The organism is Pseudokineococcus sp. 1T1Z-3 (genome assembly GCF_037482365.1).
Classification (GTDB): Bacteria; Actinomycetota; Actinomycetes; order Actinomycetales; family Quadrisphaeraceae; genus Pseudokineococcus.
Genome location: NZ_JBBHZF010000026.1, coordinates 230093 through 286735, shown reverse-complemented (window position 1 = coordinate 286735; position 56643 = coordinate 230093). Strand labels below are relative to the sequence as shown.

The 56643-nt window shown below is 75.5% G+C and carries 57 protein-coding genes and 1 other RNA gene (2 of these 58 only partly in view); 33 read left to right on the top strand and 25 right to left on the bottom strand.

The features are described 5' to 3' along the window. From qcrA to WDV86_RS13445, 3 genes are all read left to right on the top strand, one after another. Positions 1-121, top strand: partial view of a cytochrome bc1 complex Rieske iron-sulfur subunit gene (qcrA, locus tag WDV86_RS13455; RefSeq protein WP_445263087.1) — the 3' portion only. The gene continues 884 nt to the left of window position 1, outside the view; only the last 121 of its 1005 coding nucleotides appear in the window; the start codon falls outside the window, past its left edge; the stop codon is at positions 119-121. Continuing rightward, positions 118-1821, top strand: coding sequence for a cytochrome bc1 complex cytochrome b subunit (gene qcrB / locus WDV86_RS13450; protein ID WP_339568146.1), 1704 nt, complete (start codon positions 118-120; stop codon positions 1819-1821). Before qcrA ends, qcrB begins: the two co-directional genes overlap by 4 nt. Positions 1822-1972: 151 nt before the next feature. Beyond that, on the top strand, positions 1973-2371 hold the full coding sequence (locus tag WDV86_RS13445) for a VOC family protein (protein WP_339568145.1): 399 nt from the start codon (positions 1973-1975) through the stop codon (positions 2369-2371). A gap of 144 nt (positions 2372-2515) precedes the next feature. Here the strand turns inward: WDV86_RS13445 and WDV86_RS13440 are convergent, their stop codons facing one another. The 8 genes from WDV86_RS13440 to WDV86_RS13405 all read right to left on the bottom strand — a co-directional run bounded on the left by WDV86_RS13440 (position 2516) and on the right by WDV86_RS13405 (position 9610). Beyond that, positions 2516-2803: a hypothetical protein gene (locus WDV86_RS13440; RefSeq protein ID WP_339568144.1), complete on the bottom strand. Its 288-nt coding sequence runs from the start codon at positions 2801-2803 to the stop codon at positions 2516-2518. A gap of 109 nt (positions 2804-2912) precedes the next feature. After that, positions 2913-3464 carry an alpha/beta hydrolase family protein gene (locus WDV86_RS13435; RefSeq protein WP_339568143.1) on the bottom strand — a complete coding sequence of 184 codons (552 nt, stop codon included), beginning with the start codon at positions 3462-3464 and terminating at the stop codon, positions 2913-2915. An 83-nt stretch (positions 3465-3547) separates the two neighbouring features. Beyond that, complete coding sequence (locus WDV86_RS13430) at positions 3548-3946, bottom strand: cytochrome c oxidase subunit 4 (RefSeq protein ID WP_339568142.1); 399 nt, start codon at positions 3944-3946, stop codon at positions 3548-3550. Then, entirely contained in the window at positions 3943-5706 is a 1764-nt protein-coding gene (ctaD, locus tag WDV86_RS13425) for an aa3-type cytochrome oxidase subunit I (RefSeq protein ID WP_339568141.1), read from the bottom strand. The genes WDV86_RS13430 and ctaD overlap by 4 nt, the downstream gene beginning before the upstream one ends. Further along, on the bottom strand, positions 5703-6572 hold the full coding sequence (ctaC, locus tag WDV86_RS13420; RefSeq protein ID WP_339568140.1) for an aa3-type cytochrome oxidase subunit II: 870 nt from the start codon (positions 6570-6572) through the stop codon (positions 5703-5705). The genes ctaD and ctaC overlap by 4 nt, the downstream gene beginning before the upstream one ends. 70 nt (positions 6573-6642) lie before the next feature. Further along, entirely contained in the window at positions 6643-7455 is an 813-nt protein-coding gene (gene aat, locus WDV86_RS13415) for a leucyl/phenylalanyl-tRNA--protein transferase (RefSeq protein WP_339568139.1), read from the bottom strand. Positions 7456-7599: 144 nt separating this feature from the next. Next, complete coding sequence (locus tag WDV86_RS13410; protein WP_339568138.1) at positions 7600-7983, bottom strand: HesB/IscA family protein; 384 nt, start codon at positions 7981-7983, stop codon at positions 7600-7602. Between the two features lie 262 nt (positions 7984-8245). Then, positions 8246-9610, bottom strand: coding sequence for a M20/M25/M40 family metallo-hydrolase (locus tag WDV86_RS13405; RefSeq protein WP_445263086.1), 1365 nt, complete (start codon positions 9608-9610; stop codon positions 8246-8248). Positions 9611-9763: 153 nt separating this feature from the next. Here WDV86_RS13405 and WDV86_RS13400 point away from each other — a divergent pair, with 153 nt between their 5' ends. The 3 genes from WDV86_RS13400 to WDV86_RS13390 are packed head-to-tail and all read left to right on the top strand — an operon-like array spanning position 9764 to position 11544. Beyond that, complete coding sequence (locus WDV86_RS13400) at positions 9764-10336, top strand: DUF3043 domain-containing protein (RefSeq protein ID WP_339568136.1); 573 nt, start codon at positions 9764-9766, stop codon at positions 10334-10336. A gap of 2 nt (positions 10337-10338) precedes the next feature. Continuing rightward, positions 10339-10746, top strand: coding sequence for a hypothetical protein (locus tag WDV86_RS13395; RefSeq protein ID WP_339568135.1), 408 nt, complete (start codon positions 10339-10341; stop codon positions 10744-10746). Between the two features lie 3 nt (positions 10747-10749). Further along, positions 10750-11544, top strand: coding sequence for a nitroreductase family protein (locus WDV86_RS13390; RefSeq protein WP_339568134.1), 795 nt, complete (start codon positions 10750-10752; stop codon positions 11542-11544). On the opposite strand, the gene WDV86_RS13385 is transcribed toward WDV86_RS13390, so the two are convergent. Beyond that, a complete protein-coding gene (locus tag WDV86_RS13385; RefSeq protein WP_339568133.1) occupies positions 11496-12200 on the bottom strand; it encodes a class I SAM-dependent methyltransferase in 705 nt (234 codons plus the stop codon). The two genes, WDV86_RS13390 and WDV86_RS13385, sit on opposite strands and share 49 nt — an antisense overlap. Before the next feature lie 81 nt (positions 12201-12281). Here WDV86_RS13385 and WDV86_RS13380 point away from each other — a divergent pair, with 81 nt between their 5' ends. Continuing rightward, positions 12282-13067, top strand: coding sequence for an SCO2322 family protein (locus WDV86_RS13380; RefSeq protein ID WP_339568132.1), 786 nt, complete (start codon positions 12282-12284; stop codon positions 13065-13067). A gap of 37 nt (positions 13068-13104) precedes the next feature. Further along, the gene (locus WDV86_RS13375) at positions 13105-13842 is read left to right on the top strand and encodes a VIT1/CCC1 transporter family protein (RefSeq protein ID WP_339568131.1); all 738 of its coding nucleotides are present in this window, start codon (positions 13105-13107) and stop codon (positions 13840-13842) included. 26 nt (positions 13843-13868) lie between these two features. Here the strand turns inward: WDV86_RS13375 and gcvT are convergent, their stop codons facing one another. After that, positions 13869-14972 carry a glycine cleavage system aminomethyltransferase GcvT gene (gene gcvT / locus WDV86_RS13370; protein WP_445263085.1) on the bottom strand — a complete coding sequence of 368 codons (1104 nt, stop codon included), beginning with the start codon at positions 14970-14972 and terminating at the stop codon, positions 13869-13871. A 285-nt stretch (positions 14973-15257) separates the two neighbouring features. On the opposite strand from gcvT, the gene WDV86_RS13365 reads away from it, so the two are divergent. Beyond that, positions 15258-16766, top strand: a complete 1509-nt coding sequence (locus WDV86_RS13365; protein WP_339568129.1) for a leucyl aminopeptidase — start codon at positions 15258-15260, stop codon at positions 16764-16766. Positions 16767-16882: 116 nt separating this feature from the next. Here WDV86_RS13365 and WDV86_RS13360 read toward each other — a convergent pair whose 3' ends face one another. The 4 genes from WDV86_RS13360 to WDV86_RS13345 form a co-directional block, all read right to left on the bottom strand. Further along, entirely contained in the window at positions 16883-17236 is a 354-nt protein-coding gene (locus WDV86_RS13360) for a GntR family transcriptional regulator (protein WP_445263084.1), read from the bottom strand. Between the two features lie 2 nt (positions 17237-17238). Then, on the bottom strand, positions 17239-18258 hold the full coding sequence (locus tag WDV86_RS13355) for a hypothetical protein (protein ID WP_339568127.1): 1020 nt from the start codon (positions 18256-18258) through the stop codon (positions 17239-17241). Between the two features lie 99 nt (positions 18259-18357). Beyond that, the gene (locus tag WDV86_RS13350; protein WP_339568126.1) at positions 18358-19308 is read right to left on the bottom strand and encodes a hypothetical protein; all 951 of its coding nucleotides are present in this window, start codon (positions 19306-19308) and stop codon (positions 18358-18360) included. A gap of 81 nt (positions 19309-19389) precedes the next feature. Beyond that, positions 19390-19767, bottom strand: a complete 378-nt coding sequence (locus WDV86_RS13345; protein WP_339568125.1) for a hypothetical protein — start codon at positions 19765-19767, stop codon at positions 19390-19392. Between the two features lie 224 nt (positions 19768-19991). Here WDV86_RS13345 and lpdA point away from each other — a divergent pair, with 224 nt between their 5' ends. The 5 genes from lpdA (at position 19992) to WDV86_RS13320 (ending at position 26127) form a co-directional block, all read left to right on the top strand. Continuing rightward, positions 19992-21395 (top strand): dihydrolipoyl dehydrogenase, encoded by a 1404-nt coding sequence (lpdA, locus tag WDV86_RS13340; protein WP_339568124.1) that lies wholly within the window; start codon positions 19992-19994, stop codon positions 21393-21395. Between the two features lie 73 nt (positions 21396-21468). Further along, positions 21469-23379 carry a 2-oxoglutarate dehydrogenase, E2 component, dihydrolipoamide succinyltransferase gene (gene sucB, locus WDV86_RS13335; RefSeq protein WP_339568123.1) on the top strand — a complete coding sequence of 637 codons (1911 nt, stop codon included), beginning with the start codon at positions 21469-21471 and terminating at the stop codon, positions 23377-23379. 135 nt (positions 23380-23514) lie between these two features. After that, on the top strand, positions 23515-24411 hold the full coding sequence (locus tag WDV86_RS13330) for a TIGR01777 family oxidoreductase (protein WP_339568122.1): 897 nt from the start codon (positions 23515-23517) through the stop codon (positions 24409-24411). Between the two features lie 251 nt (positions 24412-24662). Next, positions 24663-25409 (top strand): hypothetical protein, encoded by a 747-nt coding sequence (locus WDV86_RS13325; RefSeq protein ID WP_339568121.1) that lies wholly within the window; start codon positions 24663-24665, stop codon positions 25407-25409. Between the two features lie 55 nt (positions 25410-25464). Beyond that, positions 25465-26127 carry a hypothetical protein gene (locus tag WDV86_RS13320; protein WP_339568120.1) on the top strand — a complete coding sequence of 221 codons (663 nt, stop codon included), beginning with the start codon at positions 25465-25467 and terminating at the stop codon, positions 26125-26127. A 67-nt stretch (positions 26128-26194) separates the two neighbouring features. Here the strand turns inward: WDV86_RS13320 and WDV86_RS13315 are convergent, their stop codons facing one another. Continuing rightward, on the bottom strand, positions 26195-28147 hold the full coding sequence (locus WDV86_RS13315; RefSeq protein ID WP_339568119.1) for a serine/threonine-protein kinase: 1953 nt from the start codon (positions 28145-28147) through the stop codon (positions 26195-26197). A 136-nt stretch (positions 28148-28283) separates the two neighbouring features. Here WDV86_RS13315 and WDV86_RS13310 point away from each other — a divergent pair, with 136 nt between their 5' ends. Next, complete coding sequence (locus WDV86_RS13310; RefSeq protein WP_445263083.1) at positions 28284-29030, top strand: Type 1 glutamine amidotransferase-like domain-containing protein; 747 nt, start codon at positions 28284-28286, stop codon at positions 29028-29030. A gap of 31 nt (positions 29031-29061) precedes the next feature. On the opposite strand, the gene WDV86_RS13305 is transcribed toward WDV86_RS13310, so the two are convergent. Beyond that, positions 29062-30135, bottom strand: a complete 1074-nt coding sequence (locus WDV86_RS13305; RefSeq protein WP_339568117.1) for a Gfo/Idh/MocA family protein — start codon at positions 30133-30135, stop codon at positions 29062-29064. Between WDV86_RS13305 and lipB the strand changes: the two genes are divergently transcribed. Next, on the top strand, positions 30134-30883 hold the full coding sequence (lipB, locus tag WDV86_RS13300) for a lipoyl(octanoyl) transferase LipB (RefSeq protein ID WP_339568116.1): 750 nt from the start codon (positions 30134-30136) through the stop codon (positions 30881-30883). The two genes, WDV86_RS13305 and lipB, sit on opposite strands and share 2 nt — an antisense overlap. A 49-nt stretch (positions 30884-30932) precedes the next feature. Here lipB and WDV86_RS13295 read toward each other — a convergent pair whose 3' ends face one another. Further along, positions 30933-31865 carry an LLM class F420-dependent oxidoreductase gene (locus WDV86_RS13295; RefSeq protein ID WP_339568115.1) on the bottom strand — a complete coding sequence of 311 codons (933 nt, stop codon included), beginning with the start codon at positions 31863-31865 and terminating at the stop codon, positions 30933-30935. Positions 31866-31884: 19 nt separating this feature from the next. Between WDV86_RS13295 and WDV86_RS13290 the strand changes: the two genes are divergently transcribed. The 3 genes from WDV86_RS13290 to WDV86_RS13280 all read left to right on the top strand — a co-directional run bounded on the left by WDV86_RS13290 (position 31885) and on the right by WDV86_RS13280 (position 35451). Next, entirely contained in the window at positions 31885-33321 is a 1437-nt protein-coding gene (locus WDV86_RS13290) for a serine hydrolase domain-containing protein (RefSeq protein ID WP_339568114.1), read from the top strand. Between the two features lie 250 nt (positions 33322-33571). Then, positions 33572-34579 carry a lipoyl synthase gene (gene lipA, locus WDV86_RS13285; protein WP_339568113.1) on the top strand — a complete coding sequence of 336 codons (1008 nt, stop codon included), beginning with the start codon at positions 33572-33574 and terminating at the stop codon, positions 34577-34579. A 65-nt stretch (positions 34580-34644) separates the two neighbouring features. Further along, on the top strand, positions 34645-35451 hold the full coding sequence (locus WDV86_RS13280; protein ID WP_339568112.1) for a DUF4191 domain-containing protein: 807 nt from the start codon (positions 34645-34647) through the stop codon (positions 35449-35451). Between the two features lie 48 nt (positions 35452-35499). Here WDV86_RS13280 and WDV86_RS13275 read toward each other — a convergent pair whose 3' ends face one another. Beyond that, complete coding sequence (locus tag WDV86_RS13275) at positions 35500-35940, bottom strand: hypothetical protein (RefSeq protein ID WP_339568111.1); 441 nt, start codon at positions 35938-35940, stop codon at positions 35500-35502. Positions 35941-36143: 203 nt separating this feature from the next. Here WDV86_RS13275 and glnA point away from each other — a divergent pair, with 203 nt between their 5' ends. The 3 genes from glnA (at position 36144) to WDV86_RS13260 (ending at position 40424) form a co-directional block, all read left to right on the top strand. Beyond that, positions 36144-37568, top strand: coding sequence for a type I glutamate--ammonia ligase (gene glnA / locus WDV86_RS13270; RefSeq protein ID WP_339568110.1), 1425 nt, complete (start codon positions 36144-36146; stop codon positions 37566-37568). A gap of 82 nt (positions 37569-37650) precedes the next feature. After that, a complete protein-coding gene (locus WDV86_RS13265) occupies positions 37651-38862 on the top strand; it encodes an MFS transporter (RefSeq protein ID WP_339568109.1) in 1212 nt (403 codons plus the stop codon). 131 nt (positions 38863-38993) lie between these two features. Continuing rightward, positions 38994-40424, top strand: a complete 1431-nt coding sequence (locus WDV86_RS13260; protein WP_339568108.1) for a TonB-dependent receptor — start codon at positions 38994-38996, stop codon at positions 40422-40424. Positions 40425-40439: 15 nt separating this feature from the next. Here the strand turns inward: WDV86_RS13260 and WDV86_RS13255 are convergent, their stop codons facing one another. Together WDV86_RS13255 and WDV86_RS13250 are read right to left on the bottom strand one after the other, a co-directional pair. Next, positions 40440-40745, bottom strand: coding sequence for a hypothetical protein (locus WDV86_RS13255; RefSeq protein ID WP_339568107.1), 306 nt, complete (start codon positions 40743-40745; stop codon positions 40440-40442). Positions 40746-40830: 85 nt separating this feature from the next. Further along, positions 40831-41310: a DUF3592 domain-containing protein gene (locus WDV86_RS13250; protein WP_339568106.1), complete on the bottom strand. Its 480-nt coding sequence runs from the start codon at positions 41308-41310 to the stop codon at positions 40831-40833. Positions 41311-41489: 179 nt separating this feature from the next. Between WDV86_RS13250 and WDV86_RS13245 the strand changes: the two genes are divergently transcribed. The 11 genes from WDV86_RS13245 (at position 41490) to WDV86_RS13195 (ending at position 52996) form a co-directional block, all read left to right on the top strand. After that, positions 41490-43289, top strand: a complete 1800-nt coding sequence (locus tag WDV86_RS13245; protein ID WP_339568105.1) for a putative bifunctional diguanylate cyclase/phosphodiesterase — start codon at positions 41490-41492, stop codon at positions 43287-43289. Between the two features lie 32 nt (positions 43290-43321). Next, positions 43322-43727, top strand: an RNA gene (rnpB, locus tag WDV86_RS13240) — RNase P RNA component class A. A gap of 43 nt (positions 43728-43770) precedes the next feature. Next, entirely contained in the window at positions 43771-44571 is an 801-nt protein-coding gene (locus tag WDV86_RS13235) for a potassium channel family protein (protein WP_339568104.1), read from the top strand. Positions 44572-44581: 10 nt separating this feature from the next. Then, positions 44582-45406 carry a YaaA family protein gene (locus WDV86_RS13230; protein ID WP_339568103.1) on the top strand — a complete coding sequence of 275 codons (825 nt, stop codon included), beginning with the start codon at positions 44582-44584 and terminating at the stop codon, positions 45404-45406. An 80-nt stretch (positions 45407-45486) separates the two neighbouring features. Beyond that, complete coding sequence (locus WDV86_RS13225) at positions 45487-46719, top strand: amidohydrolase (RefSeq protein WP_339568102.1); 1233 nt, start codon at positions 45487-45489, stop codon at positions 46717-46719. Positions 46720-46927: 208 nt separating this feature from the next. Then, the gene (gene mbhE / locus WDV86_RS13220) at positions 46928-49741 is read left to right on the top strand and encodes a hydrogen gas-evolving membrane-bound hydrogenase subunit E (protein ID WP_339568101.1); all 2814 of its coding nucleotides are present in this window, start codon (positions 46928-46930) and stop codon (positions 49739-49741) included. Next, a complete protein-coding gene (locus tag WDV86_RS13215; RefSeq protein WP_339568100.1) occupies positions 49738-50130 on the top strand; it encodes a sodium:proton antiporter in 393 nt (130 codons plus the stop codon). Before mbhE ends, WDV86_RS13215 begins: the two co-directional genes overlap by 4 nt. Further along, positions 50127-51791, top strand: a complete 1665-nt coding sequence (locus WDV86_RS13210; RefSeq protein WP_339568099.1) for a proton-conducting transporter transmembrane domain-containing protein — start codon at positions 50127-50129, stop codon at positions 51789-51791. The genes WDV86_RS13215 and WDV86_RS13210 overlap by 4 nt, the downstream gene beginning before the upstream one ends. After that, entirely contained in the window at positions 51788-52162 is a 375-nt protein-coding gene (locus tag WDV86_RS13205; protein WP_339568098.1) for a Na+/H+ antiporter subunit E, read from the top strand. Before WDV86_RS13210 ends, WDV86_RS13205 begins: the two co-directional genes overlap by 4 nt. A gap of 205 nt (positions 52163-52367) precedes the next feature. Then, positions 52368-52637, top strand: coding sequence for a monovalent cation/H+ antiporter complex subunit F (locus tag WDV86_RS13200; protein WP_339568097.1), 270 nt, complete (start codon positions 52368-52370; stop codon positions 52635-52637). Then, a complete protein-coding gene (locus tag WDV86_RS13195; protein ID WP_339568096.1) occupies positions 52634-52996 on the top strand; it encodes a cation:proton antiporter in 363 nt (120 codons plus the stop codon). Before WDV86_RS13200 ends, WDV86_RS13195 begins: the two co-directional genes overlap by 4 nt. A 6-nt stretch (positions 52997-53002) precedes the next feature. On the opposite strand, the gene WDV86_RS13190 is transcribed toward WDV86_RS13195, so the two are convergent. The 5 genes from WDV86_RS13190 to WDV86_RS13170 form a co-directional block, all read right to left on the bottom strand. Continuing rightward, entirely contained in the window at positions 53003-53953 is a 951-nt protein-coding gene (locus WDV86_RS13190; RefSeq protein ID WP_339568095.1) for a nitrilase-related carbon-nitrogen hydrolase, read from the bottom strand. A gap of 100 nt (positions 53954-54053) precedes the next feature. Beyond that, positions 54054-54494 (bottom strand): type VII toxin-antitoxin system HepT family RNase toxin, encoded by a 441-nt coding sequence (gene hepT, locus WDV86_RS13185; protein ID WP_339568094.1) that lies wholly within the window; start codon positions 54492-54494, stop codon positions 54054-54056. Continuing rightward, complete coding sequence (locus WDV86_RS13180; protein WP_339568093.1) at positions 54484-54648, bottom strand: hypothetical protein; 165 nt, start codon at positions 54646-54648, stop codon at positions 54484-54486. The genes hepT and WDV86_RS13180 overlap by 11 nt, the downstream gene beginning before the upstream one ends. A gap of 346 nt (positions 54649-54994) precedes the next feature. Further along, the gene (locus WDV86_RS13175) at positions 54995-56194 is read right to left on the bottom strand and encodes an O-succinylhomoserine sulfhydrylase (protein ID WP_339568092.1); all 1200 of its coding nucleotides are present in this window, start codon (positions 56192-56194) and stop codon (positions 54995-54997) included. Then, positions 56191-56643, bottom strand: partial view of a rhodanese-like domain-containing protein gene (locus WDV86_RS13170; RefSeq protein WP_339568091.1) — the 3' portion only. It continues 6 nt past the right edge of the window; only the last 453 of its 459 coding nucleotides appear in the window; the start codon falls outside the window, past its right edge; its stop codon occupies positions 56191-56193. The genes WDV86_RS13175 and WDV86_RS13170 overlap by 4 nt, the downstream gene beginning before the upstream one ends.

Genomic DNA, 56643 nt, shown 5'->3' with positions numbered 1-56643 from the left:
ACCGGCCAAGCGCGCCCTCCCCCAGCTGCCCATCGCGGTGGACGACGAGGGGTACCTTGTGGCGCAGAGCGACTTCCTCGAACCCACCGGAGCCAGCTACTGGGAGCGTGAGCGCGGATGAGCACCACCGCGGGCAGCCCTGCTGCCACCACCGCGTCCACCAGCCGCACCGCCCGCCTGTCCGCCGGGGCTGCTGACTACTTCGACGAGCGCATCGGCGCAGCACGACTGGTCAAGGGCTTCGCCCGCAAGGTCTTCCCCGACCACTGGTCCTTCATGCTGGGCGAGGTCGCGCTCTACAGCTTCGTCATCCTGCTCATCTCGGGCACCTTCCTCACCCTGTGGTACGTGCCGAGCATGACCCTCGTCGAGTACGACGGGTCCTACGCGCCGCTGTACGGCGTGACGATGTCCGAGGCCTACGCGACGACCCTCAACCTGTCGTTCGACATCCGCGGCGGCCTGCTCATGCGGCAGGTGCACCACTGGTCGGCTCTCATCTTCGTCGCGGCCATCGTCGTCCACATGCTCCGGGTCTTCTTCACCGGTGCGTTCCGCAAGCCGCGCGAGCTCAACTGGGTGCTCGGCGTCCTGCTCGCGGTGCTCGCCCTCGCCGAGGGCTTCACGGGCTACTCGCTGCCCGACGACCTGCTCTCCGGCAACGGCCTGCGCATCATCGAGGGCGTGGTGCTGGCCATCCCGGTGGTGGGCACCTACATCGTCTTCTTCCTCTTCGGGGGCCTGTTCCCCGGCGAGGTGATCATCCCGCGGCTCTACATCCTCCACGTGTTCGTGCTGCCGGGGATCATCCTCGCGATCATCGCGCTGCACCTGGCGCTGGTCGTGGCGCACAAGCACACGCAGTACCCCGGCCCCGGGCGGACCAACGACAACGTCGTCGGCTTCCCGCTGCTGCCGGTCTACGCGGCCAAGGCGGGCGGGTTCTTCTTCATCGTCCTCGGCTTCATCGTGCTGCTGGCCTCGGTCGTCTCGATCAACGCGCTGTGGGTGTACGGGCCGTACGACCCCTCGCCGGTCTCGGCGGGGACCCAGCCCGACTGGTACATCGGCTTCGTCGACGGCCTGCTCCGCCTGATGCCGGGTCACCCGGAGTTCGTCATCGCGGGCTACACCTTGTCGCTGAACATCTTCCTGCCCTCGCTCGTCCTGCCGGGGATCATGGTGATGGCGCTCATCGCCTACCCCTTCCTCGAGCAGTGGGTCACCGGCGACAAGCGTGAGCACCACCTGCTGGACCGCCCCCGCAACGCCCCGGTCCGCACCGGCATCGGTGTCATGGCGATCGTGTCGTACTGCATCATGTGGGCCGCCGCCGGCAACGACCTCATGGCGATCGCCTTCGGCCTGTCGATCAACGACCTCACGTGGATGCTGCGCTTCATGTTCTTCGTGCTGCCGCCGGTCGCCTTCGTGGTCACCAAGCGCATCTGCCTCGCGCTGCAGCGCAAGGACCGCGAGCTGGCGCTGCACGGCCACGAGACGGGCCGTGTCGTCCGCACGGCCGACGGCGAGTACTTCGAGGTGCACGAGCCGCTGTCGGACTCCGAGCGGTGGGTGCTCGTGCAGCACGAGGCCTACAAGCCGTTGGCCCTGCCCCCGAAGGTCCGCGAGGACGGCAGCAAGCCCAAGGCGCACGAGCGGCTGCGGGCGTCCCTGTCGAACTTCTTCTTCGAGGACCGCGTCGAGCCCGTCACCCCGCGGGAGCTGGAAGCGGCCCAGCACCACGGCCACGAGCACGAGGCCATCGAGCAGCCCACGGGCGAGGAGGCCGAGCGTCGGGAGCTCACCTCCGGGCCCTGACCTCCCTCGACCACGTCGTCGGCGCCCCGTTCCCCCCGCCGGGGGACGGGGCGCCGTCGTGTGCCGCCCCGCTCCGGCTGCCCTGCTTCCAGCGACTGGGCCCCGGCGGCTGGGCTCCAGCGGTCGGTCTCGGCCTGCGACGATGACGCCCATGGCGGCGCGAGGGCAGCTGCACCACCTCGAGCTGTGGGTCGGCGCAGCGAGAACGGACGACGGCCCATGGTCATGGCTCCTGACGCGTCTGGGGTACGAGCGGGAGTCGACCTGGGCCAGCGGCGCGAGCTGGCGGCTGGGGAGCGCCTACGTCGTCCTGGAGTCAGGACGCGACCACGAGCGAGGCCGGGCGGAGCGCCGTCGCAGCGGCATGAACCACGTCGCCTTCTGGGCGGGGACGTGCGACGACGTCGACGTGCTGACGGCCGACGCACCGGCGCACGGCTGGACGCTGCTCTTCCCCCACGCCTATCCCTTCGCCGGTGGCACCGGGCACTACGCCGCCTACCTGGAGTGCGCGGAGGGCCTGGAGGTCGAGCTGGTCGCGGACGGCTGAGACCTACGGGAGGGGACGTCCTCGTGAGCGGCCGGAGTCTCCTCACCACCCAGGGCGACGCGCCACGTCGCAGCCCGTCGGCCGCAGGCACGTCTCGACGACGTCCTCGGGCTCGCCCTGCTGCAGCGCAGCGTCCCAGCCGAACTAGCGGCAGGCGACGTCGAAGGCACTGCCCAGGTCCCGGTCCAGCACTCCGGACAGGGCCCCGTCGGCACGCCAGAGGACGTTGCTGCCCGTGAGGTCTCCCTGGACGAGCGCCGACGGGACAGGCGGCAGCGCGAGCGCCGCGCGGACCTGCGTCCGGCCTCGGCACGCACGTCGGCCGACAGCCGGCGCCACCGGCACGGCGAGGGGGAAGTCCTGGCCAGCCAGTGCCGCGAGCAGCCAGGCTCGCCGCGGCAGGTCTGCGACGGCCGGGCCTCGGGCGACCACGACGGCGACGCAACCCGGGGACGAGCACGACGTCGTGGGACTGCCCCACGAGGACGTCGGCGGCCGCGACGTCCTCGTCCGGGCCGCGCGGGGGCGGTCTCGACCTGGCTCACGGCCGCCGCTGCGCGAGGCGGTCGAGCCACGACCCGACGGCCTGGGTCAGGACGTCGTGGTCCTGGCGCAAGGAGTGGTCCGTGCGCAGAGCCACGACCTCGACGTCCGGGCTCGCTGCTCGGCGGACGGCGTCCGGGTCGGCGAAGCGATCGCGCTCCCCCTGGGCCACGAGCGTGGGCGAGGACGTCGGCAGCTCGTCGGCCCGACTCACGCCTCGCGGGGTGACGAGCGGGAAGGCAAGGCAGAGGACGCCGTCAGCGCCCAGCTGACTGGCCGTCCGGCAGGCCACGCGGGCACCGGCGCTGCGGCCGCCGAGGACGAGCGGCACGCCGTCGGCGAAGGCTTCGGCGTGGTGGCGCAGGTGCTCGACGACCGCGAGCCAGGCGACGTCGAGCCGAGGCGGCGCTACGGCCACGCGGCGCCCGGCGACGACCCACGGCTGGTCGACGAGGGCCACGGCCCAGCCGCACCTGCCTGCGACGCCGGCCACGGCCAGGAGGTCCGAGGTCTGCGCCCCAGCCGCTCCCCCGGCGCCGTGACCAAGCACCAGACGACCGACGGCTGCTCCCGGCGCCGCACGGACGAGGACGCGGGCCGACCCCTCCGGGGTCTGGACGGTACGGACGACGGTCAGTGGGCGAAGCGTCCTCGGTAGTGCTCGTACAGCAGGCCCACGAGGGAGATCACGGCCATGGCCGCGCCGATGTAGGTGACCCACCAGGCCACGGCGAGACCGAAGAAGAAGATGAACGCCGAGAAGGCCACCGGCAGCGGCCACCACGACCACGGGCTGAAGAAGCCCTGCTCCCCGGCCGCCTCGTCGATGTGCGCCTGGGGGTCGTCCTCAGGACGGGCGTCGATCCGCCGCGCCGTGAGCCACAGGTAGCCACCCACCATCGCCGCGAGGCCTCCCGTGAGGAAGAGGCCCGTCGTCCCGACGGCCTCGCCCCCGCTGAAGAAGGCGTAGATCGCACCGATCGGCAGGAAGACGTAGATCCCGCTGAAGAAGAGGTTGGTCTCGATCTTCACTGGTCGCGGCCCTTCCGCTCGCCGGCCAGGTCCGCCTCGCCGTACAGCCGGTCCAGGGTGTTCCGGTCAGGGGTCGACGCCGTCGCCGCCGCCACCTCGGGGTGGTGGAGGTCGAAGGCCGGCGACTCCGAGCGGATGCGGGGGATGGCGGTGAAGTTGTGCCGCGGGGGCGGGCAGGAGGTCGCCCACTCCAGCGAGCGGCCGTAGCCCCACGGGTCGTCGACGACGACCCGAGGAGCCGTCCGCCACGTCTTGTAGACGTTCCAGGCGAAGGGCAGCATCGACGCGCCCAGCAGGAAGGAGAAGATGGTCGACACCTGGTTCATGCCGGTGAACCCGTCGCTCGCCAGGTAGTCGGCGTAGCGGCGCGGCATCCCGATGACCCCCAGCCAGTGCTGGATGAGGAAGGTCCCGTGGAAGCCGACGAACAGCGCCCAGAAGTGCCACTTGCCAAGCTTCTCGTCGAGCATCGTCCCGGTGAACTTTGGCCACCAGAAGTAGAAGCCTGCGAACATCGCGAAGACGACCGTGCCGAAGACGACGTAGTGGAAGTGCGCGACGACGAAGTAGCTGTCGGAGGTGTGGAAGGTCAGCGGCGGGCTGGCCAGGATGATGCCGGTGAGACCGCCGAAGAGGAAGGTGACGAGGAAGCCGATGGCCCACAGCATCGGCGTCTCGAAGGTCAACGACCCCCGCCACATGGTGCCGATCCAGTTGAAGAACTTCACCCCGGTCGGCACCGCGATGAACATGGTCATCAGCGCGAAGAAGGGCAGCAGCACCGCGCCGGTGACGTACATGTGGTGGGCCCACACCGTCACGGACAGGCCGGCGATGGCGATCGTGGCGAACACGAGCCCCTTGTAGCCGAACAGCGGCTTCCGGCTGAAGACGGGGAAGATCTCGGTGACGATGCCGAAGAACGGCAGCGCGATGATGTACACCTCGGGGTGGCCGAAGAACCAGAACAGGTGCTGCCAGAGGATGGCCCCGCCGTTCTCGGCCTCGAAGACCTGCGCGCCGAGCCGGCGGTCCGCACCCAGGGCGAGCAGCGCGGCCGCCAGCGGCGGGAACGCCATGATGACGAGGACGGCCGTCAGCAGGATGTTCCAGACGAAGAGCGGCATCCGGAACATCGTCATGCCGGGGGCGCGCATGCAGATGATCGTGGTGATGAAGTTGACGCCGCCGAGGATGGTCCCGAAGCCCTGCAGCGCAAGGCCGAAGACCCACAGGTCCCCCCCGACCCCCGGTGAGTACACGGGCCCGGACAGCGGGGCGTAGGCGAACCACCCGAACGAGGCGGCCCCGCCCGGCACGAAGAAGCCCATGAAGACCATGAAGCCGCCGAACAGGAAGAGCCAGTACGAGAACATGTTGAGCCGCGGGAAGGCGACGTCGGGGGCGCCGATCTGCAGCGGCACGATGATGTTGCCGAAGCCGATGAACAGCGGCGTCGCGAACATCAGCAGCATGATCGTGCCGTGCATCGTGAAGAGCTGGTTGTACTGCTCCTTGTTCTGCACGATCTGGATGCCGGGCTCGAAGAGCTCGGCGCGGATGATCAGCGCCATGACGCCGGCCACCAGGAACCAGAAGAACGAGGTCGCCAGGTACATGTACCCGATGACCTTGTGGTCGGTCGAGGTGATCCAGCTGACGACGGCCCGGCCGAGCGACCGCTGGGAGACCCGCCCCGCGGCCTGACGGGCGGCGGCGGCGGTCTCCCCCGCGCCGGCGGCCTCGTAGTAGGTGGTCACTGCTCACCCTCCCGGATGCCGCTGGAGCCGGTCTTGTCGAGGTCGCTGGAGAGCTGGCCGGTCTGGCCCGCGTCGCGCAGCGCCTGCATCTGCTGGTCGTACTCGGCCTCGCTGACGACGGCGACCCGGAACAGCATCTCGGAGTGGTACTGGCCGCAGAGCTCGGCGCACTTGCCCTCGAAGACGCCCTCCTGGGTGGGCGTGACCTCCATCAGGTTCTCCCGCCCGGGGATCATGTCCTTCTTGTAGAGGAACCCGGTGACCCAGAAGGAGTGGATGACGTCGCGGGAGGTGAGCCGGATCTGGACCGTCTGGTCGACCGGCAGGTAGAGCACGGGGATCTCGGTGAGCGGGTTGCCGTCGTCGTCGATGTCGACCTGGGTCGAGGTCTCGTACACGTCGTCGGTGACGTAGTTGAAGTCCCAGGCCCACTGCTTGCCGACGACGTTGACCTCGAGGTCCGGGTCGTCCGAGAGCGCCTCGATGGCGATCTGGTCCCGCGCGGTGAAGTAGAACAGGACGCCCACCATCATCAGCGGGACGATGGTGTACAGGATCTCCAGCGGGACGTTGTAGCGCAGCTGGGCCGGCAGGCCGACGTCGTCGGGCTTGCGGCGGTAGGCCACGACGACCCACAGGATGAGCCCCCACACGAGAAGCCCGACGACCAGCGCGGCGATCCACGAGCCGTTCCAGAGGGCGATGGTCCGCCCGGTGCGGTCGGTGACGTCGGCCGTGCTCGGCAGCCAGCCGGTGGAGACGGCCTGCGAGGAGCAGCCCGCGAGGAGCAGCGTCATCGCAGCCGTCCCCGCGAGCAGCGGCGCGGCCCTGCGGCGAGGGCGGTTCGTGGCGGTCGGGCGCACCATGAGCCTTCCGGTCCGTCGGTCGCGGCGGAGGACCGCGCGCCCGAGCCAGCGGGTGTTGACGAGCGCGAGGCTACCCCCCGCCCCCCTGCCGGGTGAGGGTGGTGCGTGCGGGACGCGCCGCCGGCCCCTGGACCGCCCGGCCGGGCCCGCCCGCCGTGACCGGGTGGTGGCCTGGCGTGACCGGGCCGTGACCCGGCCTGCGCCGCAACGCGGGTGGGTCCGGCAGCGGCAGCGCCCGCCGCAGCCGCGCCAGGTACTGCGCGCGGGGGACCTCGACGACGCCGAGCGAGGCGAGGTGGTCGGTGCTCCACTGCACGTCCAGGAGCCGCCCGGCACCGTCCGCGCCGTCGTCGCGCAGGTGCTCCACGAGCGCGAGCAGCGCCACCTTCGAGGCGTCGCGGACGGTGTGGAACATCGACTCGCCGGCGAAGAGCCCGCCCAGCACGACGCCGTACAGCCCCCCGACGAGGAGGCCGTCGCCGTCCCGGACCTCGACGCTCGTGGCCCGCCCGCGCTCGTGCAGGGCCACGTAGGCGTCTCGGACCTCCGGGGTGATCCACCGGCCGGGGCGGTCCGGGTCGGCGCACGCGTCGACGACCTCGGCGAAGGCCTGCCCGACCGTGGTCGAGAAGGTGCGGCACGAGCGCCTGAGGGAGCGCGTGATGCGCAGCCCGTCGAGCGGGAGCACCCCACGCGGGTCGGGCGACCACCAGCCCGTCGGCGGGGCACCCCCGCCGCCGACGCCCATGGGGAACAGGCCCAGCCGGTAGGCCTCTAGCAGGGTCTCCGGGTCGAGGTCGCCGCCGACGGCGACGAGGTCCTCCCCCGGCGCGGCGCGCGCCAGCGCTGCGGCGAAGGAGCCGGCCCAGGTCGAGCTGCTCACCCTCCACCCCCCGCGTCGCCCGGGCTCCCGGGCCCGGCAGGGGTCGGGACGCACCGCGGGCCGCCGCCCTCCGCGAGGAGGACGACGGCCCGTCGGGTCGTCACGGCTGCTCCGCCGTCAGCGGCGCAAGCACCCCGCGCCCGGTCAGCTGAAGGAGTCGCCGCAGGCGCAGGAGCTGCCCGCGTTGGGGTTGTCGATGGTGAAGCCCTGCTTCTCGATCGTGTCGGCGAAGTCGATCGTCGCGCCCTCGAGGTAGGGGACGCTCATCTTGTCCACGACGACCTCGACGCCGTCGAAGTCGCGCAGCGCGTCGCCGTCCAGGGTCCGCTCGTCGAAGTACAGCTGGTAGATCAGTCCCGAGCAGCCGCCGGGCTGCACGGCCACCCGCAGGCGCAGGTCGTCGCGGTCGGTCTGCTCCAGCAGGGCCCGCACCTTCTCCACGGCCGGGGCGCTCAGGTCGACGCCGTGGGTCTTGGCCTCCGCCGGGGCGGTGGCGTCCGTGGTGGGCTCCGAGGTCTGCGTGCTCATGTGTGCCTCCGCACTGCGGGCGCCATGGGCGCCGGTGGTCTGGAGAGGTGTGGCTGCGGTGGTGCTCTGCGTGCCGGTGCGCTGCTCGTGCCGGTCCGGCGGTGCTGCCGTGGCCCGCCGCGACCTGTCGAGGACGTGAACCGCGTCGGCCGCCGAGGTGTTCCGGTGCCGCCAGCCTACGACCGCTGCCGGTCGGGCGGCAGCGTCCCCGGTCCGACCCGGTGACCCGACCGGGGACGCGGGCGCCCGGGCCCGCAGCGCCCTAGACCTCCCCCGCCAGCCGCGCGAGCAGCAGCGTGTGCGCGACGCAGGCCCGCTCGAGGACGAGGAGCGACAGGGACTCGTCCACGCCGTGGGCCCGGGTGTCAGGGTCCTCGACGCCCGTGACGAGCACGGCGGCCTCCGGCATGACGTCGAGCAGCTCGGCGACGACGGGGATCGAGCCGCCCATCCCCTGGTGCGCCGGCGCGGCGCCGTCCCAGGCGAGCGACAGCGCCCAGTCGGCCGCGTCGCGCGCGGGGCCAGGGGCGTCGCCGGCGAAGGGGCGCCCCGAGCCGGTGCGGGTGACGGACAGGTGCGCGCCGAACGGGACGGTCTCGGCCAGGTGGGCGCGCACGGCCTCCTCGGCGGCGTCGACGTCCTGCCCGGGCGCCAGCCGCACCGAGACCAGCGCGGTGGCCGACGCGGCGAGGGTGTTGCTCGCCTCGGCCAGCGGCGTCGCGTCGGTGGCGACGACGGTCGCCGACGGCCGGGTCCACGTCCGCGACAGCAGCGAGCCACGCCCGACGAGCCCGACGCCGGGCAGCACCCCGGCGTCGCGGCGCAGCTCCTCCTCGGTGCGTGGCAGGTCCTCGGCCTCCGTCCGGACGAGTCCCTCGACGGCGAGGTCGCCGGCGTCGTCCCACAGCCGGGCGAGCAGCACGGTCAGCGCCATGGTCGCGTCGGGCACGGCGCCGCCGTAGATGCCCGAGTGCAGCGGGTGGTCGAGCGTCGCGACCGTGACCCGCAGCTCCAGCAGCCCGCGCAGGCTGGTGGTGAGGGAGGGGACGTCGACCGACCAGTTGTCGCTGTCGGCCACGACGACGACGTCGGCGGCCAGCCGGTCCGCGTGGGTGGCCAGCAGGTCGGGCAGCGACGGCGAGCCGGACTCCTCCTCCCCCTCGACGAGGACGAGCACCCCCACCCCGTCGGCCGGTCCCCACGTCGGCAGCAGCGCCCGCAGCGCGGTCACGTGGGCGAGGACGCCGGCCGTGTCGTCCGCGGTGCCGCGGCCGAAGAGGCGGCCGTCGCGCTCGGTGGGCTCGAACGGCGGGCTGCTCCACCGCTCGGGGCGCCCGGCGGGCTGGACGTCGTGGTGGGCGTAGAGCAGGACCGTCGGCGCGCCGGCCGGGGCCGGGCGGCGGGCCAGCACGGCGGGGGCACCGGGGCTGCCGTCGGGGCAGCGCGCGGTGAGCACCTCGACCTCGGGCATCCCCGCGTCGCGCAGCAGGCCGGCGACCACCTCGGCGCTCCGGGCCACCGCGGCCCGGGCCTCCGGCGTGCTCGAGGCCGAGACGGACGGGATGCGCACGAGCGCCTCCAGGTCCGCCCGCGCGGCGGGCAGCAGCCCGCGGACCCGCTCGCGCAGGGCCTGGGCCGCCGCGGGGACGTCGGGCCCGACGGTCGGGGCGCTGGAGGTCGGGTCGCCGGAGGTCGGGGCGCTCGTGGAGGTCACGTCGGGCGACGCTACCGACGCGTCGGCGCCAGGAGGGCGCACCAGGCCCCCGCCTAGACTGCCCCCGTGCTCGGACGACGGAAGACCTCGCAGCCGCTGGTGGAGACCGCACCGGAGGAGGAGGTCCGCACCGCCGGCAAGGGCCGTCCGACGCCGAGGCGGCACGAGGCCGAGGCGCTGCGCAGGCGGCCGCTCGTCGTCACCGACCGCAAGGCCGCGGCCAAGGCGTCGCGCGAGCGGCTGAGGGCGGAGCGCTCGAAGACGCGCGTCGCGATGGAGACCGGTGACGAGCGCTACCTGCCGCCGCGCGACAAGGGCCCCGTGAAGCGGTTCGTGCGCGACGTCGTCGACACCCGCCGCAACGTCGGGGAGTACCTGCTCTTCGCCGCGCTCGTCCTCGTCGTCTTCACCTTCCTGCCGGCCGACATCGCGCTCTTCGGCGTCTTCGGCATGTGGTTCCTCGTCCTGTCCGTCGTGATCGACAGCTTCGTGCTGAGCCGGACCCTCAGGAGGCGGCTGCAGGAGCGCTTCGGCGAGGTCCCGGTCGGGGCCGTGCGGTACGGGGTCATGCGCTCGCTGCAGATCCGGCGCAGCCGGCTGCCCAAGCCGAAGGTCGTGCACGGCCAGAAGATCGGCTGAGCGTGCCGCGGAGGGCGCACGAGCTCCCGGCGCCCACGGCAGCCGCCCGCGCCGCCCGGGCCTCCGTCGGCGCCGCGACCGGGCTGTACCTGGCGAACTGCGCCCTGGGGACCGCGGTCGGGCTGCGCCTCGTGGACACCTCGCGCGCGCACTGGGTGCACCACGCCCTGTACGGCGCCGTGGTGGCCGGCGCGCTCGGGGCGGTGGCGGGCGGGGTCCTGACGTCGACGCGGGCCGGGCTCGCGCTCGCCCCCGCGCTGGTCCCCCTCGCGGTGCTCCCGCGCGTCCACGCCCCCTCCCGCGGCCACGTCCTGCTCGCCGCGGCGATGGCGCCGAGCTACGCCGGGGCGCTGCGGGCGGCCCGCCCGACGCCGGCCGAGCCACCGACCGCACCCCCCAGGAAGGCCTGACCCGTGGAGCTCATCGACGCCATCCGCAACCGGCGGACGACGAACGGGCACTTCCTGCCCGACCCCGTCTCCCCCGAGCACCAGCGCCTGCTCGTCACGGTCGCGGGCGCGGCGCCGTCGCACTTCAACAGCCAGCCCTGGCGCTTCGTCCTCGTCGAGGAGCGCTCGACCATCGACGCGGTCGCCGACCTCTCGGCGTCCTCGATGGAGACGATGCTCTCGAACGGCACCTTCTTCGAGCGGTACAAGCCGTACTTCCGCTTCTCGGCCGAGGAGATGGAGCGCCGCCGTGACGGCATGCACGTCGACCAGCTGCCGGCGGCGCTGCGGCCGTTCACGAGGGCCGTCTTCACGGGTGCCGGGCAGTCGGTCATGAACCGGCTGAAGGTGCCGCGCACGCTGGCCCAGCAGAACCGGGCGCTCGTGGCCGGCTCGCCGCTGCTGCTGGCCGTGCTCCTGGACAAGACCGAGTACCGCCCCGGTGAGCTGTCGGGCTTCTACTCGACTTTCGGCATGGGCGCGGCCATGGAGAACGTCTGGCTGACGACGGTCGAGCTCGGCATGGGCATCCAGTTCATCTCCTTCCCCATGGAGGTGCCGCAGGCCTGGGCGCAGCTCGGCCGGATGCTCCAGGTGCCCGACGACCTCGAGCTCATGGCCGTCTACCGCCTCGGGTACGTGCCGCAGGAGGCACGGCGCCCGACCATCGACTGGTCCAGCCGGCAGCGCAAGCGCCTGTCCCAGTACGTCTACCGGGGCACCTGCGCGACGCCGATGGACGACGAGCCGCTGGGCTGAGCCTCGCCCCCGCCCGCGCGCAGCCGCAGGACGGCGGTCGAGCGGACGTCGCGCTCCTCCAGCGTCGCGACGACGGGGACGTCGTGGCGCGCGACCTCGACGAAGGCCGCGGCGGGCAGGTGCGCGCGCCCGGGGTCGCCGACGAGCACGAGCGCGCCGCGGGCCGCCTGCTCCTGCAGCAGCGGCAGCAGCGCCTGCGCCGTCGCCCGCTCGTAGAAGAGGTCCCCGACGAGGACGACGTCGGCGCCGGCGACCGCGCCGGGCTCGGTGAGGACGTCGGTGCGGCGGACCTCGACGGCGACGTCGTTGAGGTCCGCCGACCAGCGGGCGGCGGCGACGGCCAGCGGGTCGACGTCGAGCGCGAGCACCGCCTGCGCGCCCGCGAGCGCCGCGGCGACGGCGAGCAGCCCGGAGCCGCAGCCGACGTCGACGACGCGGGCACCGGCGACGAGGTCGGGGTGGTCGAGGACGTGCCGGGCCAGCACCTGGCCGCCCGCCCACGGGAAGCCCCAGAACGGCGGGGGCTGCGGCGAGCCGGCGCTGGCCTCGGTGTCCAGCCACAGCGCCATGACGTCGTCGGCCGTCGGCAGCACCACCTCGGGCACGCCGGGCACGGGCACCGGCCTGGCCCGGGAGCGCAGCGCGTCGTCGACCACCCGCGGATCGTGCCAGTGCCGTGCTGCCGCGGGCTCCCTCCTACCGTGACCCCCGCACGCACGACAGCCGAGGAGGAGAACGTGAGGACCAGCGACCGGAGCGCGCACCGCCTGCGCCACCGGCTCGGCGCGCTGGCGGCGGCCCTGGCGCTCGGCGTCCTCCTCGCCGGGCCCGCGACCGCCGCGACGGACGACTCGCCGGCCGCCACCAAGCCCCCGGCCGCCACGCCCCAGGCGTACGCGTACTGGGGCTCCTTCCTCGTCGAGGACGGCGCGTGGGTGTTCGCGCCGGTCGGGCCGAGCGCCCGCCCGGCGCAGGACGGCGGCGTCGAGGGCTGGCGCTTCGCCACCGTCGGCACCGACGCGCGCGCCCGGCCGCCGCGGGCCCAGCCGACCTTCGAGGAGATCTGCGAGGCGACGGAGCCGGTCGAGGGTGAGGTCCGGGTCGGCGTGGTCCTCGACTACGGCCGGCTCGTCGACGCCCCGCCGGGCGAGGAGGTCGAGCCGCCCGCTCCGCGCGCCGCGTGCGCCCAGGTGCCGGAGGGTTCCTCGGCCGAGGTGGTGCTCGACGACGTCGCCACCCTGCGGGCCGAGGCGGGCGTGCTCTGCGGCCTCGACGGCTACCCCGCGACGACGTGCCAGCCCGCCGTCGACCTGCCCGACGCCGCGCGCGCGGGCGAGGGGCCCGTCGACGTCGCGATCGGCGCGCCGGCGCCGCAGGCCGCCCCTGCCCCGGCTCCGGAGGCCGGCGTCGCCGCCGGTCCGGTGGGGCTGGGCGTCGCCGTCGCGGGCGCGCTGGCGGTCTCGGCCGTCGTCGCCGCGGGCGGCTCGCTGCTGCTGCGCCGGCGCCGCGCCGCCCGAGGCTGAGCCCGCACCGTCGGGGCCGGCGGGCACGATGGACGCCATGGACGAGGAACCCGCCGCCAGCGCCCCCCGGGCCGCCCTCCACGCGGGCGAGCCGCACGACCGCGGCGACGGCCGGCTGGGCTGGCTGCGCGCCGGTGTGCTGGGCGCCAACGACGGCATCGTCTCCACGGCCGGCCTCGTCGTCGGCGTCGCGGGGGCGACGACCGACAGCGGCGCCCTGCTCGCCGCCGGGCTCGCCGGGCTGGTGGCGGGGGCCGTCTCGATGGCGCTGGGCGAGTACGTCTCGGTGAGCACCCAGCGCGACAGCGAGCGCACCCTGCTCGCGAAGGAGCGCCGCGAGCTGGAGACGATGCCGCAGGAGGAGCTCGCCGAGCTGGCGGCCCTCTACGAGGCGAAGGGCCTGCGCCCCGCGACCGCCCGGCAGGTCGCGGAGGAGCTCACCGAGCACGACGCCTTCGCCGCGCACGTCGACGTCGAGCTGGGCCTGGACCCCGACCAGCTCAGCCGGCCGTGGCAGGCCGCGGGCTCCTCCGCCCTGGCCTTCACGAGCGGCGCGCTGCTGCCCCTGCTCGCAGTCGTGCTGCCGCCGGCGTCGGCCCGGGTACCGGTGACGGTCGTCGCGGTCCTCCTGGCCCTGGCGCTGACGGGGGCGCTCAGCGCACGGCTGGGGCGCTCCCCGCTGCGGCCGGCCGTGCTGCGCCTGCTCGCGGGCGGGGCGCTGGCGATGGGCCTGACCTACGTCGTCGGCTCGCTCGTGGGCGGCGCGCTCGGGTAGCCCGGGTCCGCCCTGAGGCGGAGGCCTCAGCCGCGCGTGCGGTCAGGCACGAAGGGCGGGCGGACGACGCGGCAGGCGATGCTGCGGCTGCGCACGGCGACCGCGACGACGTCGTCGCGGGCGACCGAGGCGTCCAGCAGCGCCAGCCCCACACCGACCCCGAGCGTCGGGGAGAAGGTGCCCGACGTCGTCGTCCCCAGCGGCTCCCCGTCGGCCGACAGCACGGGCAGGTCGGCCCGCAGGACGCCGCGCCCCTGCGCCAGCAGCCCCCACGCCCGCCGGGCGGGGCCGGCCTCGCGCTCGGCGAGGAGCGCCTCGCGGCCCCAGAAGGTGGGCTTGTCCCAGCCGACGGCCCAGCCGAGACGTGCCTGCACGGGGGTGACGTCGGTCGAGAGCTCGTGGCCGTGCAGGGCGTAGCCCATCTCGGTGCGCAGCGTGTCGCGGGCGCCGAGGCCGCAGGCGCGCCCGTCCCGGGCGCGGACCTGCTCCAGCGCGGCGTCCCACAGGTCCTCGGCGTCCTCCCAGCGCGGCAGCAGCTCGTAGCCCTGCTCGCCGGTGTACCCGGTGCGGCACACGAGCACCGGCCGCCCGCGCCAGGACGCCTCGACCCAGCTCATGGCGTCCGCGCCGACCGGCAGGCCCAGGGCATGTAGGACGCCGTCGGCCTCGGGGCCCTGGACGGCGAGGACGGCGTGCTCGCGGTGCTCGTCGAGGACCTCCACGCCCGCGGGCGCGGCGTCGGCGAGCATGCCGGCGACCCGGCCGGCGTTGGCCGCGTTGGGGATGGTGAGGACCTCGTCGTCGGAGACGAGGTAGGCGAGCATGTCGTCGACGACGCCGCCGCCCTGCGTGCAGCACAGCGTGTACTGCGCCTTGCCGGGGGCGATGCGGCCGAGGTCGTTCGTGAGGCAGGAGTTGACGAAGGCCGCGGCGCCAGCGCCGCGCACCCGCACCGTGCCGAGGTGGCTGACGTCGAAGAGGCCCACCGCCTCCCGGACGGCGCGGTGCTCGGCGACGACGCCGCCGCCGGCGTGCTCCAGCGGCATCGACCAGCCGCCGAAGTCGGCCATCCGCGCGCCGGAGGCGACGTGGTGCTCGTGCAGAGGCCCGTGCTGGGGCCCGTCCTGCACCGAGGGCGAGGGCGCGAGGTCGTCGGCGGCCTCCTCGGCCACCTGGTCCTCCTGCGCCTCGGCGACCTCGGCCGCCCGGTCCAGGGCGTCGTCAGCGGCGCGCGGGTCGGCGCCCGTCTCGTCGCTCGTCCGGGGCACCGGTCCGCTGCTCACGGGGGCGACCCTAGCGACGCGGCCGCCGGGGCCTCTCGGGCGCGCTCCCGGGGCGGCTCGAGGACGACACGCCCTCACGCCGCCCGCCCGGCGCGACCTCGCGACCTCGCACCCCGTCGGTAGCCTGCGCGGATGACCTCCGTGACCCTGCAGAACAAGGACGTGGCGGCCGTCTCGGCGGACGCCGTCGTCCTCGCCGTCGCCACGGGCGACGACGGCCCTCGCCTCCTCGCCGACCTCCCCCGCCCCCTGCGGTGGCTGACCGGGTCGCTGACCTCGCTCGGGGTGAGCGGCGCGGCCGACGAGGTCGTCAAGGTGGCCTCGGCCGGCGGCGCGAGCGCCGGCGTGCTCGTCCTCACCGGCGTCGGCGCGCTGGACGGCGACCAGCCGGGGCACGAGACGCTGCGCCGCGCCGCCGGCGCCGCGACCCGGGCCTGCGCGGGCCTGTCGACGGTCGCCCTCGCGCTGCCCGCCGCCTCGGTCGAGGACGGCGTCGCCGCCGTCGAGGGCGCCCTGCTCGGCGCCTACGGCTACGCCACGTACAAGGAGCGCAGCGCCGCGGCGCAGAAGGCGCCCGTCGCCGAGCTCGTCCTGCTCACCTCCTCCCCGCGCGACAAGGCGCTGAAGGCGGGGGTCGAGCGTGCCACGGTCGTCGCCGAGGCGGTCGCCACCGCGCGAGACCTCGTCAACACCCCGCCCGCGGACCTCTACCCCGAGTCCTTCGCCGACCTCGCCGTCGCCGCGGGCAAGGAGCACGGGCTCAAGGTCAAGGTCCTCGACGACGCCGCCCTCGCCAAGGGCGGCTACGGCGGCCTCACGGGCGTCGGCAAGGGCTCCTCGCGGGGGCCGCGACTGGTCAGCGTCACGTGGTCCCCGCGCGGTGCGGCCGCGAAGGTGGCGCTCGTCGGCAAGGGCATCACCTTCGACTCCGGCGGCCTGTCCATCAAGCCCGCCGCCGCCATGGAGACGATGAAGATCGACATGGGCGGGGCGGCCGCGGTCTTCCAGGCCGTCGTCGCCGCGGCCCGGCTCAAGCTGCCCGTCGAGGTGACGGCATGGCTGTGCCTGGCCGAGAACATGCCCTCGGGCACGGCCATGCGGCCGTCCGACGTCATCAGCACCTACGGCGGGCGCACCGTCGAGGTCCTCAACACCGACGCCGAGGGTCGCCTCGTGCTCGCCGACGGCCTCGTGGCCGCCAGCGAGACGGGGCCGGACCTCATCGTCGACGTCGCCACCCTGACCGGCGCGCAGATGGTCGCGCTCGGCAACCGCGTCTCGGCGGTCATGGCCGCGGACGAGGCGGTCGGCCGCCGCGTCGTCGACGCCGCCGACCGCGCCGGCGAGGCCTTCTGGCCGATGCCGCTGCCGGAGGAGCTGCGCGCGAGCCTGGACAGCCAGGTCGCCGACATCGCCAACATGGGCGAGCGCTACGGCGGCATGCTCGTCGCCGGGATCTTCCTGCGCGAGTTCGTCGGCCGCGTCGACGGCGAGCACAGCCCCCGCATCCCCTGGGCCCACCTCGACATCGCCGGGCCGGCCTTCAACGAGGGCAAGCCCTACGGCTACACGGGCAAGGGCGGCACCGGTGTCGCCGTCCGCACGCTCGTGCAGGTGCTGGAGGACGCCGCCGCGCGCTGAGCGCGTCCGACGACGCCCGCACGCGGCGAGACTGACGGAGCACGGCTCCCCGTTCCCGGGGAGCCGTGCTTCGTCAGTCTCGACGAGGGACCAGTCGTGGGGAGGGGCCCCGCCCCTCACGTCGTCCCGAGCGCCGCCCGGACGAGCGCGACCGCCCGCTCGCCGTCGAGCCCGAGCCGCCGCACGCGCTCGGCGTAGGCCGCGGCGGCCTCGACGGCCTCGCTCTCCGCGCCCGAGCGGGCGGCGACGACGGTGCCCCCGCGCCCCCGCGTCTCGACGACGCCGTCGGCCTCCAGCTCCTTGTACGTCCGCGCGACCGTCCCCGGGGCGACGCCGAGGTCGGCGGCGAGCCGGCGCACCGGCGGCAGCCGCTCCCCCGGCGCCAGCTCCCCCGCCTCGACGGCCGCCACCACCTGGCCGCGCAGCTGCTCGTACGGCGGGACGGGCGAGGCGGGGTCGACCGACAGCAGCCTCACCGGGCGACCTCCGCGCCGGGCCCGGCCGGGGCGGCGGGCGTCGACCACAGCCGCCGGCGCACGTGCTGCTCGGCGGAGCGGGAGACCACCGAGACGAGCAGCACGAGGGCGACGGCGAGGACCAGCAGCATCACCCCGAAGGCCACGGCGGCCACCGCTCGACCGTCGGAGAGGCCGAGCGCGGCGACGACGGGCGGAAGCGCCGCGACGGCCAGCAGCCCGCCGGCGAAGGCGCCGAGCAGGAGCGGCACCGGCACGAGGTCGCGCAGCAGCCGGGCCCGCAGGACGTCGTCCCAGGCCAGCTCGACGGCGCTGCGCGCCGGCTGGGGCTGGTCCAGGACCCGCCGGCACAGCAGCTCGACCCCGACCTGCAGCAGCGCCGCGAGCGCCGCGACCGCGAGGACGGCACCCTCACCGCTCCTCGGGCCGGCCGGCAGGGCGAGCCACGCCGCACCGACCACGAGGGCCGCGAGAAGGGGCACGAGCGAGACCAGCCGCACGAGGGTCGTCTCGAGCCGGGGCACGTAGTCCGCGAGGACCGGCGCGGTGGCCCGCGCGACGCGGGGCCCGCCGCCGTCGGGCCTGGCCAGCGCCTGGCGACCGGCCACGAGCAGGACGCCGACCTGCTGGCCCAGAAGTACGAGCAGGACGCCGGCGACGGGCAGCATCGAGACGTCCAGGGCGAAGCCACCGCCCGCAGCCCCGACCTCGAGCTCCGCGCCGCGACGGCCCAGCTCCGGGCCCAGGGCGAGGAGGACCGTGGTGAGCACGAGCCCGGCGAGGCCGCCGGCGAGACCGGCGAGGTCGCGGGCCACGACCCGCGCCCGCAGCCGCTCGACGAGGTCGTCGGGCAGGTCCCCGCCGGCGGAGGCGGGAGCGGCGGGCAGGGCCGCCCGCCGCGCGAGGCGCTCGAGGCGGTGCTGCCGGCGGGCAGGGACACGGGTGACGACGAGCTGCTGGACCAGGACCACCGCCACGACGACGGTGCTGACGACGTAGAGCCAGAGAGCGACCACGAGAGCCTCCAGGGCACGGCGAAGCAGGACAGGGCGGGCAGGGGCGGGCAGGACAGGCAGCGGCGCAGCCGAGCAGCGGCACCGGCGACCCGGGAGGGCTCAGGGCGCGAGGGCCGGGTCCTCGACCTCACCCGGGCGGTCGGCCGAGAGCGTGACCGGCCAGAGCCGGTACCGGGCGTAGCGCTCCACCGGCTGGCCGCGTCCCGGGAGCATCAGCCCTGCCAACGCGACGAGCAGGACGACGACCACGACGACGAAGTGGTCGCCCTGGGACAGCCCCAGCACCCCCGCGACCTCCCCGGGGAGGTAGAGGAGGTTGAGGCAGGCGAGGTAGCAGGGGAAGAAGGCGAGCTCGCGGAGGTGGCGCGCGCGCAGCACGTCGTCCCACGCGAGCTCCAGCGGGCGTCCGGCAGGCTGCGGCAGGGCGACGACGCGGCGGGCCAGCAGCTCGGTGAGGACCCACGCGACGGCGACGCAGCCACCGAGGACGAGGTTCGACACCGGGAGGCCGCCGGCGCCGGCGACCGCCTCGCCGGACCGGGTGGCCAGCACGGCCATGAGGACCCCGGCACCCGCCGAGACGGCGCACAGCAGACGGCCGGTCAGCAGGCGCAACCACGGCACGTAGTCCTCGAGGCCTCCCGCCCGTGACCTCGCCCGCCGGACGCCGGGGAGGCTGGGCGGTGCGAGCGCGTCGCGCGCCACGACGGCCGTCGTGCCGGCAGTCAGGCCGAGACCCACCACCGCGAACGTCAGGGCGCCCTCGACCCAACCGCCCGCCTCGTCCAGGCCGCCGTCGGCGAGGACGAGCAGGAGGACGGCCAGCGTCGCGAGGAGCCCGCCCACGGACGAGCCGACCTCGCGTCGTACGAGCCGCCGGCCGACGCGCTCGGCCAGTGCCGACGGCATCCCGTCGGCGGTGTCGAGAGGGAGCTGGGCGCGCACGGAGAGCTGCTGCAGCTGCGAGCGGCGCCACGGGCGGCTCCAGACCACCCAGGCGGCACGCACGAGCAGGAGCACGGCGAGGGTGCCGAGCAGGACGACGGGCACGAGGACCTCCGAGGGGGATCGACCAGCCCCTCGAACGTACTGACCTCTGTGTCAGGCGTCAAGCACAACCGTTGATACAGATCAGCGGCGGCGGCGCGCCTTCTCCTCGGCCCGGCGGCGGGCGGTGTAGTCGCGCATCCGCTGCGGGTAGCCGGTGAAGTTGACGTCGTAGAACGGCATCGCGAGGTCCTGGGCGAAGGACTGCGCCGTCCGGGCGTCGGGGACGCGCCGCCGGGTCCACTCCCCGTCGGTGGCGATGAGCAGGAGCGTCAGGCCGGCCTCCGTCGTCGCGGGCTCCAGGTAGGCCTCGACGCCCACGCGGGTCCGGGCGAACTCGGCGAGGTGGGAGGACGCCTCGCCGCGCTCGGCGCGGGCGGCGCTGCGGGGCGAGGGCTCGCGCCCACCACCAGCGCCCGCCGCGGGCACGCCAGCACCGCGCAGCCGCGACCACCAGGCCATGCCGTCCTCCGTCCTGCGGGTCGCCGGGCTCGCAGGCCCGCGGCGACGTGATGTGCACCACGCTAGCCGCGCGACCTGGGCCTGCGCTGTGCGGCCAGGGCCGACCGGGTCGCGTCCGGTTGCCGCGAGGCGCGGCGGTAGTGCCAGGATGGGCGCGCCCTGCGGCGCAGCCGGACCGGCCGCGCGCGGGGCGGACAGCCCGTCAGCGAGCCGAGGAGCCCAGCGTGCCCGAGTCCCCCGCAGACACCGTCTACGACCTCGTCGTCCTGGGCGGTGGGAGCGGCGGGTACTCCGCGGCCTTCCGCGCGGCCGAGCTCGGCCTGTCGGTCTGCCTCGTCGAGAAGGCCGAGCTGGGCGGCACCTGCCTGCACCGCGGCTGCATCCCCACCAAGGCCCTTCTGCACGCCGCCGAGGTCGCCGACTCCGCCCGCCACGCCGAGGGCTTCGGGGTCAAGGCCCAGCTCGAGGGCATCGACATGGCCGGGGTCAACAAGTACAAGGACGGCATCGTCAGCCGCCTCTACAAGGGGCTCCAGGGTCTCGTCAAGGCGCACAAGGTCACCATGGTCGAGGGCGAGGGCCGGGTCGTCGCCGCCGACTCCGTCGAGGTCGACGGCACGCGCTACCGCGGCAAGAACCTCGTCCTGGCCACCGGGTCCTACTCCAAGAGCCTGCCCGGGCTGGAGCTCGGCGGCCGCGTCATCACCAGCGAGCAGGCCATCCGGCTCGACTCGGTGCCCGAGAGCGTCGTCGTGCTCGGCGGCGGCGTCATCGGCTGCGAGTTCGCGAGCGTCTGGAAGTCCTTCGGGGTCGACGTGACCATCGTGGAGGCACTCCCCCGCCTCGTCGCGGCCGAGGACGAGGCCGCCTCCAAGGCTCTCGAGCGGGCCTTCCGCAAGCGCAAGATCAACTTCTCCACGGGCGTCCGCTTCAAGGGCGTGACGCAGGACGACTCCGGCGTCCACGTCGAGCTGGAGAACGGCAAGACCTTCGACGCCGAGCTCATGCTCGTGGCCGTCGGCCGCGGCCCCACGACGGACGGCCTGGGCTTCGAGGACGTCGGCGTCACCCTCGACCGGGGCTTCGTCATCACCGACGAGCGGCTCAGCACCGGCGTCGAGACGGGTGCCGGCGGGAAGGTCTACGCCGTCGGCGACATCGTCCCCGGCCTGCAGCTGGCCCACCGCGGCTTCGCCCAGGGCATCTTCGTCGCCGAGGAGATCGCCGGGCAGAAGCCCGCGCCCGTGGTCGACGCGATGGTCCCGCGGGTCACCTACTCCAACCCCGAGATCGCCTCGGTCGGGCTCACCGAGCGCCAGGCCCGCGAGCTGCACGGCGACGACCAGGTCGAGGTGCTCGAGTACAACCTCGGCGGCAACGGCAAGAGCCAGATCCTCGGCACGGCCGGCTTCGTCAAGCTCGTGCGCCAGAAGGACGGCCCGGTCGTCGGCTTCGTCGCCGTCGGCGAGCGGATGGGCGAGCAGGTCGGCGAGGGCCAGCTCATCGTCAGCTGGGAGGCCTTCCCCGAGGAGGTCGCGGCGCTCGTGCACGCCCACCCCACGCAGAACGAGTCGCTCGGCGAGGCGCACCTCGCGCTCGCGGGCAAGCCGCTCCACAGCCACGCCTGAGGCGGGGCGGGCCACCGGGCCCGCCCCGCCCGCCAGGTACGAGCCTCAGACCGACCCAGGAACAGGAGACCCCATGTCCCAGTCCGTGCAGATGCCCGCCCTCGGCGAGAGCGTCACGGAGGGCACCGTCACGCGCTGGCTGAAGTCCGTCGGCGAGGCCGTCGAGGTCGACGAGCCGCTGCTGGAGGTCTCGACCGACAAGGTCGACACCGAGGTGCCCTCGCCCGTCGCCGGCACCCTCCAGAAGATCCTCGTCGAGGAGGACGAGACGGTCGAGGTCGGCGCCGACCTCGCGGTCATCGGCGACGGCGAGGAGGCGGACGGCTCCGGCGGTAGCGGGGCGTCCGAGAGCGCAGAGCCCGAGGCGACCTCCGAGGCCGAGCCCGAGCCGTCCTCCGAGCCGGAGCCCTCGCCCGAGCCGGAGGCCAAGAGCTCCGGCGGTGGCGGTGGCGGTGGGACGCCGATCACGATGCCGGCGCTCGGGGAGAGCGTCACCGAGGGCACCATCACGCGCTGGCTGAAGGCCGAGGGCGACGAGGTCGAGGTCGACGAGCCGCTGCTGGAGGTCTCCACCGACAAGGTCGACACCGAGGTGCCCTCCCCGGTCGCGGGCACCATCACCAAGATCCTCGTCGCTGAGGACGAGACGGTCGAGGTCGGCGCCGAGCTGGCGGTCGTCGGCGGCGAGGCCAGCGGGGACGCCAGCGGCGGTGGGAGCGCCAGCGCCGACGAGGCGGCCGCCCCGGAGCCCGGCGGCGCCGACGACGCCGAGGACCTGGGCGACGAGGCCTCCTCCCGCGAGGCCGCCGAGACCGAGGCGGAGGAGAAGACCTCGACCCGAGGCAGCTCGGACGGCGACGCGTCGCAGGACGAGGACCCGGAGGCCCCGCCGGCCGGGGTGTCCGAGCCGGAGCAGGCGACCGAGTCCTACAACTCCCCCGCGCCCCAGGTGCCCACGGGTACCGCCCAGCCGCAGCCGTCCTCCGGCGGCGACGAGGGGGCCTCCCCGCAGTCGACCGGCAGCGGCTACGTCACCCCCCTCGTGCGCAAGCTCGCCAAGGAGCACGGCGTCGACCTGTCGACGCTCACGGGGACCGGCGTGGGCGGGCGTCTGCGCAAGCAGGACGTCCTCGCGGCCGCCGAGAAGGGTGCCCAGCCGGACGAGGCTCCCGCGGCGCCCTCACAGGCGCCGGCGGAGCAGCCCGCCCCGAAGGCCGGTCCGTCGGTCAAGGAGAAGACGCAGCAGGCCGCCGAGGCGGCGTCGGGCAAGCGCGGCACGACCGAGAAGATGAGCCGGCTGCGCAAGGTCATCGCCCAGCGCATGGTCGAGTCGCTGCAGGTGTCGGCGCAGCTGACGAGCGTCGTCGAGGTCGACCTCACGCGGATCGCCAAGCTCCGCGCCCGGGCCAAGTCCTCCTTCGAGCAGCGCGAGGGGGGCCGGCTGTCCTTCATGCCGTTCTTCGCGCTCGCCGTCTGCGAGGCGCTCAAGGCCTACCCGCAGGTCAACGCGAGCGTCGACGGCGACTCGGTCGTCTACCACGCGAGCGAGCACCTCGGCATCGCGGTGGACACCGAGCGCGGGCTGCTCGTGCCGGTCATCAAGGAGGCCGGTGACCTCAACCTCGCCGGGCTGAACAAGCGGATCGCCGACCTCGCCGAGCGCACCCGGACGAACAAGGTCACGCCCGACGACCTCGCCGGCGGCACGTTCACCATCACCAACACCGGCAGCCGGGGTGCCCTCTTCGACACCCCGATCATCAACCAGCCGCAGGTGGCCATCCTCGGCACGGGCGCCATCGTCAAGAAGCCGGTCGTCGTCACCGACCCCGACGGCGGCGAGGCGATCTCGGTGCGCTCGATGATGTACCTGGCCCTGTCCTACGACCACCGGATCGTCGACGGGGCGGACGCCGCGCGCTTCCTCTCGACGCTCAAGGCACGCCTGGAGGAGGGCGCCTTCGAGTCCGAGCTGGGGCTCTAGCCCCGGCTGGTCGACCGCCGTCGCCGTCGCCGCCCGCCCCGCCGCCGTGCGGGGCGGGCGGCGCCGCCTCCCGAGGGGAGCCCCCGTGAGCACCACCGCTGCGTCCGACCGCTGCACCGCTGCCCGGACGGCCTCGTGAAGGTCGTCGTCTGCGGTGCCTCCGGCCTCGTGGGGACGCCGCTGCGCACGCGCCTCGCAGACCTCGGCCACGAGGTGGTCCAGCTCGTGCGGCGCGAGCCCGACGGGCCTGGCCAGGTGCGCTGGGACCCGGCCCGCGGCCGGCTCGACGAGGCCGCCCTGGCCGGCGTCGACGCGGCCGTCAACCTCTCCGGGACGGGGGTCGGGGACCGGCGGTGGAGCGCCGGGTACCAGCGGGAGATCCTCTCCTCGCGGACGGAGCCCACCCGCACCCTCGCCGAGGCCCTGGCCCGCCTGGACCCGCTCCCGGCGGTGCTCGTGCAGGGCTCGGCCATCGGCGTCTACGGCCACCGCGGCGAGGAGGTGCTCACCGAGCAGTCCTCGCCCGGCTCGACCTTCCTCGCCGACGTCGTCGTCGACTGGGAGGCGGCGGCGCGGCCGGCGCAGGAGGCCGGCATCCGGACCGCCTTCGCCCGGACCGGGCTCGTCATGGCGCCGGACGGGGGCGCCTTCGGTCGTCTCCTGCCGCTGCTGCGGCTCGGGCTCGCCGGGCCGCTCGGCGACGGCCGCCAGTGGTGGAGCTGGATCACGCTGGAGGACGAGGTCTCGGCGCTCGTCCACCTGCTCACCGCGGACGTCGAGGGGCCGGTCAACCTCACCGGGCCGGCGCCGGTCCGCAACGCGGAGCTGACGCGGGCCCTCGGACGTGCGCTGGGTCGCCCGACGGTCGTGCCAGCTCCTGGCCCGGCGCTGCGACTGGCCCTCGGAGGGTTCGCCGAGGAGATCCTCGCCAGCCAGCGCGTCGTCCCGGAGGCACTGCAGCGCAGCGGTTTCACCTTCGCGCAGGCAGACGCCGGCGCTGCGGCCCGCTGGTTGGCCGAGCAGGTGGGCTGAGACCGGACCGGGTGGTCACCGGGCGTGAGCGCACGGTGAGCCGTCGCCGTCGCGCCGACGGATTGGCCCAGTGGTCCGTAGATGCACGGACCACCCGAACCGGTGGAATGCCGCCGGATGCTCGCGCTCGGTGGCACGCCGTGGTCAGGTTCTCCCGAGGGCAAGAGCGGTGACGTCCGCGCACGCCCCGCCCTCTCCGCCTGCCACCCACCCAGCGCCCGCGCCGACGCGGTGCGCGTCGAGGAGAAATCGTGAAGAAGTCCCTGGCCCTCTCCGCCGGCCTCGCCCTGGTCGCCCTGCCGCTGGCGACCGCGCCGGCGCTCGCGAGCTCCAGCGGCCCCGTCGACCTGGTCGCGAACCTCACCCAGCTCAACGACTCGGGCGCCTCGGCCGAGCTGACGGGCACGCTCGACGGCGACGACCTCACCCTGACCATGACGACGTCCGGGCTGCTCGAGGGAGCACCCCACGCCCAGCACATCCACATCGGCGGCAACGGCACGTGCCCGGCCAACGGTGCCGAGGGCTCCGGGGCGGACGGCGCGTTCCAGACCAGCGACGGCGCGTCGACCTACGGCGGCATCGCCGTCTCGCTGACGACGGAGGGCGACACCTCACCCGACTCGGGCCTCGCCGTCGACCGCTTCCCGACCGGCAACTACACCTACGAGCGGACCATCGAGGTCAGCGACGAGGTCGCCGACCAGATCGCCGCCGGTGACGGCGTCGTCGTCGTCCACGGGGTCGACCAGAACGGCTCCGGGACCTACGACGGCGACGTGCCCTCCGACCTCGACCCGACCCTGCCCGAGGAGGCCACCAACCCGGCCGCCTGCGGCACCCTCGACGTCGCGCAGATGACGATGCCCGAGGGTGGCGCCGCCACCGGCCTCGGCGGCACCTCGACGACGACCCTCGTCGTCGTCGGCGGCGCAGCCCTGGCCGCCGCGGGTGCAGCCGGCGTCGTCGTCGCCCGCCGTCGCGCCGCGCAGGGCTGACCCGGCTCCTGCGCCGGAGATCCGTGGCACCTGAGCACCGTGACACCCGAGCACCGTGACACCTGACCGCCGGGCGCGCCGGGACATCCCGGCGCGCCCGACCCAGGTCCGCTCGGCCCAGGTCAGTCCCGCCGAGCTCGGCTCCACCCAGGTCCGACCGGCCCAGGTCCGACCGGCCCATGTCCGACCGGCCCAGGTGCTGGGAGCGGCGACGGCGGCGGGACTGCTCGCCGCGCTCGTCGCCGGGTGGGCGCTCAGCGGGGACGAGCGCGCCGGCGCGCAGGAGGGGGCGCACCACGGCGTCCTGCCGGTGGGCGGGGCCGACGGCACGGCAGCAGACCAGCCCCTGCCCGCCGACGGCCTGGGCGCCGGCCTGGCGACCACCCCCGACGGGCGCGTCGTGCACGACCACGGCGACCTGGAGGTCACCGTGATGCTCGCCGCCGACGGCGAGACGCTGGTGGCTGGTCCCGTCGAGCCCGGTGCCCTCGTCACGGTCGTCAACCACACGAGCGCCGACCAGCTGGTGGTCCTCGGGGACGCCCCGCCGGTGGAGGTGCCCCTCGTCTCGCTGGTCGCGCTGCGTGCGCCCGACGAGCCCGGCACGTACGACCTCGTGTCGCGCACCGACCCCGGCGTCGCGGCCGAGGTGGTCGTCGCCGAGCGCGCGAGCGGGCAGGGCGGGGCGGCCGTCGTCACCCCGCTGGACGAGGAGTAGCCGCTGCGGCGAGCGCGCAGGGTGGTCACCCCGAGCGGGCACTCAGGGTGGTCACCCGGGCGGGTGCTCAGGGCGGGGCCAGCACCTCGGCGACCCGCCAGCCCTCGCCGTCGTCGACGAGGCGCAGGCGGGCGTCGACGGGGTCCGCGCCGGGCACCTCGGCCAGGACGGCGCCGTCGTCGCCGACGAGCCGGTGCGCCGGCGTGCGGGTCCGCACGTCGACGAGGGCGCTGAGCGGCTCCCCGGCGGCTGGAGCAGCGCTCCCGTCCGCGCCGGGCGTCTGCCCCGCGACGAGGCTCACGCGCAGCACCTCGACGTCCAGCCCCTCGAGCCGCCCCGACCGCTGGAGCTGCGCGAGGGCCTCCTCGTCCGCCGCCATCGCCGCCGAGCCTGGGGCCACCACCCGCGCGAGCAGCTCGGGGTCCCGGGTCGCGAGCGCCTGAGCGCGAAGACGGGCGAGCACGGGGACGGCCGCGAGCGGGTCCTGCCCCCGCAGGGTCAGCGCGTCCTGGGCGTCCAGGGCGTCTACCTCGCCGGCCCTCACCTCGAGGGCTCCCACCTCGCTGGCCCTCGCCTCGCTGGCCTCCACCGGCGGCCGTGGCGAGGGAGCCCTCGACGTGGCCGCCGGCGCGTCGGGGCCGCCGGACCGGGCGTCGGCCTCCTCCGCCGGCTCGGCCTGCTCCGCCGTCTCGGACGGCTCGGCCCGCTCCGCCGTCTCGGACGGCTCGGACGGCTCGGACGGCTCGGGGGCCACCGAGCCCGCCGGACCGGCGGCCTCCTCGTCGACCGCCGCCGAGGGTCGCGGCCAGAACGACGGCGCGACGAGCCCGCCCAGCGCGAGCAGGAGCGCCAGCCCGGCGGCGCCGGCCACGGCACGGCCGGCTCGCGGGCGCAGCCCCCGCCGGCGCGGCCGCTCCTCGACCGGCGCGGGGCTGCGCCGCGCCGCGGCGCGCACGCGGTGGGTGATGACCTCGTCGGGCGGCGCGTGCGGATCGGTGCCGACGAGCCGCACCGCCTCGGCCTCCGCCGCGTCCCAGGCCCGCCGGGCCAGGTCGGCGGCGAGGGGACGCTCGCGGGGGTCGGGCTCGAGGCAGTCCTCGACGAGGTCGACGAGCGCCCGCGGCAGCTCTGGGCGCAGCGTGACGAGCGGCGGGCGCACCTGCGGCGCGCCCGGCGCCATCCCCGCGAGGGCGTGCCAGGCGCACGCGCCGAGGGCGTAGACGTCACCCGCCGCGCTCGGCGCGCCCCCCGCGACCCGCTCCGGGTCGGCGTACCCGGTGGTGACGTCCTCCTCGCCTGGCGGGAGGTGCCCTGGCGGGCTGGCGTCGGCGCCGGCCTGCCCGCACGCCAGCAGGACGGCCGTGCCGAGGTCGCCGAGCAGCGGCCGCCCGTCCGCGGCGAACAGGACGTTGCCGGGCGCGACGTCACCGTGGACGACGCCGCCGGCGTGCAGCCGCTCGAGCACGCCGGCGAGCGGCACGAGGACCGTGACGACCTCGCCGGCGTCCAGGGCACCGCGTCGGGCGACGAGCGCACCGAGGCTGCCACCGGGGGCGTGCTCCAGCACCAGGACGGTGCGCGGGTCCGGCGGGGCGCTCGACACCACGCCCTCCAGCCGGACGACGTGCTCGTCCCCCAGCGCAGCCAGCAAGGACGCCTCGGCCTCCAGCCGGTGCTGGGCCACCGGGTCGCCGGCCACGCAGGACCGCAGCACCTTGAGCGCCACCGGGGCGGTCTCGCCCGGCGCCGTGCCCACCGGGCGTCCCCGCCACACCTCGCCGCTGCCGCCCGCGCCGAGCAGACGCTCGACGACGTAGCCGGGGACGACCGGGGGCACGGCCCGGCCCGCAGGCCCCTGGACCCCCGGACCCCCTGCCGGCTCACCTCCCGGGTCACCTCCCGGGTCGAGCTGCCCGAGCGGCCAGGCCCCGGGGGCAGCGCCCAGGCCGTCGAGCTCCTCCCACCACGACGCGCCCTCGCCGTCCGCGCCCCCACGTCCTGCTGCGTGCCGTCCTGCCATGGCGGCATCCCACCGCGACCGGCCGACCGCCCGCCGGCGTCGTCCACAGGCCCCGCCGCGGCGTCGCCCGTGAGCCGTCGTCCACAGGCGGCCGCCCGTCGACACCTGCGCGACGGCGAGGAGCACGATGACCTCCATGCCCGCCGACGCACCCACGATCCTCGCGACCTCCGGAGGCCTGCGCCCCGGCGAGCGCAGCCGCCTGGCCTTCTCCGGGCTCGTCCACCACGCCGTCGAGCGCTCCGGCACCACGGGCCGCGCCCCGCGGGTCGTCCACGTCGGGACGGCGGGCGGGGACCAGCGCTGGTTCGCCGCCGAGCTGTCCGAGGCCGCCCGCCACGCCGGCTTCCACCTCGACCACCTGGCGCTGCTGCCGATGCCGAGCCACGACGACGTCCGCGGGCTGCTGCTCGGGGCCGACGTCGTCTGGGTGGGCGGTGGCAGCGTCGCCGGGCTGCTCGCGCTCTGGCGGCTGCACGACCTCGGACCGCTCATGGCGGAGGCCTGGCGCGCCGGCGTGGTCCTATCCGGCGTGAGCGCCGGGTCGCTGTGCTGGCACGTCGGCGGCCCGACGGACTCCTTCGGGCCCGACCTGCGCCTGGTGACCGACGGCCTCGCGCTGCTGCCCTACGGCAACGGCGTCCACTACGACTCCGAGGCCCAGCGCCGTCCGCTCGTCCAGCGCGCCGTCGCGGCGGGCGACCTGCCGCTCACCTACTGCAGCGACGACGGCGCCGGGCTGCTCTACCGCGGCACCGAGCTCGTCGAGGTCCTCACCGACCGCCCCGGGGCCCGCGGCTACCGCGTCGAGCGCGACACCAGCGGCGCGGCGCCCCGCGCCGTCGAGAGCCCGCTCGAGGCCCGGCTGCTCCCCCAGCCCTGAGCCCGCCCCCGCGGGTGCGGACGGAGCCGGGTCAGGCGGCGAGCGACGGCACCTCGACGTCGACCACCTGGCCGGTCCGCGCGCTGGCGCGGGCCGCGTCCAGGACGGCGAGCGTCGCGACGGCGTCGGCCGGGTCCACGGGCCACGCCCCCTCGCCGCGGACGGCCGCCGCCACCTGGCGGTACAGGTCGGCGTGGCCCCCGGGCGGCGTCGGCACGGGCGTGCGCTCCTGGCCGCGGACCACCCACCCCGTGCACCCGGGCTCGTCGTCGAGCACGCCGGCGAAGCCCGAGACCTCCCCCTCGAAGGGCACGACGACGAAGGACCCCTGCGTCCCGAGCACGCGCGTCCTCGGCCCTGGCGCCCCGACCGCGCTGACCGCCGACAGGTGGCTGCGGGCGCCGCCGACGTGCCGCAGCGCGAGGAAGGTCATGTCCTCCGCCGGCGTCAGCACCGCGGAGATCTCGGCGTAGACGGCCTCGACCGGGCCGAGCAGCTGCACCGAGGAGTCCACGAGGTGGCTGTGCAGGTCCAGCAGGAGCCCGCCGCCCTCGGCCGGGGTGGCGTTCTCGCGCCACCGCTCCTTGGGCACGGGCCGCCAGCGCTCCCACCGGCGCTCCAGCCGCAGCACCTCGCCGACCTCCCCGGCCGCCAGCACCGCGGCGAGCGCCCGCTGCTCGTCGTCCCAGCGGCGGTTCTGGAAGACCGTCAGCGGGACGCCGGCCGCACGGGCCGCCCGCACGCACCGCGCCGCGCCGGCGGCGTCGACGGCCAGCGGCTTGTCCACGAGCACGGGCCGGCCTGCCGCGACGCACGCGAGCACCTGCTCCTCGTGCACGCCGGTGGGCGAGGCGAGCACGACGACGTCGACGCCGTCCCCGCCCCTGACGGGCCCGTCCCCGACCGCCAGCACCGCGTCGAGGTCCGCGACGACGCGCGCCCCCGGGTTCTCCCGCGCCGCCGCCTCGGCGCGCTCGGCCGACGAGGTCGCGACCAGCGCCACGTCCAGCCCCGCCTCGCGCAGCAGAGGTGCGTGGATGCCGCGCCCGGCGCTGCCGTAGCCGACCAGGCCGACCCGGACCGCAGGGCTGGAGGAGGTGCTCATGGCCCGCATCCTGCCTCGCCACCGCGACGGCGGCGCCTCGCCCGCACGGGCGTACCGTCGTCCCATGCGCTTCCAGACCGTGGGCCTCGGGCCCGACGCCGTCGAGTACCGCCGCGGGTGGGACCTGCAGCGCGCCGCGCACGCCGAGGTCGTCGCCGGTGCGCAGGACGTCGTCCTGCTCCTGGAGCACGAGGCCGTCTACACCGCCGGCAAGCGGACGCTGCCGGCCGAGCGACCGCTCGACGGGACGCCCGTCGTCGACGTCGACCGCGGGGGCAAGATCACCTGGCACGGTCCTGGCCAGCTCGTCGGCTACCCGATCACGCGGCTGCCCGACCCGGTCGACGTCGTCGCCTACGTCCGCCGGCTGGAGCAGGTGCTCGTCGACACCTGCGCCGAGCTGGGCCTGGCCACCGAGCGGGTCCGCGGGCGCAGCGGCGTCTGGGTCCGCGGTGACGGCTCTGGCCGGCCGGGCTCTCGGGACCGCAAGGTCGGCGCCATCGGCATCCGCGTCGCCCAGGGCGTGACGATGCACGGCTTCGCCCTCAACTGCGACAACGCCCTCGACGCCTTCGGCGGCATCGTGCCCTGCGGCATCGCCGACGCCGACGTGACGACGCTCTCGGCCGAGCTCGGCCGCGACGTCACCGTCACCGAGGTGCTGCCGGTCGTCCAGCGGCACCTCGCCCGCACCTTGCCGGTGACCCCGGCGACGCCCGTCCCTGCCGCAGAGCCCGTGCCTGCCTGAAGAGGCCGCGACCGCCTGAAGAGCCCGTGACCGCCGGCCTCGGGCGCCGCTAGAGCGCCGCGACCTGCGGCGCCACCTGCTCGGCCACGAGCTCGAGGTGGTCGAGGTCGCCCAGGTCGAGGAACTGGCAGTAGGTGCGCTGGGAGCCGGCCGCGGCGAAGCGCCCCAGCTTCTCGACGACCTCGTCGGGCGAGCCGGCCAGCCCGTTGGCCTTGAGCTCCTCGACCTCCCGGCCGATCGCCGCCGCCCGCCGGGCCACCTCGGCGTCGTCGCGCCCGACGCACACGACGAGGGCGCTGGACCACACGAGCTCCTCGGGGTCGCGCCCCGCGCTCGCGCACGCCTCGCGGACCCGCCCGAACTGCGCCGCGACGTCGTCCACCGACCCGAAGGGGAGGTTGAACTCGCTCGCGTGCTGCGCGGCCAGCGCCGGCGTCCGTCGCTTGCCGCCCCCGCCGACGAGGACGGGCACGGGCCGCTGCACCGGCTTGGGCAGCGCCGGAGAGTCGGTGAGCGTGTAGTGGTCCCCCGCGTAGGAGAAGGTCTCCCCCTCCGGGGTCCCCAGCAGGCCGGTGACGACGGCCAGCTGCTCGGCGTAGCGGTCGAAGCGCTCGCGGACGTCGGGGAAGGGGATGCCGTAGGCGGTGTGCTCCGCCTCGAACCATCCGGACCCCAGGCCGAGCTCGACGCGCCCGCCCGACATCTGGTCGACCTGCGCGACCTGCACCGCGAGGACGCCAGGGTGCCGGAAGGTCGCCGAGGACACGAGCGTCCCGAGGCGGATCGTCGAGGTCTCCCGCGCCAGCCCGGCGAGCGTCGTCCACGCGTCCGTGGGCCCGGGCAGCCCGTCACCGCCCATCGCGAGGTAGTGGTCGGAGCGGAAGAAGGCGTCGTAGCCGGCCGCCTCGGCGGTGCGGGCGACGGCGAGCAGGTCGTCGTAGGAGGCGCCCTGCTGGGGCTCGGTGAACACGCGGAGGTCCATGACCGCCATCCTGTCCGCTGTGACGGACACCGACAGCGCGAGCACCCCGGCGCCCACCGACCGGCCCCGGCTGCGCGAGGCGACCACCGACCGCCTGCTGCACCTGCTGGCCCGCGAGCAGGTCGACCGGCGGCTGCCGTCGGTCGTCGCCGGGCTCGTGCGCGACGGCCACCTCGTGTGGTGGGGCGCCCGCGGCAGCGCCGCCGAGCCGGGCGCCGCGCCCGTGCCGCCGGCGCCGACGACGCGCTACCGCATCGGCTCGATCACCAAGAGCCTCGTCGCGACGGCGCTCATGCGGGCGCACGACGAGGGGCTCCTCACGCTGGAGGACCCGGTCGGGACCCACCTGCCCGAGCTGGGGTCAGCCCGCGAGGACGTCGGCGCACTGACGGTCGGGCAGCTGCTCGGCCAGGCCTCGGGCCTGCAGGCCGAGAACGACGGCGCCGGCCCGTGGTGGGAGCGCACGCCCGGCGGGGACTGGGCGGCCCTCGCCCCGGCGCTCACCCCCGACGCGCGGCGGCACCGCCCCGGCGTGCGCTTCCACTACTCCAACACCGGGTTCGGCGTCCTCGGCGAGCTGCTGGGCCGCCTGCGGGGGCGTCCGTGGCACGACGTCGTGCAGATCGACGTCCTCGACCCGCTGGGCATGGGGCGGGCCGGTCTGCGCCGTGACGCCGACTCCGCGCCGGGCCTGGCCGTGCACCCGTGGGCCGACGTCGTGCTGCCGGAGCCCGAGCACGACGCGGGGGCGATGGCCCCCGCCGGGCAGGTGTGGGCCACCGTGCCCGACCTGGCGCGCTTCGCCGCGCTGCTCGCCGGGCGAGACGACGCCGGCGTGCTGAGCCCGCAGGCGCTGGCGCTCATGAGGCAGCTGCAGGTCGTCGACGACCCGCGCAGCGGCGCCTGGGGCGTCGGGTACGGCCTGGGCCTGCAGCTGTGGAACGTCGGCGGCCGACGGCTCGTGGGCCACAGCGGGTCGATGCCCGGCTTCGTCGCGATGCTCCAGGTGGACGCGAGCACGGGTGACGGCGTCGTCGCGATGACCAACTCGACGACGGGCTTCGGGGACCTCGCCACCCGCCTGCTCGACGCGATGGTCGACGCCGAGCCGCCGCTGCCGGCGCCGTGGACGCCCCGCGCGCCCGCGCCGGAGGTCCTCGAGCTCGTCGGCCCCTGGTACTGGGGGCCCGCGCCGCTGGTCGTGCGGGCCGACGGCGAAGGCCTGCTCCTCGAGGGGCTGGGGCGACCCGCTCGCTCCGCGCGCTTCCGCCCGGCTGGCGACGGCACGTGGGTCGGGCTGGACGCCTACTACGCCGGCGAGCGCCTGCGCGTCGTCCGCGCCGCCGACGGCGGTGTCTCCCACCTCGACCTCGCGACCTTCCGCCTCACCCGCACGCCGTACGACCCGGGCGCCGACGTCCCCGGCGGCGTGGACGAGGGCGGCTGGCGAGCGTGAGCGACCCGGCGCCCGCCTCGTACCTCAGAGGGCGGGTCGCCGAGGCGCCGGTCCGGGAGCTCCTCCGCGGAGCCCTGGAGCGGGGCAGGGCCGGCCAGCGCGCTGCGCACCGGCGTCGCCGCAGGTGCACATCGCCCGTCGACCTCGCCTCCTCCTCGTCGTCCCCGGGCTCGACCACGAGGGGCAGGGGCCGTCCCATCGGCGCTCTCCCGCCGACGAGGCCCGGGCGTCTCGCGCGTACGCTCGTGACGTGACGGTCGCACCTGAGGGACGCAAGATGCTGCGCGTCGAGGCCCGCAACGCCGCGACGCCCATCGAGAAGAAGCCCGAGTGGATCCGGACCCGCGCGAAGATGGGGCCCGAGTACTCCGAGCTCAAGGGCCTGGTCAAGCGTGAGGGGCTGCACACGGTCTGCGAGGAGGCGGGCTGCCCCAACATCTTCGAGTGCTGGGAGGACCGCGAGGCCACCTTCCTCATCGGCGGCGAGCAGTGCACCCGCCGGTGCGACTTCTGCCAGATCGACACCGGCAAGCCCTCACCGCTGGACACCGACGAGCCGCGCCGGGTCGCCGAGAGCGTCCAGGCGATGGGTCTGCGCTACGCGACGGTCACGGGCGTCGCACGCGACGACCTCGAGGACGGCGGCGCCTGGCTGTACGCGGAGACGATCCGCGCCATCCGCACGCTCAACCCCGGCACGGGCGTGGAGATCCTCGTGCCCGACTTCGACGGCAAGCCCGAGCAGGTCGGGCAGGTGCTCGACGCCGGCCCGCAGGTCTTCGCCCACAACGTGGAGACGGTGCCGCGGATCTTCAAGCGCATCCGCCCGGCCTTCCGGTACGAGCGCTCGCTCGACGTCCTGCGGATGGGCCGCGACGCAGGCCACGTGACGAAGTCGAACCTCATCCTCGGCATGGGCGAGACCACCGAGGAGATCGTCGACGCGCTGCGGGACCTGCACGAGGCCGGCTGCGACCTCGTCACCATCACCCAGTACCTGCGCCCCAGCCCGAGGCACCACCCGGTCGACCGGTGGGTCAGGCCGGAGGAGTTCGTCGAGCTGCGGGACGCCGCGGAGGAGATGGGCTTCGCCGGCGTCATGAGCGGCCCGCTGGTGCGCTCGTCCTACCGCGCCGGGCGGCTGTGGGCCGGGGCGATGAAGCGGCGCGGGGAGTCCATCCCCGAGGCGCTGGCGCACCTCGACGTCGAGCAGCCCGCACGCCAGGAGGCCTCGAGCCTGCTCTCGCGCTCGCGCTGAGCCGGCCACCGGGCGAGCCGACGGCGCCAGGGAGGCTCGTCGCGCCGGCCCGTATCCTGAGCGCCATGGCCCGCCGCGCACCCGCTCCTGCAGCCCCTTCCTCCTCCAGCAGCGCCGCCGCGGGCACGGTTGCGGGCGGGAAGGGGCCGCTGGCGGCGATCCGTCGCCGCCGCAACCGCCCCAAGTTCGGGCCCGACGGACGCCCCACCGGTCGCATCGCGCAGATGCGGCAGGTCTACACGATGACCCGCAGGGCCGACCCGTCGGTCCGCTGGTGGATGCTCGGCCTCGCCGCCGGCATCCTCGCCGTCGCCCTCCTCGTCGGCTTCGCCGTCGGCCACCCCATCTACCTCACGGTCATCGGCCTGCCCCTCGCCGCGCTCGCGGCGATGGTCGTCCTCGCCCGCAAGGCCGAGGCCGCCGCCTACCGCCAGATCGAGGGCCGCCCCGGGGCCGCCGGGGCCGCGCTGCGCTCCATCCGTCGCGGCTGGGACTTCCCCGAGGAGCCCGTCGCGGTCGACCCGCGCACGCACGACTCGGTCTTCCGCGGGCTCGGGCGCGCCGGCGTGGTCCTCGTCGGCGACGGCCCCTCGCACCGCGTGGGCAAGCTGCTGGAGGGCGAGCGCCGCAAGGTCGCGCGCGTCCTGCCGAGCGTCCCGGTGCACGTGCTGGAGACCGGCAGGGGCGAGGGCCAGGTCCCCCTGGCGAAGCTCCCTCGCAAGGTCCAACGCCTCAAGCCCGTCATGACCCGCGGCGAGCTCGGCGAGGTCAGCCGCCGCCTCAAGGCCATCGGGGGCATGCGGATGCCGGTGCCCAAGGGCGTCGACCCGATGCGCGCCCGTCCCGACCGCAAGGCCGCGCGGGGTCGCTGAACGGCTCGGCAGCGCGGGACGGCTCGGCAGCGCGGCTGGCGCCGTGCCCTAGCGGCGCACCAGCACCGTGCCGACGAGCCGGTCGTGCAGACCGCGGGTGTCGGCGTCCCAGACCGCCGCGGGGATGACGAGGCACAGCAGCACCGTCCGCCCGAGCGCCGGCAGAGGGCCGGCCCACCCGCCGTCCGTGCCGATCACCCGCATGCCGAGGAGCAGGTGGCCAGGGCTCGCGCCCACGGTGGCGACCCCGAGGACGTGGACGACGGCGAAGACGGCGAGCGTCGCCCACGGGTCACCGCCGAGCAGCGCCGAGGAGACGAGCAGCGCGAGCAGCCAGTCGACGACGACGCCGACCACCCGGCGCCCCAGCCGCGCCATCGAGCGCGGCCCCTCCCTCGGCAGGCCGAGGCGCTGACCGGGCCAGTCCTGCTCCCGGCCCTCGTGCCCCTGGGACCCCACGCGACCCGACCCGCCCGCACCTGCCGCCACACGCCCCACGGTAGTCACGGGCGCTCGCCCCCTCACGGCCGCCCGACGAGCCGCGGCAACACGCCTGAAACATGCGGGTAACCCGGGTGGCGCCGGTCGCACCTACCTTCCTCCAGACCGGGCGGGACCGGAGCGCCTCCCGGCGGTCCCGCCCAGCGAGCCCCAGACGCGCCCAACGAGGCCCAGACGAGCCAGGAGTGTGGATGTTCACCAACGCCGACGAGGTCATGGCCTACCTGAAGGACAACGACGTCAAGTTCGTCGACGTCCGGTTCTGCGACCTGCCAGGTGCCATGCAGCACTTCACGGTCCCGGCGAAGTCCGTCGACGCCGACTTCTTCACCGACGGCCAGATGTTCGACGGGTCCTCGATCAGCGGGTTCCAGGCCATCCACGAGTCGGACATGAAGCTCGTGCCCGACCTGGAGACCGCCTTCGTCGACCCCTTCCGCGCCGAGAAGACCCTCGTGCTCAACTTCGGCATCGTCGACCCCTTCACCGACGAGGCCTACTCGCGCGACCCGCGCCAGATCGCCCGGCGCGCCGAGGAGTACCTCAAGTCCACCGGCATCGCCGACACCGCCTTCTTCGCCCCCGAGGCCGAGTTCTACGTCTTCGACGACGTCCGCTTCGAGACGAAGCAGAACGCCGGCTACTACTACATCGACTCGATCGAGGGCGCCTGGAACACCGGTCGCGAGGAGGAGGGCGGCAACCTCGGGCACAAGACGCCGTACAAGGGCGGCTACTTCCCGGTGCCCCCGGTCGACCACTACGCCGACCTGCGCGACCAGATGGTGCTGGCCCTCGACGAGCTCGGCCTCGATGTCGAGCGCGCCCACCACGAGGTCGGCACCGCGGGCCAGGCCGAGATCAACTACAGGTTCGACACGCTGTTCAAGTCCGCCGACAAGGTGATGCTCTTCAAGTACGTCATCAAGAGCGTCGCGCACCTGCACGGCAAGACGGCGACCTTCATGCCGAAGCCGCTCTTCGGCGACAACGGGTCGGGCATGCACTGCCACCAGTCGCTCTGGAAGGACGGCGAGCCCCTCTTCTACGACGAGCAGGGCTACGGCGGGCTCTCGGACACCGCGCGCTGGTACATCGGCGGGCTGCTCAAGCACGCGCCGTCGCTGCTGGCCTTCACCAACCCGACGGTCAACAGCTACCACCGGCTCGTGCCGGGCTACGAGGCGCCGGTCAACCTCGTCTACTCGGCCCGCAACCGCTCGGCGTGCGTCCGCATCCCGATCACGGGCAGCAACCCGAAGGCCAAGCGCATCGAGTTCCGCGTGCCGGACCCGTCGAGCAACCCCTACCTGGCCTTCGCCGCCATGCTGATGGCGGGGCTCGACGGCATCCAGAACCGCATCGAGCCGCCCACGCCGGTCGACAAGGACCTCTACGACCTGCCGCCGGACGAGCTCGCGTCCATCGACCAGGTGCCCGGCTCGCTCGGCGCCGTCCTCGACAAGCTCGAGGAGGACCACGAGTACCTCACCAAGGGCGGGGTCTTCACCGAGGACCTCATCGAGACCTGGATCGACTACAAGCGGACCAACGAGATCGACCCGATCCGCTTCCGCCCGCACCCCCACGAGTTCGAGATGTACTACGACATCTGAGCCGGTGCCCTCCCGCCGCGGCCCCCGACACCCCCCGGTGCCGGGGGCCGCGGCGCGTGCGGCGCCCCCTCCCGCGCACCCGGTGACCGCGGTCGCGCTCCTTGCCGCCGCCACCGCGCTGGCCATGGGCGTGTGGTTCTCGGCGGCCGCGGTCGTGCCCCAGCTGTCGCTGGCCTGGGACCTGACGCCCGGCGGGTCGGCGCTGCTGACCGTCGCGGTGCAGCTCGGCTTCGTCGTGGGCGCGCTCGTCTCGGCCGGGACGGGCCTGGCCGACCGCGTGCCCGCCCGCCGGCTGCTCACGCTCGGGGCGCTCGGGGCGGCGGTGGCCAACGCCGGCCTCCTGCTGGCGGGAGGTCTCGCCGGAGGGCTGGTCGCCCGGCTGGCCACCGGGGCCCTGCTCGCGCTGGTCTACCCCTCGGCGCTCAAGGAGGTCGCCACGTGGTCGCGACGCCGCCGCGGGACGGCGATGGGCGTCATGGTGGGTGCCCTCACGCTCGGCACGGCCCTCCCCCACGCCGTCGCGGCGCTGGGCGGCGGCACGGGGGCCGCCGCGGACGGCGTCCCGTGGCAGCCCGTCGTCGTCGTGACCAGCGTCCTGGCGGTGGTCGGCGGCCTCCTCGTGCTGCTCGTGCGCCGCTCGGGACCGCACGCCCGCCCGCCGGCGACCTTCGACCGGCACGCCGCCCTCACCGCGCTGCGACGACGCCCCGTGGTGCTCGCCGTGCTCGGCTACGTCGGCCACATGTGGGAGCTCTACGCCATGTGGGCGTGGCTCGGCGTCCTCGTCGCCGGACTGAGCAGCCTCGACGGCGCCGCCGACCCCGCCCGGGGCGCGGCGTCCATCACGGCGGCGTGCCTGGCCGCCGGCGCGCTCGGGTGCGTGCTCGCCGGCGTCCTCGGGGACCGGGTCGGCCGCCCCGCCAGCGTCGTGCTGTGCGGGACCGCCTCCGCGGTCGCGGCCCTCGCGGTCGCGGCAGGCCGGCAGGGGCCGTTGCTGCTCGTCGTCGTCCTGCTCGCCGCGTGGGGCTTCTGGGTGGTCGCCGACTCCGCCCAGCTGTCCGCGCTCGTCACCGAACACGCCGACCCCGACCTCGTCGCCGGCGCCGTCGCCGTGCAGATGGCCGCGGGCTACCTCACGTCCGCGGTCACGGTGTGGCTCGTCCCCGTCCTCGTCGCCGCGACCTCCTGGTCGCTCGCGCTGGCGGTGCTGGCCGCCGGCTCGCTCGCGGGCGTCGCAGCGGTGGGAGTGCTCTGGCGCGACCAGAGGGCCGACGCCCGCAGCGCCGGGGCCTGAGCCCGACGCACCCGGGTCGCCCGCCCCGGGTGCGTCCCCGGGGGTCGACGGGAGGCACCAGGCGCACGAGGATCGTCGCCGCACCACCGGGCGCCTCGCACGGGCGCTCTCCCCGAGGCGAGGAGCGCGTGATGAGCCCGAGGAGCGCCGCCGTCGACACGTCCGTCGACACGCTGCAGAAGGCGCTGCGGATCAACCTCGAGCCGCGGTGGTACGGGACCATCGCGGAGATCGGCGCCGGCCAGGAGGTCGCGCGGTGGTTCTTCCGTGCCGGTGGCGCCGCCGGGACGGTCGCCAAGTCGATGTCGGCCTACGACATGGCGGTCAGCGACGCGGTCTACGGCCGGTCGGAGCGCTACGTCTCCCGCGGTCGGCTGGAGGCGATGCTCACCCACGAGCTGGACCTCAACGTCGAGCGGCTCGGCCCGACGCGCGGCGACGACACCTGCTTCTTCGCCTTCGCCGACACCGTCGTGGCCCGCAGCTACCGGGGCGGCAACGAGTGCCACGGCTGGATGGGCGTGCGCTTCCAGGCCCACCCGGCGGACGAGCCGAGCCAGATCGTCATCCACGTCCGGATGCTCGACGACGAGGCCGAGCTGCAGCAGGAGGCCCTCGGCGTCGTCGGCGTCAACCTGCTGCACGCCGCCTTCTTCGAGCGCCTCGAGCCGGGGCAGATGGTCGAGAGCCTGCTCGACCGGCTCTCGACCGGCCGCATCGAGATCGACATGATCGCCTTCAAGGGCATCGAGTTCCGGCACGTCGACAACCGGCTCATGGCGCTGCGGCTGGTCCAGCTGGGGCTGTCCGGCGTCGCCATGTTCGGCCCGGACGGGGAGGTCCAGCAGCCCAGCGAGGTGCTGCGCAAGCGGCCCGTGCTCGTCGAGCGCGGCAGCTTCCGCCCGCCGACGGTCGTCAACATGGACATGCTCCGCTGCGCGCACGAGAAGTTCGCCACCTCCCCCGACGTCGACGGCGACCGGGTGCTGCGCCTGACCGAGCTGACGATGAGCAACCTGCTGGCGGGCGGGGCGGACGTCGACCAGCGGGACTTCCTGGCCCGCGCCGACCTCCTGGGCGCGTGCGGGATGACGACGCTCATCACCGACTACGTCGAGCACCACCGTCTCGCGGCCTACCTCTCCGAGCGCACCCGCGAGCGCATCGGCATCGTCATGGGTGTCCCGAGCCTGGTCGACCTCTTCCAGGAGGCGAGCCACAGCCACCTGCCCGGCGGGATCCTGGAGAGCTTCGGCCGCCTCTTCAAGGACGACCTCAAGCTCTTCGTCTACCCGATGCTCGACATGGGCAGCCACGAGGTGCGCCGGGTCGGCCAGGTGCAGGTGACCGAGGAGCTGCAGCCGTTGTTCGACTACCTCGCGGGCCGTGGCAGCTTCGTCGACCTCGACAACTTCCGCGAGGACTTCCTGCCGATCCTCAGCCGCGACGTCCTGCGTCGCATCGCCGCCGGCGACGACAGCTGGGAGCCGATGGTCCCGCCCGAGGTGGCCGACATGGTCAGGCGTCGCGGCTTCTTCGGGCACGCGCGGGCGGGTTCGTAGGGGCGTCCGGCTGCCTCAGGCCTGGCTGAGCAGCACCAGCGGGACGGCGACGAGCGCCGCGACGAGCACCACGCCCAGGGCGAGGACGCCGAGCAGCACCCACCCGACGACCTCCGCCGCCAGGGCCACCTCCCGGCCCGGCAGGCCCGCCGCCTCGCAGCGCCGGCGGGTCCGGCGGCCGAGGACCACCCCGACGACGGGGCCGGCCACGGGCAGGGCGAGGGCCAGCGTCAGCGCGACGAAGGCCTCCGGCGGTGTCCCGGCCGGTGCCCGCGACGCCACGAGGGCGACGACGGGGGCACGCAGCAGCAGAGGGCTCACGCCCCACCGTGCACCGCTGCGGCCGCACGGCGCCCGCTCCGGACGCCGGCGGGGGCCCGGACCACCCGCTCGGAGCAGCGGCGAGCTACCCGAGTGTCCCGAGGAGCCCGACGGCGGCGGTGACCAGCGCGCCCACCCCGCTGACCAGGAGCACGACGCCGGCCGCGACGACCGCGGCCCCGCTCTGCTCGGCGGGCGAGCCCGCCACCGGCTCGACGACGTCGGCCACCTCCGGGTCGTCGGCGTCGTGGCGCAGCCGCACCGGTGTCCGCAGGTACCACTCCCTGTCGGTCAGCGGCCCCGCGACCGTCGTGACCGTGACGCCCTCGGCGGTGGTGAAGCGGACGACGGGGCGGAAGGCCCGCGCGGTCGCGTCGCCGCGCCCGCGGGTGTGGATCTGGGTGTCGACGACCCGCCCGGCCACCTCGCGACCGTGCTGGCGCAGCCGCCGTCGGCGCCGGGCGAGGCGCCGCTCGCGCCGCAGCACCGACGCACCCGCGAGGGCGAGGGCCAGGCCGACGACGAGGGTCAGGGTGGTCAGCGCACCGGCCAGGACGCTCGTCACCCCGTCGCCCTCGTGGTGGCAGGACGTCGGGGTGGCACCCACCCAGCCTGGCACGACGGTCCGGACGGGTGAGCAGAACGCCGGGGCTCACCCGTCCGGGGTGGTCGAGGCCGCCACCTGCCGATGGGGAGGCCATGACCGACTGGCGACGTGTCCCGGAGGTGGCTACGCCGCACCTGGTGGGTGTCACGCTCTCGGTCGCGTACGCCCTCGCCAGCCTCAGCTGCCTGCTGGTCCTCGCCGGGCAGCACGCCTCGACGTCCCGGGGCGTCCTCGCGGCGGTCGCCGGCACCGGCGTCGTCGCGGGAGCAGGGGTGGCGCTGCTGCGCCACCGGGTCGGCCGGCCCGCCGTGCACGCCCTCGTCGCGCTGAGCATCGGCCTGGCCGCGCTGGTGAGCGTCGTCGCCGACGACGCCTCCGGCGCCCTCCTGCTCGCGAGCCTGCACACCGTCGTCGCCGTCGCGGCCACCATCTTCTTCCCGCTCGCGACCGCCGCCGGCTACCTGTCCGCGTCGATGGCGCTCAGCACGACGGCGCTGCTGCTGCGCGGCGACGTCACCGTCGCCGAGACGGTCGCCGCCGACCTGCTGCTCGTCGCCGTCGCCGTCATGGTGCGCCTCGTGGTCGACCGCGCCTCCAGCGCCAGCGTCGACGCGCTCACCGGGCTGCCCAACCGGCGCGGTCTCGACGACCTGCTCGACCGGGAGCTGCGGGCCGCCGACCGCTCCGGGGAAGCGCTCGCCGTGGCGATGCTGGACCTCGACGGCTTCAAGCGGGTCAACGCGACCGGGGGCAACGACGCCGGCGACGCGGCGCTGCGGGAGGTCGCGGCGAGCTGGCGGGCCGCGCTGCCCGCCAGGTCGGCTCTGACGCGCTTCGGCGGCGACCAGTTCGCCGTCCTGCTGCCCGGCGGGGACGAGGAGGAGCTGGTGCGCGTGCTGCAGCCGCTCGTCACGGACACCCGCCGGCCGGCGTCCGCCGGCGTCGTCCGGGCCCGCCTGGACGAGACCCCCGCCGAGCTGCTGCGCCGGGCCGACGCGGCGGTGCACCGGGCCAAGCGCGCCGGTCGTGGCCGCTGCGTCGTGGGCGCCGACGGGGGCGGCGAGACACTCAGCGGGTCGGCGCTGCTGGCCTCGGCCCTGTCGCTGGCGCTGGACCGCGGGCAGGTGAAGGTCCACTACCAGCCGCTCTACGCCTACGACGCGTCCGGGACGCCGGTCCTGTGCGGCCTCGAGGCACTGGCCCGGTGGGTGCATGCCGTCCAGGGCCCCATCAGCCCGGCGGAGTTCGTCGCCGCCGCCGAGGAGCACGGGCTGGTGCACCGTCTCGGCTCCGCCGTGCTGGAGCGGACGTGCCGCGAGCTGGCGTCGTCGCCGGCCGCCGTCGCGTCGGGCGTCGTCGTCGGCGTGAACGTCTCAGGGCTGGAGCTGGTGCGCCCCGGCTACGCCGAGGGTGTCGCGCAGGTCCTGCGCCGCACGGGCTGGCCGGCCGGGCGCCTCGTGCTGGAGGTCACCGAGTCCGTCGTCGAGGCCGACGCCGAGGTGGCGGTCGCCGCGCTGCACGCCGTCCGGGCGCAGGGGGTCGGTGTCGCCGTCGACGACTTCGGCACGGGCTACTCCTGCCTCAGCCGGCTCGACGACGTCCCCGCCAACTACCTGAAGCTCGACCGGTCCTTCACCGCCACGGCCCACACCTCCCCGCGCCGGGCCCTCCTCGTGGCGGCCGTCGTCCAGCTCAGCCGGGCGATGGGCCTCGGCGTCGTCGCCGAGGGCGTCGAGACCGCCGAGCAGGCCGAGGCGCTGCGCGCGCTGGGTTGCGACCTCTTCCAGGGCTACCACCTCGCGCGCCCCGAGCCGCTGGCCGCGCTCGCGGCCCGGCTGGAGAGCACCCCGGCCGCCACGACGCCCGGCTCCAGGACGCCCGGGGCAGCCCACGTGCCCGGGCAACGCCGGGACGACGTCCCGGCGTCGTCGCGCTGAACCGCCTCCGCCCGGTACCGTCGCCCCGCGGACGAGCGGGTCGGGCGGCCGCGTCGCCGGTCACCTCCTCGCGGGGCGGCCGGCGCCGAGGAACGTCCGGGCTCCGCAGGGCAGGGTGGTGGGTAACGCCCACCCGGGGTGACCCGCGGGACAGTGCCACAGAGAGAAGACCGCCTCGCGGCCGTCCTCGGACGGCCCGCGGGGTAAGGGTGAAAGGGTGGTGCAAGAGACCACCAGCACCCCCGGTGACGGGGGTGGCTCGGCAAACCCCACCCGGAGCAAGACCAGACAGGCAGCGCTCGAGGGCGGCCCGCCCGAGCTGCCGGGTAGGTCGCTGGAGGCGTGCGGCGACGTACGCCCGAGATGGATGGTCGCCCCCTCGCCAGCGCCGGTGACGGCGGCGGGGGACAGAACCCGGCGTACAGACCCGCTCGTCCGCACCTCGCGCTCCCCCGACCGGTCGCCGCCTAGCCTGCCTGGCATGGGCGTGGCGGACGACGCGCGGCGGCGTCGGTGGGAGGAGCGCGCCGAGTGGCCGCTCACCGGTGCCGCGCTGGTGTTCATCGCCGCCTACGCCGTCCCGATCCTCGACACCGCGCTGTCGCCGACGCTCGCGTCGGCCCTGACGGCCGCCGGGTGGGTCGTCTGGGGGGTCTTCCTCGTCGACTACGTCGTCCGGCTGACGCTGGCCGAGCGACGGTGGCGCTTCGTGCGCACCCACCTGCTCGACCTCGCCGTCGTCGCCCTGCCGCTGCTGCGCCCGCTGCGGCTGCTGCGGCTCGTGACGCTCCTCGTCGTGCTCAACCGGCACGCGGCGAGCAGCCTGCGCGGGCGCGTGGCGGTCTACATCGCCGGTGCCAGCGTCCTGGTCGTCGCGGTCGCCGCCCTCGCGGCGCTGGACGCCGAGCGGGGCGCGCCCGGGGCCCAGATCGAGGGCTACGCCGACGCGCTGTGGTGGTCGGTCGTCACGGTGTCCACCGTCGGCTACGGCGACATCACGCCCGTGACCGACGAGGGCCGCGCCATCGCCGTCGGCCTCATGATCACCGGCGTGGCGCTCCTGGGCAGCGTGACCGCCTCGCTCGCCTCCTGGCTCGTCGACAAGGTGCGCCAGGAGGAGGACGAGGAGGAGCCGCCGGCCACCCGCGCCGACGTCGCCGCGCTCGCCGCGCAGGTCGCGGCGCTGCGGGCCGAGCTGGCCGGGCGCGGCCCCGGGCAGGCCGCGGTGCCGGCCCGCACCGAGGCGCCCGAGGACGGCGGCGACCGCCGCGGGAGTTCGTAGGCTCCGCCGCGTGCTCGTGCTGCTGCCGCCCTCGCAGGGCAAGACCCCCGCGCAGGACGGCCAGCCGGTCGACCTGCGCGCCCTCTCCTTCCCCGCCCTGACGGCGACCCGCCGCAGCGTCCTCGGCGCCACGGCACGCCTGGCCCGCACGCAGGCGGGCCGCGAGGCGCTGGGCGCCGGCAGCGACCAGCTCCGCGGCGAGGCCGAGCGCACCACCCGCTGGCGCACCGAGCCCGCCACCCCTGTCGCCGACCTCTACACCGGCGTCCTCTTCGACGCGCTCGACCTCGCCTCCCTCGACGACGACGCCCATGCCCGGGCCGGGCGGCGCCTGCTCGTCGCGTCCGCCGCCTGGGGCGTCCTGCGCCTGGCCGACCGGGTGCCCGCCTACCGGCTCGCCATGGGCGTGCGGCTGCCCGAGCACGAGCGCCTGGCGTCGGTGTGGCGCGAGCCGCTGCGCGCGGCGCTCGACCCGGTCGCCGCCGAGGGGCTCGTCGTCGACTGCCGCTCGGGCGACTACGCCGCCGCGTGGAGCCCGCGCGGCGCAGCGGCGACCCGCACCGTCGCCGTCCGCGTGCTCCGCGAGGTGGACGGCCGGCGGTCGGTCGTCTCCCACATGGCCAAGCACACGCGCGGCCTCGTCGCCCGGGCGCTCGTCCTCGAGCCGGGCGAGCCGACGACCCCGCAGGAGTGCTGCCAGCTGCTCGCCGCCGCCCTGCCGCCGCTGGTACGGGCGGCGACCGCGGCGTCGGTGCGCGGCGCGGACGACGTCGCCGTCGAGCTCGGCGAACCCGGTCGTGACGGCCGCCGAGGGCTCGACGTCGTCCTGCGCTGACCCGGCCCCACGCCCGCCGGCCCCGCCCTGCACTCTCCCGCCCGCCCACCGCTCCCGCCCGCAGGACCCCAGGAGGACCCGTGACCGGTACCCCGCTCGTCGACGACGCCCTGCGCGCCGACCTGCACGACCTCTACCGCACGCTGCACGCCGCGCCCGAGCTGTCGATGGCCGAGCACGCGACGGCGCGGCTGCTCACCGAGCGGGTCGAGGCGCTGGGCCTGACCGCCCGCACCGTCGGCGGCACCGGCGTCGTCGCGGTGCTGGAGAACGGCCCCGGGCCGGTCGTGGCCTTCCGCGCCGACACCGACGGGCTGCCCGTCGCCGAGGACAGCGGCGTCGACTACGCGAGCACCGCCCGCGGCGTCCTGCCCGACGGCAGCGACGTGCCCGTCATGCACGCGTGCGGGCACGACACGCACATGACGAGCGCGATCGGGCTGGCAGCGCTGCTCGCGCGCGACCGGTCGGCCTGGGCGGGCACCTTCGTGCTGCTGCTGCAGCCCGGCGAGGAGACCGGTGCCGGGGCGCGGGCGATGGTCGCCGACGGGCTGTGGGAGCACGTCCCCCGCCCGCAGGTCGTCCTCGGCCAGCACGTGTGGTCGGGGCGGGCGGGCACGGTCGAGGTCTCGACCGGGCCGGCGATGGCGATGGCCGACGCCTGGAGGGTGACGGTGCACGGGCGCGGCGGGCACGGCTCGCAGCCGCACACGAGCACCGACCCCGTCGTCCTCGCCGCGCACATGGTCGTGCGGCTGCAGTCGGTCGTCTCCCGCGAGGTGGCGCCGCAGGCCGCCGCCGTCGTCACGGTGGGCAGCTTCCACGCCGGGCTGAAGGAGAACATCATCCCCAGCGAGGCGGTCTTCACGGTCAACGTGCGCTCGCTCGACGAGGACGTGCGCGCTGGCGTGCTGGCCGCCGTCCGCCGGGTGCTCGACGCCGAGGCGCTGGCGTCGGGGGCACCGCCGCCTAAGGTCGAGGAGCTCTACACCTTCCCCCTCACGACCAACGACCCCGGCGCCACCGCCACGGTGACGGCGGCGCTCACCGGGGCGCTCGGCGCAGACCGGGTCCGCGCCTGCCCGCCCCGGATGGGCAGCGAGGACTTCGGCTTCCTGCCCGAGTCGGTCGGCGTGCCCGGCGTCTACTGGTTCTTCGGCGGCATGCCCGACGCCGTCGTCGACGGGCCGGAGCCGGTGCCGGTCAACCACTCCCCGCACTTCGCGCCCGCGCTGGAGCCGACGCTGACGACCGGCGTCACCGCCGCCCACGCCGCCGTCATGGCCTGGCTGGGCGTGGAGGCCGCCGCCTGACGGCGCGCTGGGCGGCGATGACGCAGGCCCCTCCGGCAGGGCCGCCCCTAGCCCCTGCGACGATGACGGCGACGCGGCCACCAGGTCCGCCGACATCTCGACCGAGCGCCGGGAGGCCGACGTGCTGGACGCCGCACCCGCGCCCCGCCCGGCCGACCACCGCCTCGCCGACCACCGCCCGGCCGACTACCGCCCGCGGGGGTCGTAGGTGGCGCTCGTCGCCCTCCTCGCCGGGCTGGGCCTGCTGGCCGCCGCCGCCCCGCTCCTCGGACGGCTGCTCGGGCGCCAGGTCGGCTGGGTGCTCGCCACCGGCTTCGCGGTCGCGGCCGCCGGCGTCGCCGTCCTCGCGCCGGGCGTCCTCGCCGGCACCCCCGTCGAGGTCTCGCGCGCCTGGCTGCCCAGCCTCGGCGTCGAGGCCGCGCTGCGGCTGGACGGCACGTCGCTCGTCTTCGTGATGGTCGCCCTCGTCGTCGGGGCGCTCGTGCTGGCCTACTGCGCCAGCTACCTCGACGACGAGGAGGCCCGCGGCCCCGTCCCGGCGCTGCTCGTCGTCTTCGCCGCGTCGATGTGCCTGCTCGTGCTCGCCGACGACCTGGCCCTGCTGTACGTCGGCTGGGAGCTGACGACGCTCTGCTCCTTCGTCCTCCTCTCGACCGCCGGCGCCGACGCCGCCGCGCCGGCCCGACGAGCGCTGCTCGTGACCGTCACCGGCGGCCTGGCGCTGCTCGCCGCGGTCGTGCTGCTCGTCGCCGCCACCGGGACCTCGCGGATCTCGACCATCACCGCGGACCCGGCGCTGGTCCTCGGCTCGCCGCTCGCCCCGTGGGTCGCCGTCCTGCTCGTGGTCGCGGCCGCGACGAAGTCGGCGCAGATGCCGCTGCACTTCTGGCTGCCAGGCGCCATGGTCGCGATGACGCCGGTCAGCGCCTACCTGCACGCGGCGACGATGGTGAAGGCCGGCATCTACCTGCTCGTGCGGGTCAGCCCCGTGTACGGCGGCCAGCCCGCCTGGACCGCCGCGCTGCTCGTCCTCGGTCTCACCACCGCCGTCCTCGGCGCGCTGCTGGCCCTACGCGAGCACGACCTCAAGGGCGTCCTCGCCTACTCCACCGTCAGCCAGCTGGGCCTGCTCGTCGCGGCCATCGGCGTGGGGACGCCGACCGCGCTGGCCGCCGCGCTGCTGCACACCGCCGCCCACGCCCTGTTCAAGGCGACGCTGTTCATGCTCGTCGGCATCGTCGACCACGAGACCGGTGGGCGCGACGTCCGTGACCTCGCGGGCCTGCGCCACGTGATGCCGAGGACGGCGCTGGCGACGGCGGTCGCGGCCCTCTCGATGGCCGGGGTGCCGCCGCTGCTGGGCTTCGTCAGCAAGGAGTACCTGTTCCAGGGCTTCCTCTCGGTGGACCTGGCGCCGTGGGTCGGCCCGGTCGCCGCGCTGACCGCCGTCGCGGCGTCCGCGCTGACCTTCGCCTACGCGCTGCGCATCGTCCACGGCGCCTTCGGCGGCGGCGAGCCCTCCCACCCCGACCTGCACGAGCCGCCGACGGCCTTCCTGGCCCCGGCCGCCCTCGCGGCGCTGGTGGGGCTGGTCGCCGGTCCCGCCGTCTCCCTCGCTGACCCCGTGGTCGCGGCCGCGACCGCCGACGCGCTGCCGGGGGCCGACGCCCCGGAGGTCTACTTCTGGCACGGCCTCTCCCCCGAGCTGGGCCTGTCTGCGCTCACCATCGCCCTCGGGTCGTTGCTGTTCTGGCGCCGTGACGGCGTCGACCGGGTGCTGCAGTCCTGGTCACCGCCGTCGGTGGGCCGGCTCTTCGACCGCGGGCACGACGGGCTGCTGCACACCGCCGGGGTGCTCGGACGCCCGGACGCCGCCGGCGCGGAGGCGGGCCACCTCGTGCGGGTGCTCGTCGCGGTGCTCGCCCTCGCCGTCCCGGCCGCCGTCGTGCTGGGGCCGCTGCCGGAGCGGACGGCGGGCAGCCAGCCGGCCGAGTGGGCGGTCGTCGGGCTGCTGCTGGTCGTCGTCCTCGTCGCCGCGTGCACCCGCTCGGCCCTCGTGCTCGTCTGCGCGCTCGGGCTCATCGGCCTGCTCGTCGCCGGCTGGTTCCTGCTGCAGGGCGCCCTCGACGTGGCCATCACCCTGCTGCTCGTGGAGGTCCTCACGGCCGTGGCGGTCGTGCTGGCGCTGCGCGGCGGTGACGACCGGCTCCCCCGGGCCCAGCGCCGGCGCGCCCTCCCGACGGGCGCCCTGGCCGTCGGCGTCGCCCTCGTCGCCGGGGCCGGGACGTGGGCGATGACGGGGCGCGGGGACCTGTCGCCCGTCGGCGAGCGCGTCCTCTCGGGCGCCGAGGCCGCCACCGGGGGCACGAACGCCGTCAACGTCGTCCTCGTCGACGTCCGCGGGCTCGACACCTTCCTGGAGACCGTCGTCGTCGGCGTGGTCGCCCTCGGGCTCGTCATGCTCGGCCGCGGCCCGGCGGGACGGCGGCGCGGGCCGGCCGGGCCGGAGCCGGCGAGCGAGGACGTCGTCCTGCGGGTCGGTGCGCGCGTCCTCGTGCCGCTCATGCTCGTCATCTCCGTGTGGCTGCTGTGGCGCGGCCACGACCAGCCGGGCGGGGGGTTCATCGCCGCTCTCGTGCTCGGCAGCGCCGTCGCCCTCGGCCACCTCGCCGGCGGCCAGGCGCCCTTCGCCCGTACCCCGCGGTGGATGGCGCCGAGCGTCCTCGCCGGTGCGGGCCTGTGCCTGGCGCTCGGCACGGGCCTGTACCCCCTGCTGGTCGGCGGCACGCTGCTGGAGCCCACCGACGTCCCGGTGCTGGGCGCGCTCGGCCTCGGCTACGCCGTCCTCTTCGACGTCGGGGTGTACCTGCTCGTGCTCTCCCTCGCCGTCGCCGCCGTGCACTCCCTCGACGCCGGGGCGGCGACGGCGCTCCCCCCGTCACGGGGGCGGCCTCGCACGGGCGGGGACGAGGAGCCGGCGCCCGTGCGGCCGGCCACCACGGTGCCCGAGGAGGTCTCGTGACCACCGCCTTCGTCGTCGCGCTGCTCGCCGGGACCGGGAGCTACCTCGTCCTGCACCGCGGGTCGGTCCGGGTGATCGTCGGGTTCGTGCTCCTCGGGCACGCGGCGGTCGTGCTGCTCGTCGCCTCCGCGGGTGGCGACCGGCGCGGCGTCCCGCTGCTGGACCAGGTCGCCGACGTCCCGCTCGGCGACCCGGTGCCGCAGGCCTTCGCGCTCACGGCCGTCGTCATCGCCTTCGCCGTGACGCTGCTGCTGCTCGGCGTCCTGCGCGCCCAGGGCGCGGCAGCCGACGACGACGCCGAGGACGCCGAGGTCGAGGAGCAGGCCGGCGCCGACGCCGGCCGGGTCGGCGGCCACGGCGACTCCGGAGAGGTGGGCCGCGACGGATGAACGTCCACCAGCTGGTGCTGATCGGCATGGTCGCCCTGCCGCTGCTCGTCGCGGGCGTGCTCGTCCTGACGCGCGGGGCGAGCCAGCCCGACCTGTCCGGGACGGTGCGCTGGGCCGGTCGTCTCACCGCCGCCGCGCAGGGCGCCGGGGCGCTGGTCCTGCTGCTGCGGGCGGTCGACGACGGGCCGACCGTCGTGCAGGTGGGCGGGTGGGTGCCCGGCGTCGCCATCCCGCTGGCCGCCGACGGCTTCGGCTCCGTGGTCGCCCTCGCCGTCGCCGTCGTCGTGCTGGCCGGGCTGGTGCACGCCCGCGGGACGGGCGAGGACCGCGCCCCGCTGCTCGTGCCGCTCGTCCTCGTGGTCCAGGCAGGCGTCAACGGCGCCCTCTTCACGGCCGACCTGTTCAACCTCTTCGTCTTCGTCGAGATCATGCTCGTGCCGAGCTACGTCCTGCTCTTCCTCGGGCGACGGCGCACGCACGCGCGCATGGACGCCGCGCGGGTCTACGTCGCCGTCAACCTGCTGGCCTCGACGATCTTCCTCGCCGGTGTCGCGCTCGTGTACGCGAGCACGGGCACGGTGCAGCTCGGGGAGCTGGCGCAGCTGCCGCGCACGCCCGAGCTGGACGTCGCCGTCTGGTTCCTCCTGCTGCCCATGGCCTTCAAGTGCGGCGCGGTGCCGCTGCACGGGTGGCTGCCGCGCAGCTACGCCGTCGCCGGGCCCGCCGTCGTGGCGATCTTCTCCGGCCTGCTGACGAAGACCGGCCTCGTCGTGCTCATCCGGCTCGACGCGCTGCTCGTGCCCGACGGCTCGGCGGTCGCCGGTGTCGTCCTCGTCGTCGCGCTGCTGTCCGCCAGCGTCGGCGTGCTACTCGCCGTCGGCTCCAAGGGCATGCGGGCGGTGCTGGCGGCGCACATGGTGAGCCAGGTCGGCTTCCTGCTCGCCGGGGTCGGGCTGGTGACCACGCTCGGGCTGGCGGCCTCGGTCTTCTTCCTCGTGCAGTACGTCGTCGTCAAGGCGGCGCTGTTCATGGTGTCCGGGGCCGTGGAGACGCGGTACGGGACGGACGAGCTCTCCTCGCTCGGCGGCCTCGCGCACCGCGAGCCGGTGCTGGCCCTGGCGTTCGCGCTCTCGGCGGCGGCGCTCGTGGGGCTGCCGCCGACGTCCGGCTTCGTCGGCAAGCTGCAGGTGCTCACGGCAGCGGTCGGCGCCGGCGCCTACGTGACCGTCGCCGTCCTCGTCGTCGTGAGCCTGCTGACGCTGACGTCGATGCTCAAGGTGTGGAACGGCGTCTTCTGGGGCCCGGCCGACGACGCGCCCCGACCGCTCGCCACGCGCGCCGCCGGGCTGGGCGCCGCCGACGGCCTGGGGCTCGCCGGACCGGCGCAGCGGGACGAGGACGCCCGCGAGAGCGGCACGGACCGCCGCGGCGGCGGGGTGGGCAGCCGCGAGCGCGGCACCCGCGACGACGGGCAGGCGCCCGCCGCCGCCGCCAGCCGGGCGACGCGGGCGGCCCTCGTCGGTCCGCCGCTCGTGCTCGGCGTCGTCGCGCTCCTGCTGGGCGTCGGGGCGGAGCCGCTGCTGGCCGTCGCCGACCAGGCGGCCGCCGGGCTCGCCGACCCGGGCGCGTGGGCGGCCGTCGTGACAGGGCCGCCGCGGTGAGGGGCCCGGTGGGCCGGGCGGTCGGGCTGGTCGCCTTCGGCGGCTGGTACGCGGGTCAGTTCCTGGTGGCCAACGTGCAGGTGCTCGGCGCGGTGCTCTCGCCGCGCCTGACCATCTCGCCCGCGGCGATCCGGGTGAGCTCCCGCGCCCGCACGGACGTCGAGCTGGCCACCTTCATCGCCCTCGTCGGGCTGACGCCGGGCACGATGGTGGTCGGCAGCCAGGACCGCCGCGACGAGGGCGGCTCGCCCCTGCTCGACGTCCACGTCATCGACGCGGCCGACGCGCACGAGCGCGTCGAGCAGCTAGAGACCCGCCTGCTCGCCGCCCTGCGCGGCACCCGCGCGACCACGACGGACGCCGCGTCATGACCGCGCCCCTCCGCCGCACCCCTTCCCCGGCAGATCGACGTCGTCGAGCCGTGAAAGCACCCCCATCCCCGGCAGATAGTCGTCGACGTGCCGTGAAGGAGCCTCCATACCCGGCACTTCGTCGTCGAAGTGCCGTGGGAGGGGCCGCATCGGCGGCGAGTCGTCGTCGATGCGCCGGAGAGACGGCCGTGAGAGGGGTGGGGTCGTGATCGTCGTCGACGTCTGCCTCGTCGTCATGGCGCTGTGCCTGCTGGTCGCGTCGTGGCGGGTCGTCGTCGGTCCGAGCGACGCCGACCGCGTGCTCGCCGTGGACCTCGGCTTCGTCGTCGTCGTCTGCTCCGTGGCGCTGCTCGCGGTGCGGCTGGCCACCCCGGCCTTCCTCGACCTCGTGCTCGTCGCCACGCTCGTGGGCTTCCTCGCCACCGTCGTCCTCGCGCGGCTCGTCGCGGGACGGGCCGCAGGAGGCTCCTCGTGAGCGTCGTCGTCGCCGTGCTCGGGCAGGGGCTGCTGCTGCTGGGCTCGCTGCTCGTCGGCGCCGCCGCGGTGGGCATGGTGCGGCTGCCCGACGTCTACGCCCGCACGAACGCCGTGGCCAAGGCCGCCGGGCTGGGGCTCGTCCTCGTGCTCCTCGGTGGCATGGTGCTCGCCCCGACCGCTGGCGCCGTCGTCACCCTGCTCGTGGCCGTCGGACTGCAGCTGTTCACGGTGCCGATCGCCGGTTTCGAGATCGGGCAGGCGGCGCGCCTCACCGGCGCCGTGGCGAGCGAGCGCACGCACGTCGACGAGATCGACCTGCCGACGGGCGACGACGACGCCCACCCGCGGAGCGGCTGAGACCCCTCACGCCCCCTCGAGCGAGGCTCCCGCGTCGTCGACGGCGCCGCTGACCAGCTCGGCGGGCACCTCCTCCCGCATCGTCGGCAGGGGCGCGTGCCGGGCGACGACGAGGCTGCCGTAGAGGTCGGGACGGCGGTCGAGCCACTGGTGCCCGGCCGTGCCCGGACGGCGGTCGCGCGAGGCGAGCACGTCGAGGTCGGCGACCGCGACGCCCTCGCCGACGACGGCGGCGCTGAGCACCCAGCCGTCAGCGCTGACGACCGCCGAGCCCTCGGACCAGGCGACGCCGCGCTCGGTGCCGGCGCGGTCGGCGACCACGACGGCGACGTGGTTGGCCCGCGCCGCACCCATGGCCGCGACCTGGCCCATCGGCCGCTCCCCCGGCGGCCGGTACCCGGCGGCCCAGTTGGTCGGCACGGCGAGGAGGTCGGCCCCGTCCAGCGCGGCGGTACGGGGCCACTCGGGGAAGCCGAGGTCGTAGCAGACGAGCGGGGCGAGGCGCCCGTGCGCCGTCGTCACGACGGGCGGCGGCGCGTCGCCGGGCGCGAAGAGGTGCCGCTCGGCGTCCCACAGGTGCACCTTGCGGTAGACGGCGCGCACCCCGGTGGCGTCGACGACCGCGGCGCTGTTGTGCAGCCGCCCGTCCTCGCCGAGCTCGCAGAAGCCGCCGACGACGACGGCGCCCGGCCGGGCGCGGCAGGCCTCCGCCCAGCCGCCGAGCACGGGCGAGGTCGCGGGGATCGCCACTGACCGCGCCTCGTGGACGTCGGCGAGCACGTAGCCGCTCGTCACGAGCTCGGGCAGCACGACGACGTCGACGCCGTCCGCGAGCGCCGCGGTGATCGCCGCCGCGCTCCGGGTGGCGTTGCCCGGCAGGTCCAGCAGCGTGGGCGCCAGCTGCAGGGCGGCGACGCGGGCGGTCCCGGGGGCGACGTCCCGGCGGGGCAGGGCCATGACCGGACGCTAGGGCCGACGGAGGGGCTCGCGGGCGCACGCACCGAAGTTGTGCGTCGGAGGTGACCGTGCACGGTCCCCTCCGACGCACGACGTGTCGTCAGCCGTCGTCCGCCACGCCGGACCGCTGCTCCTCCAACCACCCGGCGACGGCACGGACGTAGGCGTGCAGGTCCGAGAGGTCGAGCAGGCGCCCGACGACCATGTCGTCGTCCACGACGGCGTAGTCGTGCACCAGCACGTCGCGGAAGCCGACAGCTCTGCGGACGGCGTCCGCGACCGCAGGTGGCACCACCTGGTGACCTCCGAGGAGACGGACGGCATCACCGTTGTCGGACGGCGGTCCCCAGCCCTCGGCCGAGCAGACGTGCTGCGCTGCGTCCACGCATGCCTCGATCGCCGTCACGAAGGTGTACTTGACGCCGCGGAGCCACATCGGGTCAGCACGACGCGAGGCGTCGGCGCTGGCCTCGCTCTCGAGGTGGGCGACGTCGTCGGTCACCGACCTCAGCAGCCGCAGCAGACGTGTCTCATCGACCACGCTTCACCGCCTCCGCGAACTCGGCGTCGGCACGTCGGAGGCGCGGCAGCTCGTCGGAGTAGATCTTCCGGGTCATGGCCTCCCAGCGGACCCGCTCGGCGGCGTCGACCTCGAAGAGCAGCCGGCCCCGGGCTGCGACGCGTCCGCGCAGCACCAGGGGGCGGTGTTGAGCACCAGGAGGTCGACTCGCGACGGCAGGAGCACGTCGGACGAAGCAGGCGGGACTCTCCGCCACCACGCGGCGACGTCGACGTCGGAGCCTGCGCCCGCCGTGCCGTCGGCCTGGCTGCCGTGGAGGTAGGCGAAGCCGGCGCCGTGCTGGCGCAGGACCTCGACGGCCTCGGCGAGGACGGCTGCCGCACCGACGCCCGCCTCCCCCACGACGGCGAGTCCGGCAACCCCGGCACCAGCCACCGGGCGACGACGTGCCGGCGAACGACCCAGGCCTCGCCCCTCGCGGTCTCAGGCGCCCGCACGGTCGCCTGGCACGGGCCTGGGCGTCAGGACGCAGCCGTCAGGCCGCCGTCGAGATCGGCCAGCAGGTCCTCGACGTCCTCCAGCCCCACCGACAACCGCACGAGCCCGTCGGTGATCCCCACCCGCGCACGACCTTCCGGCCCGAGCCGGCGGTGCGTCGTCGTGGCGGGGTGAGTGACGAGCGACTTGGCGTCACCGAGGTTGTTGGAGATGTCGACCACCCGCAGCCCGTCGAGCAGGCGGAAGGCCGCGTCCTTGCCGCCGTCCAGCGTCATCGTCACGACCGTGCCGCCCCCGCTCATCTGGGAGCGGGCGAGGTCGGCCTGCGGGTGGCTGTCGAGGAAGGGGTAGACGACGCTGCTCACGCCCGGCTGGCCCTCCAGCCACCGGGCGATCCGCTCGGCGCTGGCGACCTGGCGCTCGACCCGCATCGACAGCGTCTCCAGGCCCTTCGTGAGCGTCCAGGCGTTGAACGGCGACAGCGACGGGCCGGTGTGGCGGATCAGGGTCTCGACGCCGCCGGTCAGCAGCTCGGTCGGCCCGAGGATCGCCCCGCCCAGGGTGCGGCCCTGGCCGTCGATGTGCTTGGTCGCCGAGTAGACGACGACGTCGGCGCCCAGCTCCAGCGGCCGCTGCAGCACCGGGGTGGCGAAGACATTGTCGACGACCACCGTCGCGCCGGCCGCGTGCGCCATCTCGCTGACGCGGCGGACGTCGACGACCTCCTGCGTCGGGTTCGACGGCGTCTCGAAGAAGACCGCCGTCGTCGGCACCGCCAGCGCCGCCTCCCACTGCTCGAGGTCGGTGCCGTCGACGAAGACCGTCTCCACGCCCCAGCGCGGCAGGATCTCGTCGAGGACGACGAAGCACGAGCCGAACAGGCTGCGCGCCGCCACCACCCGGTCGCCCTGGCCCAGCAGCGCCGCCAGCGCCGTGAAGACCGCCGACATCCCGGACGCCGTCGCCACGCACGCCGGCGCGCCCTCCAGCAGTCGCAGCCGCTCCTCGAAGACCGCCACCGTCGGGTTGCCGTAGCGGGAGTAGACGAACCGGTCGAGGTCGCCCGAGAAGGCCGCCTCCGCCTCGGCCGCCGAGCCGTAGACGTACCCCGACGTCAGGTACAGCGCCTCCGCCGTCTCGGCGAAGCCCGACCGGGCGAGACCGCCTCGGACGGCGAGGGTGTCGGGCCGCAGCGACAGCGGCTCCCCGCCGGTGTCGCTCATCCCTGCCGCCACGGCAGCCCGTCGGCGCGCCAGCCGGACGCGCCTCGGTGGCCCTCGGCGTCGGTCGGGCCCTCGAAGCCGTCCAGCACGTTGTAGGCCGGGCCGAGCCCGGCCGTCGTCGCCGCCTGCGCCGCGCCGACCGAGCGCACCCCCGAGCGGCACAGGAAGACGACGGGCGTCTCCTCCCCCACGCCCGCGTCGGCCAGCTCGGCGAGGAAGGTGGGGTTGCGCTCGCCCGTCGGGAAGTGCTGCCACTGCACGCCGAGGACGTCACGCCCGAGCGAGGAGACGTCGGGCACCCCCACGTAGGCCCACTCCGCGTCGGTGCGCACGTCGACGAGGACGGCGCGCTCGTCACCGGCCAGCAGCTCCCACGCCTCGCGCGGCGTGACGTCGCCCGCGTAGGAGCCGTCCGCCGGCGGCCGGCCCGACGAGCCCCGGTCGCCGGC

What these genes read in the sequence shown, in the direction of transcription:
- WDV86_RS13190 (WP_339568095.1), bottom strand. Translation starts at nt 53,953, where the DNA reads ATGGCCCTGCCCCGCCGGGACGTCGCCCCCGGGACCGCCCGCGTCGCC.
- WDV86_RS13410 (WP_339568138.1), bottom strand. Translation starts at nt 7,983, where the DNA reads ATGAGCACGCAGACCTCGGAGCCCACCACGGACGCCACCGCCCCGGCG.
- WDV86_RS13280 (WP_339568112.1), top strand. Translation starts at nt 34,645, where the DNA reads ATGGCCCGCCGCGCACCCGCTCCTGCAGCCCCTTCCTCCTCCAGCAGC.
- WDV86_RS13295 (WP_339568115.1), bottom strand. Translation starts at nt 31,865, where the DNA reads ATGGACCTCCGCGTGTTCACCGAGCCCCAGCAGGGCGCCTCCTACGAC.
- sucB (WP_339568123.1), top strand. Translation starts at nt 21,469, where the DNA reads ATGTCCCAGTCCGTGCAGATGCCCGCCCTCGGCGAGAGCGTCACGGAG.
- ctaC (WP_339568140.1), bottom strand. Translation starts at nt 6,572, where the DNA reads ATGGTGCGCCCGACCGCCACGAACCGCCCTCGCCGCAGGGCCGCGCCG.
- WDV86_RS13310 (WP_445263083.1), top strand. Translation starts at nt 28,284, where the DNA reads ATGCCCGCCGACGCACCCACGATCCTCGCGACCTCCGGAGGCCTGCGC.
- lipB (WP_339568116.1), top strand. Translation starts at nt 30,134, where the DNA reads ATGGCCCGCATCCTGCCTCGCCACCGCGACGGCGGCGCCTCGCCCGCA.
- WDV86_RS13260 (WP_339568108.1), top strand. Translation starts at nt 38,994, where the DNA reads ATGAGCCCGAGGAGCGCCGCCGTCGACACGTCCGTCGACACGCTGCAG.
- WDV86_RS13210 (WP_339568099.1), top strand. Translation starts at nt 50,127, where the DNA reads ATGAACGTCCACCAGCTGGTGCTGATCGGCATGGTCGCCCTGCCGCTG.
- WDV86_RS13445 (WP_339568145.1), top strand. Translation starts at nt 1,973, where the DNA reads ATGGCGGCGCGAGGGCAGCTGCACCACCTCGAGCTGTGGGTCGGCGCA.
- WDV86_RS13305 (WP_339568117.1), bottom strand. Translation starts at nt 30,135, where the DNA reads ATGAGCACCTCCTCCAGCCCTGCGGTCCGGGTCGGCCTGGTCGGCTAC.
- WDV86_RS13365 (WP_339568129.1), top strand. Translation starts at nt 15,258, where the DNA reads ATGACCTCCGTGACCCTGCAGAACAAGGACGTGGCGGCCGTCTCGGCG.
- qcrB (WP_339568146.1), top strand. Translation starts at nt 118, where the DNA reads ATGAGCACCACCGCGGGCAGCCCTGCTGCCACCACCGCGTCCACCAGC.
- WDV86_RS13375 (WP_339568131.1), top strand. Translation starts at nt 13,105, where the DNA reads ATGGACGAGGAACCCGCCGCCAGCGCCCCCCGGGCCGCCCTCCACGCG.
- WDV86_RS13345 (WP_339568125.1), bottom strand. Translation starts at nt 19,767, where the DNA reads ATGGCCTGGTGGTCGCGGCTGCGCGGTGCTGGCGTGCCCGCGGCGGGC.
- WDV86_RS13175 (WP_339568092.1), bottom strand. Translation starts at nt 56,194, where the DNA reads ATGAGCGACACCGGCGGGGAGCCGCTGTCGCTGCGGCCCGACACCCTC.
- glnA (WP_339568110.1), top strand. Translation starts at nt 36,144, where the DNA reads ATGTTCACCAACGCCGACGAGGTCATGGCCTACCTGAAGGACAACGAC.
- WDV86_RS13235 (WP_339568104.1), top strand. Translation starts at nt 43,771, where the DNA reads ATGGGCGTGGCGGACGACGCGCGGCGGCGTCGGTGGGAGGAGCGCGCC.
- WDV86_RS13315 (WP_339568119.1), bottom strand. Translation starts at nt 28,147, where the DNA reads ATGGCAGGACGGCACGCAGCAGGACGTGGGGGCGCGGACGGCGAGGGC.